Origin of the sequence: Mesorhizobium sp. M7A.F.Ca.US.010.02.1.1 (assembly GCF_004023085.1) — a bacterium.
GTDB lineage: Bacteria > Pseudomonadota > Alphaproteobacteria > Rhizobiales > Rhizobiaceae > Mesorhizobium.
On sequence record NZ_RZRV01000006.1, the window covers coordinates 164,416 to 219,693 of the forward strand.

The window sequence follows — 55,278 nt, forward strand, 5'->3', positions numbered from 1 at the left end:
ACCACACATTACAGTCCGTTACACACGTACTTTCACATAGGTGCCGGGAGCATCACCCAAGGTTTTCATATGCTTGCCCGGTTTGCGGGCAGGCACGCGCGTGTTGTCCTTGGCCTCTATCCAGTCTTGCCAGTGCGGCCACCAGGATCCTGGATGGTCGGTGGCATTGGCTATCCACTGGCTAAAGTCGCCCGTCGGCATACCCCCGGTCCAATACTGGTATTTGTTGGATGCCGGCGGATTGACGACACCGGCGATATGGCCCGATCCGGCCATCACATACTCGACTGTGCCGCCGAAATATTTCGAGCCGAGGAACACCGAAAGCGCCGGCGCGATGTGATCTTCCTTGGAGGCGAGGTTGTAGACCGGGATGGTGATGTCGCCGAGCGAGACCGTATGGCCCGCCAGTTCCATCGTGCCTTGCGAAAGGTTGTTCTCGAGATAGCAGTTGCGCAGGTAGAAAGAGTGATTGGCCGCCGCCATGCGGGTGGAATCTGCATTCCAGTAGAGCAGGTCGAAGGGCAGGGGATCCTTGCCGCGCATGTAGTTGTTGACGACATAGGGCCAGATCAGGTCGCCTGAGCGCAGCATGTTGAAGGCGGTCGCCATCTTGGTGCCGTCGAGATAGCCTTTTTCGCTCATCGACTTTTCCACAGCGGCGACCTGTTCTTCGTCGACGAACACTTTCAGGTCGCCGGCATGGGTGAAGTCGACCTGCGTGGTGAAGAACGTAGCCGATTTTATGCGGTCGTCGCCCTCTTGCGCCATCAGCGCCAGTGCCGCCGCCAAAAGCGTGCCGCCGACGCAATAGCCGATCGCGTTGACGTCGCGTTCGCCGGTGGCCTTCTCGACCGTGTCGAGGCCATATTGCAGACCCTCGCGGATATAGGCTTCCCAGCTCTTGGTGCCGTGGCGCTCGTCCGGATTGATCCAGGAGATGACGAACACGGTGTGGCCCTGTTCAACCGCCCAGCGAATGAAGGATTTCTGCGGGTTCAGATCGAGGATGTAGAATTTGTTGATCCATGGCGGGCAGATCAGCAGGGGCCGCTTGAGCACCGTCTCGGTGGCCGGGTCGTACTGGATGATTTCGGCGACGTCGCTGCGGCCGACCACCTTGCCGGGAGTGGTGGCGATGTTCCTGCCGATCTCGAAGGGGGAGTAGTCGGCCTGCCGCAGCTTCAGGTCGCCCTTGCCGGCGGCGATGTCCTCGGCCAGCATCTTCATGCCGCGCACCAGGTTTTCGCCGTTCGAGGCGACGGTTTCACGGAACAGTTCCGGATTGGTCAGGATGAAATTCGACGGCGAGATGGCGTTGGACACCTGCTTGACGTAAAAGCCGGCCTTGTGGCGGGTGTGCTCGTCCAGACCTTCGGCGTGCTCGACCAGATCGGCCGCCCAGCGCGAGGTGACGAGATAGGCCTGCTTGAGGAAATCGAAGAAGGCATTGCGGCCCCATTCCGGGTCGAGGAAGCGCTTGTCCCCGCGCTCCGGCTTGACCGCGTCCTCGGTGTCTTGCGCGGCGTTGCTGGTGCGCTGAATGGCGTTGGCCCAGACCGTCATATAGCCGGAGAACAACCGCGTCTGCGCTTCCAGCGCGCGCTGCGGATCGGCAAGCCAGTATTCGCTGAGCTTGGAAAAGGTCTTCACCATATCGACAACGGGCTCGGCGACATGGTCGCGCACGTCGCCTTTTTCGCGCGGCTCAGCCCAGGCGGAAGCTGCCTTGCCGGCCTGCTCGATCATGCGCGCCATGTTCAGGGCGAAGCGTTCCGGGTCCTTCACCAGATATTGCTCGACGGTCGAAGGCTCGTCATCTTCCGCTTTGCCCGAATCGGGTGTTTTGGACATGGTTGGCGGGGTTCCTCCCGAGGCCTTTTCTTGACATATTAACATGGGACATCCGACCGGGCCAATCTCGCTCTACCTCGGCTGCCAGGGAAACAATATGACGATTAATATTGGCGAGACTGTTTTTTTCGGTGCCGGACGTTTTTGCCGCATCGGCGTGGCGATCGTCCTCATCGGGATTGCCGGGTGCTCGAGCACCAACACGAATGGCCCGACGCCTGTCGCTGCGGGTGCGGGGCCGAAGGATACCGGCACCTTTCCGAACCTGAACATCAAGCCGCAAGTGGCGGCGTCGCAGTTCACCGAAGCCGAGAAGAACGCCAAGCTCGCGCAATTGAAGGCGGATGAGAATGCGCAGGCGGCAAAGGGCGGCGGCCCGAAGGTCGCCAACCAGGCGGCGCTGACGGATCTGGCCAAGAAGCATGGCGACGAAACGCTGAGGCAGATCGAAGCCAAATGCGACCCCACCCTCGACCCTACCTGCAAATAAGTATATAGCGCGCGCCCAACACCCCTTCGCTGTCTGGAACTGCCATGGAAGAATTTCACAAGGTTCGCCGGCTTCCGCCTTACGTGTTCGAGCAGGTCAACCGGCTGAAGGCCAGCGCCCGATCGCGTGGCGCCGACATCATCGACCTCGGCATGGGCAATCCGGACCTGCCGACGCCCAAGGCTATCGTCGACAAATTGTGCGAGGTCGTGCGCGACCCGCGCACGCATCGCTATTCCTCGTCGCGTGGCATTCCGGGCCTGCGTCGCGCCCAGGCCGCCTACTATGGCAGGCGCTTCGGCGTGAAGCTCAACCCCGACACGCAAGTGGTGGCCACGCTTGGCTCCAAGGAAGGCTTCGCCAACATGGCGCAGGCGATCACGGCGCCCGGCGACGTGATCCTGTGCCCGAACCCGACCTATCCGATCCATGCCTTCGGCTTCATCATGTCGGGTGGCGTCATCCGCTCGCTGCAGGTGGAGCCGGACGACGGCTTCATCCCGGCGCTCGAGCGCGGGGTCAAACATTCGATCCCGAAGCCGCTGGCGCTGATCCTCAACTATCCGTCGAACCCGACGGCGCTGGTCGCCTCGCTCGATTTCTACAAGGATGTGGTCGCCTTCGCCAAGAAGAACGACATCATCATCCTGTCCGACCTTGCCTATTCGGAGATCTATTTCGACGGCAATCCGCCGCCTTCGGTGCTGCAGGTGCCTGGCGCGATCGACGTTTGCGTCGAATTCACCTCCATGTCGAAGACCTTCTCCATGCCCGGTTGGCGGATGGGCTTTGCCGTCGGCAACGAGCGGCTGATCTCGGCGCTGACGCGGGTGAAATCCTACCTCGATTACGGCGCCTTCACGCCGATCCAGGTGGCGGCGGCACACGCGCTCAACGGCGACGGCGCCGACATCGCCGAGGTGCGCGATATCTATCACAAGCGCCGCGACGTGATGGTCGATGCCTTCGGCCGCGCTGGCTGGACCATTCCGGCACCGGCGGCATCGATGTTCGCCTGGGCGCCAATCCCGGAGCCGTTCCGACATCTCGGCTCGCTCGAATTCTCCAAGCTGCTCATCGAACATGCCGACGTGGCCGTGGCGCCGGGTGTTGGCTTCGGCGAGCATGGCGACGAATTCGTGCGCGTCGCTCTGGTCGAGAACGAGCACAGGATCCGGCAGGCGGCGCGCAACATCAAGCGCTTCTTGTCGACCAGCGCCAAGCAGCCCAACAATGTCGTGCCGCTCTCCGCTCATCGGTAAGCTTGCCGCAGACGATTTCGATCGAATTTTGAGGGACGTCGCCGGATATGGCTGAAGCATTGCGTGTTGGAATTGCCGGCCTCGGCACCGTTGGCGCGTCGGTGGCGCGCGTGCTGCGCGACAAGGCGGTGGAACTGACCCGCCAGTGCGGCCGCGACGTCATCGTCACCGCCATCTCGGCGCGTGACCCGAAGCGCGATCGCGGCGTCGATCTCAGCTCGGCAGAGTGGTTCGACGATCCGGTCAAGATGGCGCAGACCGCCGAAATCGACGTGTTCGTCGAACTGATCGGCGGCGACGAGGGTCCGTCGCGCTCATCGGTGAAAGCGGCACTCGAAGCCGGCCGTCATGTCGTCACTGCCAACAAGGCGCTGCTGGCCAAGCATGGCGTTGCGCTGGCCGAAATCGCCGAGAAGAAGGGCGTGCTGCTCAACTACGAGGCGGCAGTGGCGGGCGGCATTCCCGTCATCAAGACCATGCGCGAGGCGATGGCCGGCAATTCGGTCACCCGCGTGTTCGGCATCCTCAACGGCACCTGCAACTACATCCTGACGCGCATGGAGGCCGAGGGCATCTCGTTTGATGCTTGCCTGAAGGACGCGCAGCGGCTGGGCTATGCCGAAGCCGATCCGACCTTCGACATCGAGGGCCACGACACCGCGCACAAGCTGTCGATCCTGACCAGCCTTGCCTTTGGCACCAGGATCGCCGCCAATGACATCTACATGGAGGGCATCTCCAACATCACCCAGGCCGACATCCGCGCGGCCGCCGATCTTGGCTACCGGATCAAGTTGCTGGGTGTCGCCCAGCGCACCGAGAGCGGCATCGAGCAGCGCGTGCATCCGACGATGGTGCCGACCGCATCGGTCATCGCGCAGGTGCATGGCGTCACCAATGCGGTGGCGATCGAGACCGACATTCTGGGCGAACTGCTGCTATCAGGCCCCGGTGCCGGCGGCAACGCCACCGCCTCGGCCGTCATCGGCGACATCGCCGACATCGCCAAGAGCCGGCCAGGATTCCAGCATGGTCCGGTCTTCGGACGGCCGGCGAAGGAGCTGAAACCCTACAAGAAGGCGCAGATGCGCAGCCATGCCGGCGGCTACTTCATCCGGCTGACCGTGCATGACCGCATCGGTGTGTTTGCGGCAATAGCCAAGCGCATGGCCGACAGCGATATTTCGCTGGAATCGATCGTCCAGCACGCGGTCAACGGCGAAGCGGCGGCACAAAAAACGGTGATCCTCGTCACCCACGAGACGACCGAGGCCGCTGTGCGCAAGGCCGTCGACGGCATCACCAAGGATGGCCATCTGACCGACAAGCCGCAGGTCATCCGCATCGAGCGGGCAGGGTAGCTTTTGCCCGATAGGCCCTGCGGGACAGGAATCCCGCAGGCATTGAGGTCCGGTCTGGTGGGGACAGCCGCCACACGGGAACGAATTGGTGTCGTCGCCGTTCTCTTGGTCAGCAACCAGAGGAACCGCTTCATGGCCGATGCCAACAAGTCCGACACCCCTAATATCGACGACATCCAGAAGACGCTGGAAAAGCAGATTGCCGATTTGCGCAAGGAGATCACCAAGATCAACAAGAGCATTTCGGCGCGGGGCGCGGAAATGCTCGATGACGCCAGCGAACAGGCGTCCGAGTTGTACGACACGGCCGCGAGCCGCGCTTCGCGTACGGCGCAACAACTGCGCAGCCAGGCTCAGTCCGTCTCGGAAGTAGCGCGCGAAAACCCCGGTACGACGACTGCCCTGGTCGGCGTGATCGGTTTGCTCGGCTTTATGGCCGGTTTCGCCATAGGTCAGTCGACGAACGATACGTCGCGCCGCTGGTATTGACCACGGCGCGATAGGGCCGGGTTTGCCGGCTCGTTTCCTTGTTTCAGCACATCATTTTTAAGGAGGGCACTGTGGCTTCATCCGCCTTGATTAGCATCCTGATCACATTCCTCGTCATCATCCTCGTTCTCTATCTTGTTCAGCGCCTGCCGCTCGACGGCCGGATGAGGCAGATCGTGCAGGTTATCGTCCTCATAATCGGCATCATTTCGCTGCTCAAATATCTTGCGGTTTTCTAGCGCCAAAGAGGTCTAACTTTCGCTTTTCAAGGCCGGCCCGGTTCATTGCGGCCGGCTGGCCTTGTTTCAAAAATGCGGTTTAATCGATTGATATTGCTAACTATTCGATAAAATCTTCCGCAGGTCTTGCCGTTGTCATGCTCGTTTGACAAAACAGGCCCGCCTCCGGCGGGGGCCGCATTGCCAACGAGGAAATCACCAGATGAATGTGGCCCAGAACATCGTCGCCGGCCTTGACCGGATACTCACCATGGAACTGGTGCGCGTCACCGAACGAGCCGCCGTCGCGGCCGCCAGGCTGCGCGGGCGCGGCGACGAAAAGGCGGCCGACCAGGTAGCCGTGGATGCCATGCGCCAGGAGCTCAACCGGCTTTCCATCAAGGGCACGGTGGTGATCGGCGAAGGCGAACGGGATGAGGCGCCGATGCTCTACATCGGCGAGGAAGTCGGCACTGGCAAAGGTCCGGCCGTCGATATCGCGCTCGATCCGCTCGAAGGCACGACGATTTGCGCCAAGAACCTGCCCAATGCACTCGCGGTCATCGCGATCGCCGAAAAGGGCAGCCTGCTGTTCGCGCCGGACGTCTACATGGACAAGATCGCCATCGGTCCGGGCTATGCGGACGGCGTCATCGACATCGACGCCTCGGCGGCTGAGAACATCGCCAGCCTCGCTCGGGCCAAGGGCGTCGCTGTATCGGAAATCACCACCTGCATTCTCGACCGGCCGCGCCATGCCAAGCTGATCGATGCCGTGCGCGCCACGGGGGCCGCGATCCGGCTGATCGGCGATGGCGATGTCGCCGGCGTCATCCACACCACGGACCCGGAAGAAACCGGCATCGATATTTATCTGGGCACTGGCGGAGCACCCGAGGGCGTGCTGGCCGCTGCCGCGCTGCGCTGCACCGGCGGCCAGATGCAGGGCAGACTGATCCTCGACACGGCGGAAAAGGTTGCTCGCGCGGCAAAGATGGGTATTTCCAATCCGAAACGGGTCTATCGGACGGAGGACATGGCGCGCGGCGATGTGTTGTTCGCGGCCACCGGTGTCACCGACGGCAACATGCTGGCTGGCGTCAAGTTCGGCCACAATTACATCACCACCCACACGATCGTGCTGCGCTCGTCGTCGCGGACGGTGCGCGAGATCAAGGCCCGCCATCAGGATCTGGATAAGTTCTGACGCTCGCTTGCGAAGCCGCCTTGCAATTGTTAGCCATTCGGGCGCATCCGATGATGGCTGCAGGGATTTGACGATGAAACCGTTCGACTGGCATGCGGATCCGATTTCGCGTGCCACCGCCATCACAAAGTCCTATCGCAACACCCAGAATGTGCGTCGCTTTCTCATCCGGGAATGCGGCAACGCATTCATGTTCGACCTGCCTTTCATGGCCTGGCTCAAGGACGGTGTGGAAAAGACGATGGGCGATGCGGCCGACGAATGGCTTAGGCGACAGGCTGAAAAGCGGAAAGCGCAGTTTTCTTGACCTATTCCGGGACGGCGCACACCCGTGAATCGCATGGCTTTGCCCGCCTTTGGCCTATAGAGCGTCGCGTGAACGTGACGCGCTTGAAATTGTTGCCAATGCAGGTCGTGGCCTCAAAACCGCTGCGCACTTATGGGCGGCATGCATTGTCGTGCGGCCAACGATGAGTTGGCAAAGCGTATGACCGGCGAAAAACGCCTCTTCCTCGATGTCAGGCAGTCGGTATCAGGGGTTTCCTGGGAACATCGGCTGACAGAACGCCAGGACATGATTGCGCTCGCCATCGCGCAAGGCCATGGCGTGCCCGACATCGTCGCGCGGGTGCTTGCCGGCCGTGGTGTCACCGCCGAACAGACCGAGCGGTTTCTCGATCCGACGATCCGCGATCTTCTGCCGGATCCGGCATCGCTGACCGACATGGACAGGGCGGCGGCCCGCATCGCCGCCGCGGTGATGGCCAGGGAAAAGGTGGCGATCTTCGGCGACTATGATGTCGACGGCGCCGCCTCGTCGGCGTTGCTGAAGCGGTTCCTCACGCATTTCTCGGTGCCGTCGGAAATCTACATCCCGGACCGTATTTTCGAGGGCTATGGCCCCAACCCCGACGCCATGCGCGAACTTGTTTCGCGTGGTGCGACACTGATCGTCACTGTCGATTGCGGCACCAACAGCGCCGTTTCCATCGATGCCGCCAACGAGGCCGGGGCCGACGTCGTGGTGCTCGACCACCACCAGGTCGGCGGTGCCTTGCCGGCGGCAATCGCTGTCGTCAATCCCAATCGTGACGACGACCTTTCCGGGCAGGGCCATCTCTGTGCCGCCGGCGTGGTCTTCCTCGCCCTTGTGCAGACGGCCAGGATCCTGCGTAGCCGCATGCCCGATGCTACGCCGCCAGACCTGCTTTCGCTGCTTGATATCGTGGCATTGGCCACCGTTTGTGACGTGGTGCCACTGACCGGCGTCAACCGTGCCTTCGTGATCAAGGGGCTGCAGATGGCGCGCCAGCAGAAGAACGAAGGGCTGGCGGCACTGGCACGGGTGTCGCGCATCGGCGAGCCGATCAGCACTTTCCATCTGGCCTATCTGATCGGCCCGCGCATCAATGCCGGCGGACGCATCGGCGACGCCGCACTTGGCAGCCGGTTGCTTGCGACCGACGACCCGGTGGAGGCGCGCACCATTGCCGAGACGCTCGACCGGCTCAACCAGGAACGGCAGTTGATGGAGCAGGAGATGCTCGCGGCGGCGCGCACCGAGGCCGATGCAGAGCTTGCCGGCGGCAATGGCCCGGCTATCGTCGTCACCGCTTCCAACAGCTGGCATCCGGGTATTGTCGGCCTGCTCGCTTCGCGATTGAAGGACCACGCCCGCCGGCCGGCCTTCGCCATCGCCTTCAATGCTGTGGGCATCGGCACCGGTTCGGGCCGCTCGGTCTCGGGTTTCGACCTCGGCCGGCTGGTGCGCGAGGCGGCCGTTGCGGGGCTGATCGTCAAGGGCGGCGGCCATGGCATGGCGGCGGGCATCACCGTGGAGCGGGCGAAGCTTGGTGAGCTCAGGGCGTTTTTCGAAGAGCGGGCGGCAGCCGACGTGTTCCGCCTGCAGGGCGAGGAAAGCCTGGCCATAGACGGTGCGCTTGCCGCTGAAGGCGCGACGCTCAGCCTGCTCGATGCGCTGGAGAAGGCCGGACCCTTCGGTGCCGGGCACGCTGCCCCCGTTTTCGCGCTGCCGCGCCACCGACTAGCCGATGCGCGGCCGGTCGGCACCAACCACATCCGCGTCGAGCTGCAATCGGAAAGCGGCGGCCGCATCCAGGCGATCGCCTTTCGCGCCGTCGATACCGCGCTTGGCGAATTTCTGTTCAAGAACCGGGGCAAGACAATCCACGTCGCCGGTTCGCTGTCAGGAAATTACTGGAACGGGAACCGCACCGTGCAGTTTCGCATCACCGATGCGGCGCGTGCGTAGGTTTTGATCAGGCGAGAACGGTCTGCAGCCGGGTCAACTCGCCGATCTGGGCCATCGTCGCCTGATAGCCGATGTTGATCGCCTCGTCGGCGCGGTGGAACTCGGTCAGGCCGATATGGCTGAGCTTCGGCTGCAGCGACATATCGGGCGGGTCGCCGGCAAGCCTGGCACGCGAAATGCGGTCCTGGATGATGTTGAAGGCCTCGACCATGACGCCGGTAATGCCGAGCCGCGTCTGATGCGACTGGTGCTCGGCGTCGACCTTGCCGGGCCTTGGTGCGTCCTTTTCGATGACCAGTTCGCCGGCGCTGTGTTTTATCACCGCGGCACGGCCGAACAGATCATAGTGAAGGTTGACCGCCACGACGAGCGGCTGCTCGTACGCGCGGCAGACCGAAACCGGTACGGGGTTGACCAGCGCGCCGTCGACCAGCACGCGGCCATTGCAATTCACCGGCTCGAACACGCCGGGAAGCGCATAGGAGGCGCGCATGGCGGTGGTCAATGAGCCGCTCGACAGCCAGATTTCGTGGCCGGTGCGGATTTCGGAGGTGACCGCCACGAACGGCTTGGTCAGGTCCTCGAAACGAATGCCGGCCATGTGCTCGCGCAGCCTTGCATCGAGCTTCATGCCGCCGAACAGGCCGCTGCCGCGCAAATTGAGATCGAGCAGGCCGAAGATGCGGCGCTTGGTCAGGCTGCGGGCGAATTCTTCCAGTTCGTCCAGTTTGCCGGCGAGATAGCAGCCGCCGACCAGCGCGCCGATCGAGGTGCCGGCGATCATCGATACTTCGATGCCGGCTTCGTCGAGCGCGCGCAGCACGCCTATATGCGCCCAGCCGCGGGCGCAACCGCCACCCAAGGCGAGCGAAATGCCTGTTTTCTTCTGGGAGTTCGTTTCGGACGCGCCGCCTGACGAGGACAGGCCGTTGGCCTCCCTGACATCTGGTCTGTTACGCAATGACGCCCACTCGAGCATCATGATCTCCCTTGTCCCACGGCTACTATACGAGCGGGCCGTATCGAAATGATGAATCTGTGTGGTCGGTGTCAGGCAGAAGGTTCAAGCTAGTGGTTTCCGATACGTTTTTTCCGCATCGAACAGCGGCTTGCTGCCGTCGTCGGCAAGCGTCCCCTTGCCATCGATCAGCCCCACCGTCCGATAAAAGCATGAACGCCGGCCAGTGTGACAGGTTGCGTCGTGGCCCAACACTTTGACGCGCAACCATATGGCATCCTGGTCACAATCCGTGAGCATCTCGACGACATGCTGAAAATTGCCTGATGTTTCGCCCTTTTTCCAAAGTTCGTCGCGCGAGCGCGACCAGTAGTGGGCTATGCCGGTCTCCAGTGTCAGTGCCAGTGCTTGCGCATTCATATGCGCAACCATCAACAGCATGCCGTCCGCGGCGTCTGTCACGATGACCGTGACCAGCCCGGCTGCATCGAAGCGCGGCGAAAACACCGCGCCTTCCTCAAGCGCTTTCTTGTCCGACGGAGCTTTTGGAAATTCCAGTGCCGACATCGCCGGTCCATTTTCCTCTTTGACCATGATCTTGTCCGAAAACCGGTCTCCACTTTTCGGGATCATGGTCTGATGGCCGGCGAGGGCCGATCAGACCCCGCCGCCGCGCACCATGGTGACGAAACGGACCTGCTCTTCGGGCGTGTCCTTGAAAACGCCGGTGAAGGTCGAGGTCAGCGTGGTTGAACCCTGCTTGCGGATGCCGCGCATGGCCATGCACATGTGCTCGGCCTCGATCATGACGGCGACGCCGCGCGGATTGAGCACGTCCTGGATGACGCCGGCGATCTGCGCCGTCAGCGCCTCCTGGGTCTGCAGGCGGTGGGCGAAGATATCGACGACGCGGGCGATCTTGGACAGGCCGACAACCTTGCCGTCCGGAAGATAGCCGACATGCGCCTTGCCGATGATCGGCACCATATGGTGCTCGCAATGTGAATGGAATGTTATGTCCTTGACGATGACCAGATCATCGTAGCCGGCGACCTCCTCGAAGGTGCGGCCGAGCTCGTCGGCCGGGCACATGTCGTAGCCACCGAACATTTCGCGGTAGGCCTTTGCCACCCGCTTCGGCGTGTCGACCAGCCCCTCGCGGTCCGGATTGTCGCCGGTCCAGCGCAAAAGCGTGCGCACGGCGGCTTCGACTTCGGCTTCGCTCGGCCGGTCGGTGACCGGCTTTTCCATATAGGCTGACTGTGGCATGAGCTTCTTGATGACGGCATCCATAAAGGCGTCTCCCGTAGTCCCTCTCGGCGGAGGAACGAGTTGAACGGACCACGACCTTTCGGTGTCGGAAACTTGCCCCGTTTCCAGCCCCGTAAGCGGCGTGAACTTCCCGGCAAGGACATTGGCTTTCGTCTTCTTGTCGATACCGGACTGCCACCATTATATAAGGTCATAGCGAGCGAAAGGAAGACACGACAGCGGCAATCGCTGTTCGCTTGGCGGCGACGGATTGGAAAATAATGATAAACGAGGTCTACAACGCGAAAATTCTCGGTTTTGCCGGGAACATTGGCCGCATCGGCCGGCTCGATCATCCTGACGCAACCGCCAAGGCGCACTCCAAGCTATGCGGTTCCACGGTCACCGTCGACCTCAAGATGCAGGACGGCGTGGTCACGGACTTTGCCCATGATGTGAAGGCCTGCGCGCTCGGCCAGGCGTCGTCATCGATCATGGCGCAACATGTCGTCGGCGCGAGCGCCGAGGAATTGCGCGCGGTGCGCGACACCATGCTGAAGATGCTCAAGGAAGATGGCGCCCCGCCGGACGGTCGCTTCGCGGACCTCAGATATCTGGAGCCGGTGCGCGATTACAAGGCCCGTCATGCCTCGACCATGCTGACTTTCGACGCCGTGGTCGACGCCATCGGCCAGATCGAGAAGCGCGCCGAAGCCTGAGGGCCGGCAACCGACCGTTTACAATGCACGTCTGCTTTCGGCAAATTCGCCGCGTACCCAGTCCGCGAACGCGGCGGCCGGCTCCGACAGATCGCGCAAGCTTCTGGCCACCAGCCAATAGGCGCCGGATGCGACGTCGATGTCGAACGGCTTGACCAGCGCGCCGGACGCGACTTCTCCGCCGATCTGCAAGAGATCGCCCAGTGCAACGCCATGTCCGAGCAAGGCGGCCTGCTTTGAAAGCGACGCATCCGCCAGCATCGGCCCGCGCGCCGGCACGGCGTCGGCGGGCACGCCGGCCGCTTCGAACCAGCGCGCCCAGCCCTGGCGGTTCTCCTCGTGCAAAAGCGTGTAGCGACCAAGATCGATCGGCTTCTCGAGGGCGGGGCCCGAGGCAAGCAGCGCCGGCGACAGAACAGGTGAGTCGACTGTCGAAGCAAGTTGCTCGGCTTCGCTGCGCGGCCACGCGGTGGCATGTGCGCTGAAGCGCAAGGCAAGCTCCGGCTGATCGCTGCGGAACTCGATCAGCCTTGGATCGACCTCGAGCGAGATGTCGATGTCAGGCCGCAATTGGCGAAACCGGTTGAGCCGTGGCACCAGCCACACGGATGCAAGCGACGGCTCGACACTGACACGGACCACGGACTGCGCCGGTGTCGCCACCAGTTCTCCAAGCAAGGTATCGATAGCGTCGAAACTTCTGACAAGCTGATCCAGCAGACGCCGTCCGGTATCGGTCAGTTCGACACGGCGATGGTGACGTTCGAACAAGGGTTGGCGCAGGAAGATTTCGAGTTCCCGGATCTGCCGGCTGATCGCCGCCTGTGAGACGAAAAGCTCCTCGGCGGCCCGGCTGAAGCTCAGATGCCGGCCCGCCGCCTCGAAGCTCCTCAATGCCGTCAACGGCAGGCGCCCACGCTTCATTTCGCATAACCCAGGATTATCCGAAGTGGAAATTATACTCGTTTGAAGGCGAAGGCCAGCGGCCGTCTAATCGCATCAAAGGAGACCGACCATGATCCAGTTGCTGAGCATCTTTGGCGATGTCATGCGGATCGCAACGTTTCAATGGCGTGGCAGAAGACAGCATGAAAAGCGTTACGAAGAGCCGACCAGTCGTGGCCGGTGGGTGGCTTCGGCTGACTGGCAGCCGTTTCGTCGTTTCCGTCCGTGACGGTGGGGCCATGCAGGGCGCGGGGATTGCGTTCTCCAGTAGAAGCCCACATCTATCGCGTGGGAAACGCGAAACGGAGACTGTGGTGCGCGACCAGCATGGGCATGCGCATATCGCCCGGCCGCCGAAACGCGGCCGTAACTGGCCCGGTCCATGGCGCAAGACGCCGGGCCGTCTCCTCGGCACGTCGCTCGTGCGCCTCTACCAGCTGACATTGTCGGGCTTTGTCGGCAATTCCTGCCGGCATCTGCCGACCTGTTCGGAATATGCCCATGAGGCGATCGCCCGCCATGGCCTGTGGGCGGGCGGTTGGATGGGATTTTTCCGGATGCTGCGCTGCGGGCCATTCGGCACGCATGGCATAGACCTCGTGCCGGAGGTGCTGGAGGATCGTTATGTCTGGTTCACGCCATGGCGGTACTGGCGGATCGGCAGCAAGCGCGGCGAAGCGCAGGGGTGATCGCGTCAGTCAGGTCCCGCCGGCTCTGCCTGTTTACGATCCGGTAGGGTTAACAACAGCCTGCACAAAGACTGCGCATTTGAGACAAAATCGAGACAAGAGACCTCGCTAAGCCGCTCCCGAACCCCCTTCTGGAGCGAGCAGAAAATGCGCAATTTCGACCGTCTTCCCTTCATCTTTGCCGGGATACTGTTCCTGCTCGCCTGGCTGCTGGGATTTCCGCTGCGCGCGCAATCGGCGCCGCTGGGGGACGTGCAGTGCACGGTGATCGCCGATGCGGCGAGCGGCAAGGCGCTCTACCAGGACGGGGTGTGCGACGAGCGGTTCAGCCCGGCTTCGACGTTCAAGGTGCCGTTGTCGCTGATCGGCTATGACAGCGGGATCCTGAGCGACGAGCACACGCCGAGCTGGGATTACAAGCCTGAATTCAACGCGGTGAAGCGGGATCAGAAGACCGTCGATCCGGTGGTCTGGGAGCGGGATTCGATCCTGTGGTTTTCCCGGGAAATCACCCGCCGGCTTGGGTCTGGGAGTTTTGCCGGTTATGTCTCGAAATTCGACTACGGCAACGCCGATGTTTCCGGCAATCCCGGCAAGAATGATGGTTTGACCAAGTCCTGGGTGAATTCCTCGCTCAAGATCACGCCGGTCGAGCAGGTCGAATTCCTGCGCAAGCTGCTGGCCCGCAAGCTGCCTGTCTCGGCCAGGGCTTACGACATGACATCAGCCATCATCCCGACCTTCCAGGCCGGAGGCTGGACGGTGCAAGGCAAGACCGGAAGCACCAGGCTGCGCAACGACGTCGACAAGGTTCAGGACAAGCGTTCGCTCGGCTGGTTCGTCGGCTGGGCGCAAAAGGATGGCCGCCAGATCGTCTTTGCGCGGCTTGTCGTCGACACCAACCGCACCGACATGCCCAAGGGCCTCAAGACCCGCGCCGCGTTCCTGAAGGACCTGCCGCTCCTCATCAAATGAACGCTGACATTTGAGCCGGGCTTTACGGAGGCGGAATCTGTCCATAAAAGACAGCCGCTGCCGGACGCATCCGGCTTTTCCCTATGCATGTCGTAACCCAAAACCGCCATACACTTTTGGGCGACATGCATTTCAACCACCCGCGCTCGTTTGCGGGACTGGATAGGAGATATATATGCTGAATTCCGTTTCCCTGACATTTCCCGATGGCTCCGTCCGCGAATACGACGCGGCGATGACCGGTGCCGGCCTCGCCGAATCGATCTCGAAATCGCTGGCCAAGAAGGCGGTCGCCTATGCGATCGACGGCACGGTTCGCGATCTCAGCGATCCGCTCGGCAAGTCCGGCAAGGTCGAGATCGTCACCCGCGACGACCCGCGCGCGCTGGAGCTGATCCGCCATGACGCGGCCCATGTGCTGGCGGAAGCCGTGCAGGAATTGTGGCCGGGAACGCAGGTGACCATCGGGCCGGTGATCGAGAACGGGTTCTACTACGACTTCGCCCGTAACGAGCCGTTCACGCCTGACGATTTTCCGGTGATCGAGAAGAAGATGCGCGAGATCATCGCGCGCAACAAGCCGTTCACCAGGGAAGTCTGGTCGCGCGACAGGGCGAAAAAAGTCTTTGCCGACAAGGGCGAGCGCTACAAGCTGGAGCTGATCGACGCCATTCCTGAGGATCAGGATCTCAAGATCTATGCGCAGGGCGACTGGTTCGACCTCTGCCGTGGCCCGCACATGGCCTCGACCGGGCAGATCGGCAATGCCTTCAAACTCATGAAGGTGGCCGGCGCCTATTGGCGCGGGGATTCGAACAACCCGATGCTGACCCGCATCTACGGCACGGCCTGGGCCGACCAGGCGCAGCTCGAAGCCTACCAGATGATGCTGGAGGAGGCCGAGAAGCGCGACCATAGGAAGATCGGCCGCGAGATGGACCTGTTCCATTTCCAGGAAGAGGGACCGGGCGTCGTCTTCTGGCATGCCAAGGGCTGGAAGATGTTCCAGAACTTGGTCAACTACATGCGCCGCCGCCTCGACGAGCAGGGCTATCAGGAGGTCAACGCGCCGCAGGTGCTCGACAAGAGCCTGTGGGAGACGTCAGGCCATTGGGGCTGGTATCGCGACGCCATGTTCAAGGTGACGGTCGCCGGCGACGACACCGATGACGACCGGGTCTTCGCGTTGAAGCCGATGAACTGTCCGGGCCATGTGCAGATTTTCAAGCATGGGTTGAAGTCCTATCGCGATCTACCCGTGAAGCTTGCGGAATTCGGCAATGTGCATCGCTACGAGCCGTCGGGCGCGCTGCACGGGCTGATGCGTGTGCGCGGCTTCACGCAGGACGATGCGCACATCTTCTGCACCGAGGAGCAGCTGGCTGCGGAGTGCCTGCGCATCAACGATTTGATCCTGTCGACCTATGCCGATTTCGGTTTTGACGAAATCAGCGTCAAGCTTTCGACGCGGCCCGACAAACGCGTCGGCACCGACGAAGCCTGGGATCACGCCGAAGCAATCATGGGCAGCGTGCTGGAGACGATCAGGACACGATCCGGCAATCGCATCAAGACCTCGATCAATCCGGGCGAGGGCGCCTTCTACGGACCGAAATTCGAATATGTGCTCAAGGATGCTATCGGCCGCGAATGGCAGTGCGGCACGACGCAGGTCGACTTCAACCTGCCGGAACGGTTCGGCGCCTTCTATATCGGCTCCGATTCCGAGAAGAAGCAGCCTGTGATGGTGCACCGCGCCATCTGCGGTTCGATGGAGCGCTTCCTCGGCATCCTGATCGAGAACTATTCCGGCCATTTCCCGCTGTGGTTCGCGCCGCTGCAGGTGGTGGTGGCGACGATCACCTCGGATGCCGACGGCTATGCGACCGAAGTGGTGGCAAAGCTGAAGGCCGCCGGGCTGTTGGCGGAAGCGGATTTGCGCAACGAGAAGATCAACTACAAGGTCCGCGAACACTCGCTGGCCAAGGTTCCGGTCATCCTCGTCTGCGGCAAGCGCGAGGCGGAAGAGCAGACGGTCAACATGCGCCGGCTGGGCTCACGCGACCAGGAATCGCTTGGCCTTGACCAGGCGATCGCGCAATTGGCCGAAGAAGCCGTCACGCCCGACCGCAGGCGCAAACGCGCTGCCTGATCGGCATAGTTTTTCGGCCAAATGGCGGTGGAGCGATCCACCGCCATTTTCATATCCTTGTCACGCCGACCTTGTAACGAACCCCTATGCTCAAGCTGAAATCGCGCGAACGACCCTTTCCCGAGCTTTCCTATGCCAATCCGCGCCAGCCGGCGCTGACGCGCTGGTTCATCCATTCGATCGAAGGCCTGTCGGGCCGCGACCGCTACACCGCGCTTTACGATTTTTGGCGCCGTCAGGTCGTGCCGACCGGCGAGCGTGTGTTCAGCCGCATGCTCGACCTGATCGACGTCCGCGTGCGGACGGCAGATCAGTGGCCGCCAGCGCAATTGCCTGATACGCCGCTGGTGATCGTCGCCAATCATCCGTTCGGCATCGGTGACGGCATTGCCGTGCTGTCGCTGGCCGAGCAGCTCGGACGGCCGTTCCGGGTGATGATCCACAAGGACCTGCTCAAGATCCGCGAGATGGAGCCCTACTCGCTGCCGATCGACTTTTCCGAGACCAAGGACGCGCTGAAGAACAACATGGCCGTGCGCCATGAAGCGGTGCGGCTGCTGAAGGAGGGCGTCACCATCGTGGTGTTTCCGGCCGGCGGTGTCGCCACCGCGCCAAAAGGTTTTGGCCGGGCGCGCGACCTGCCGTGGAAGATGTTTGCGGCCCGTCTCGTCCAGGAGGCCAAAGCGTCGGTCATCCCGATGCATTTTTCCGGGCAGAACGGCAGGCTGTTCCATCTGGTCAGCGGCCCGATGAACATGGCTGAGAGCGACGGCCGGGTGGCGAAATTCATCGGCAAGGCCTCGGTGACATTGCGCACGTCGCTGCTCATCCACGAATTCGCGCGGTTGTCCGGCAAGGCGATCGACGTGCGTGTCGGCAAGATGCTGAGCTGGAGCGAACTGGAGCCATTGCGCGACCGCAAGGCGTTGCTCGACCGCCTTTATCGCGGCGTGTTCGACCTTGCGCCAGTCGTGAGGCGCCGCCGGATTCCGTTCCTGCCGGCGCGGACCAAGCTGGCTGCTTGAGGCAACAAACGTCCGGCTCACGAGGGGCCGAGACTCGACCGTCCGTTCAGAAAATAGTATGACATTGTAACGTTGCGGTGCTATAAGGAGGCAAGAAACGAACTTGCCATGAGAACCAGCAAACCAATCACCGTGACCCTCGGCCGCCAGCAGAGCAGCGTCGACGCACGTCTGGCCTCGGGCGCCTACGATTCCGCCAGCGAAGTCATGCGCGCGGCGCTACGCGCCCTCGATCGCGAGGAGCAGATCATCACCGCTGTTATGCACGCCAAGGTCCAGGAAGCCCTTGACGACCCGCGTCCGGACATCCCGGCAGAAGACGTCTTCAAAGCGTTGCGCGCCCATCATGCGGACCGCATGAAGGCCTCTAAGCGTGACGCATAAGGTCGTCTTCAGGCCAGCGGCTCAAGCCGACCTCTTCGCCATCTACAATTACATCGAAAACGACAGCGGGAATCGGCGTGCCGGCGACTATGTCAACCGCATAGAGGCCGCGTGTATGGCGCTGTCCACCTTCCCGGAGCGCGGGACCGTGCGCGACGCTGTTGGCCCCGGCGTCCGCATCGTCGGTTTTGAACGCCGCGTATCTATCGTTTTCCGGGTCAACGGTGACACCGTGGTCATCCTGCGTGTGCTCTACGGCGGACAGGATTATCCGGCCAGTTCAGAGGATGAAGCAGACACCTGATTCCTCTGGTAGGGATTGCGAACTGCAGTCTGGTCTAATCAGCACCTTCTTCGGGATCCATCGCCGCGGCCTCGGTGGCCAGAACCTCGATTTCCTGGTTCTGCCCGGCCACGACCGTAAAATCCTTCTGATAGATGCGGTCGCGGTTCTTGGCGATGATGGTGTAGTCGCCCTCGGCCAGCACCATAGAGGCGAAGGCGCCGACGGTTTCCTTGATCGGATCGCCGGACTCATTGAGCAGCGACCAGGACGTATCGGCGATCGCCTCGCCACCGGTCTCACGCACCAGCTTCATCGTGATCTCGGCGGCGTGGTGCTCGACGGTGGCTTCGGTCAGCTTGCCGGCCTCGACGCGGATGTCGGAGCGGATGACCGCGTTGACCGCGCCATAGGTCGAGACGACATGGTAGATGCCGGCGTTGAGCCGCACGACACTGTTGGGCTCGACGTCGGGAATTATCAGCGCGCGGTCGCCATTGGCCTCGGCGGTGCCCTCGTAGATCGAAAAGCGCAGCTTCTTCGGTGGAATGCGCACGCCGCCGGACAGCACGGCGTCGAGCTTGAGGCCGCCGGCGTCGAGCACGAGGCTTTCGCGCTTGGCGTCCTTGCCGACAGTGATGCGCTTGGTGGCGCCGGCCCGGCCGTAGGAGGCGTGAACCAGATAGCTGCCAGGCTCGAGCTGGAAGACGGCGGTGCCGCCATGGGAGGAGGCGACCATCGGCAATTTGCCGTTGACGGCTTCGGGCTTGAAAACCCGCCAGACGATGCCGCGCGTGATGTCGGAACCCTTGTCGGTCAACTGGGCGGACAATGTGATGGCGCCGCCGCCGCTTAGTGCCAGTGACGTCTCGCCTTTCGGCGTCGCGTAGCTCGAAATTCCCGGAAGCTTCAGGTCGCTGACACCGTCGACGTTCTGCGCCATGGCGTACGAAACCGGCGCCATGAACAGCAGGGCGCCGAGCCAGATCAGGAAAAGACGGACAGTCCCCTCAAACATGCCTTGCGTTGAAGCCCATGGCGGTGGCAATTTCAAGGCTTAAGAGTCCGATACGACTCTTCCGTCCGGCGTATCCCGCGCCAATGCCCGAGCCGCCCGAATTCCCGATGGTGCGCTTCAGCTCAAAACAGAATGTTCAGGAGACTTGCGCCCATGGCGTCGCCGATCATCGATTTCCTGCTGACCCGAAACTCCGCTCCGATCTCCGATCTGAAGCAGCCGGCGCCGAGCGATGCGGAGATCGCGACGATGATCACTGCTGCCTCGCGGGTGCCCGACCATGGCCGATTGGAGCCCTGGCGCTTCATCGTCTACCGTGGCGACGCCCGCGTCGAGATCGGCAGGCAACTGGCAGCGCTTGCAGAGCAGCGGGAGGGCCCATTGCCGGAAGGCCGCCGCAATCAGGAACTGGCGCGGTTCTCACGCGCGCCGCTGGTGATCGGCGTCGTATCTGTCCCCCGGGAGAATCCAAAAATCCCGCAATGGGAAATGTTCCTGTCGGGCGGCATGGCGGCGATGAACCTGATGATAGCAGCGAATGCGCTGGGCTATGGCACCAACATGATCAGCAACTGGTATTCGGATGTACCGGAGGGCAGGGCGCTGCTGGGGCTGGCGCCGCAGGAGCGCGTCGTCGGCTTCATCCATATCGGCTCCTATGCCGGCCCGGCGCCGGAGCGGCCGCGGCCCGATCCGGCAAAGCTTTACGGCGACTATTCGGGGCGGTGGGCGGGCTGAATGTTCTACGAACCCTCAAAGGGCCACGGCCTGCCGCACGATCCATCGAAGGCGATCGTGGCGCCGCGTCCGATCGGCTGGATTTCGACGCTGAACGGGGCAGGCGAGGTCAATCTCGCGCCATACTCCTTCTTCAATGCCGTCTCGACGCGACCGTTCATCGTCTGGTTTTCCTCGGAAGGCGAGAAGGACAGCGCCTCCTTCGCGCAGGAAACCGGCGAGTTCGTCGCCAATCTCGTCAGCCGCGATCTCGCGGAGAAGATGAACCGCACATCGGTCAACGCACCGCGCGGCGTCAACGAGTTCGTCTATGCCGATCTTGCCATGGCGCCATCGCGCCTGGTCGGGCCGCCGCGCGTGGCGGCAGCGCCAGCTGCGCTCGAATGCAGGGTGACGGAAGTTTTTCGGCCAAAGGCGCTGGACGGATCGCCGACGAGTGCTGTGATTGTTGCCGGTGAAGTGGTCGGCGTGCACATCGACGACGCCTTCCTGACAGACGGCCTGTTCGACATCACCAAGGCCGGCAATGTCGCTCGTCTCGGCTATATGGACTATGCCAGCGTCGACGAGGTGTTTTCGATGCGCCGGCCGCGCTGGGACAAGGACTAGATATCAGGCTTGGCCAGCGCCTTGCCGGCACTCTTTCGCTGCCTGGCCGTCATGACGGTGCGCACATAGCCGGGCTCGCCGATCCGGATGCTTCCATCGGGCAGACCCAGTATGCGGTCGAGAGCGATCTCGTAGAGCCTGACGCGTTTCTCCAGGGCCTCGATCGCGATCTCCATGTCGGCGTCGCTGCCCCCGGCAATTGCCTTGGCAACGACGTCATGCGTGGCCATGCCGAACTGCATGACGATGTCGGCGACACCTTCCGGATCGAAGGTCCTGAAAGTGCCGTCTTCGATCCCTTGCCTGATGATCTTGACCAGCAGAGGTGAAAACGACGCGCTGGCGGCCAGATTGATACGGTGGAAAAGCACCAGATTCTCAGGCCGAAACATCGTCTCGAAAAGAGTCCAAGCTTCCGGCGCGGTCTCGATCTTGGCCCGCCGCGACTGGCTGAGCAGGCCATTCAGGCGGTCAAGCGGGTCTAGGCCCGGATCGTCGATTATGTCTTGCACGCCAGCCAGTGCCTGTCTTGCAAAGCGATCGGCCAAGGCTTCCAGAAGAGCCTCCTTGGAGGGGAAGTAGTGATAGAAGGCGCCCTTGGAGACGCCGGCGGACGCAATCACGTCGTTGAGGCTCGCTTTGTCATAGCCCTGCGTCAGAAAAAGCGTCTGGGCATGGTCCAGAAGTTCTTCTCGCCTGAACTCTGGATGCTTGATGACACGGGGCATGATGAACCTTCTGCACAGCTCGCTTGAATTACAGACCGTCGGTCGGTATGGTAGACCGATGGTCTAAAATTGCCAGCGCAAGTGAGCGGATATCATGAAAGGCCGATCATGATCGCGAAATTGGTCCTTCAAACATTCGTCTGGTTTGGCGCCATGGGCGCCTTGCTCTTCCTGTCGGCCGGCACGCTGCACTGGCCGGGGGCCTGGGTCTATCTGGTGGGGATGGTGGGGCTCAGTCTCACCTTGGGCGTGGCGCTGGCAAGGCGCGATCCCGGCCTGATGAATGAGCGGCTGAGTTCTCCCATCCAGAAGAATCAGGACACGGCCGACAAGGTCCTGCTGTCCATACTACTGTTCGCCATCTTTGGTTCGCAGATATTCATGGGGTTCGACGTCCGTTTCGGCTGGTCCGTGGTTCCCGTCTGGGTGCAGGTGGTCGGCGCGCTCGTCCTGCTGCTCGGAATCTGGATCTGCTATCTGACGATGCTGGAGAACAGTTTCGCGGCGCCCGTGGTAAGGATCCAGGATGAACGCGGACAACATGTGATCTCCACGGGGCCTTACAGCTACGTCCGCCATCCGATGTACGCCGGCGCCATCCTCTTCTTCGCCGGCACGGCACTTCTGCTTGGTTCCTGGTGGGGGCTGGCGTCGGTACTCGTGATCGTCGTTCTCCTGGCCATCCGCACCTTCATTGAAGAGAAGACGCTTCGCACCGGCCTGCGCGGCTATGACGACTATGTGGCCCGGGTCCGTTACCGCCTGATCCCGTTGGTTTGGTAGCAGGCGCTCAGGCGGAAACACCTGCCGCCTTTGCCCGCGCCAGCAGCCGCTCGGCTAGCCGCAGGTGCGGGCGGTCGAACATCCTGCCGTCGATGCTGACGACGCCGGGACTTCCCGCTGCCGCGAACGCGGCAACGATTGCCGCCGATTGTCTCACGGCGTCGACCGACGGCGTGAAGGCGGCGTTGATGACCGGCACCTGATCGGGGTGGATCGCCATCTTGCCGGTGAAGCCATCGCGCTCGGCCTCGGTGCATTCCGCTTCGAAGGCCGCCATGTCGCGAAAATTCGGGAAGACGGTGTCGATCGCCTCGACCTCCGCCGCACCGGCGGCAAGTATGGTCATGGTGCGAGCGTGACGGAACACGTCCGTGTAGCGGCCATGCTCGTCGCGGGCGCTGCGCGCGCCGATCGCCGCCGACAGGTCTTCAGCGCCCCAGGTGAGGCCGGCAAGCCGCGCGCTTGTCCCGGCATAGGTCGCAGCCGCCAGCACGCCTGCCGGCGTTTCTGTGATGATCGGCAGGATCTTGATCGCGCCGTCGGCCAAGCCGTTTTCGGCCTCGCGCACCCTGAGCTTTGCCGACAGGTGCTGCACATCCTGGCCGCTGTTCGACTTGGGCAGCATGATGCCGTCGGGTTTCGCTGGAACCAGTGCGGCGAGATCGTCGTCCGTCAGCGCGGTCGACAGGTCGTTGACCCTGACATAGATGGCTGAACCGGTTTGCGCCCTGCGTTCCAGGATGAAGCGCGCCGCCACCTCGCGTGCCAGCGCCTTGTTGTGCGGTGCCACGGAATCCTCGAGGTCGACGATGACCACGTCGGCGCCGACACCAAAACCCTTTTCCAGTTTCCTCTGGGAATCGCCAGGGATGAACAGCAGCGAACGCATGCGTCAGATCGCCTTCTTCAGCATCATCGCTTGCCTGGTGCATTTGGCGACGAGATCGCCATGCTGGTTGTAGGCGCGATGCTCGAATTCGACGATGCCGCGATCGGGTTTCGACCTGGACTCGCGCACCGAGATGACTGTCGTCTCAACGCGAATGGTGTCGCCATGGAAGACCGGATGCGGAAACACGGTCTCCTTCATGCCGAGATTGGCGACCGTAGTGCCGACTGTGATGTCATTGACCGAAATGCCGATCATCAGGCCGAGCGTGAACAGCGAGTTGACCAGCGGCTTGCCCCATTCGCTCTTGGCGGCGAAATCGAAGTCGATGTGCAGCGGCTGCGGGTTCAGCGTCATTACCGAAAACAGCATGTTGTCGCTTTCGGTAACGGTCTTGCGCAGCGTGTGCTGGAAGACATGGCCGACAACGAACTCTTCGAGATAAAGCCCGGCCATTTCTTCTCCCCAGGTGCTTGACGGTGATAGGCGCTGCAAATCAGGCTCGCAAGCCAGTTAATGAACATGGTGAACGGTTCGTAAACCAATTCTGCCTACGGTCGTCAGTGGGTCAGAAGCTTCTGACAAGGGGCGTAAGCAGGCGGGCATGGTTGTTGTTTCGCATTTCCTGAAATGGATCTACACGGCCAGGGTGTCGGAGCGTGCCGCGGCGGCGAGCGCTCTGGCCCGGGCCTATATCAATTCCGAATTGCCTTTCGAGGACCGTTGCGCCGCCGAGGCGGCGCTGACGCTGTTGCTCGACGATGCCTCGTCGAAGGTGCGGCTGGCGATGGCCGAGGCGCTGTCGATGAGCCACCACGCGCCAATGCAGATCATCAGCGTGCTGGCCTCCGACCAGCCGGAAGTCGCCGGCGTGGTGTTGGCGCGCTCGCCGCTGCTCACCGACGCCGACCTGATCAACCGCGTGGCTTCAAGTCCGAAGGCGACGCAGAAATTGATCGCCGACCGGCCACTCGTCTCGATGGCGCTGTCGGCGGCCATCGCCGAGATCGGCGAGGCGGACGCCTGCGCCGTGCTGCTCGCCAACAGCGGCGCCGACATCGCCTCGCTCAGCTTCCGCCGCATGGCCGAACGGCATGGGCACCTGCCGCTGGTGCGCGAGGCGCTGATATCGGATATCAGGCTGCCGGCCGACTGCCGGCATATGCTGCTCGTCAAGCTTGGCGAAATGTTGAAAACGTCGCCACTGGTGATGGCGATGATGGGCGCGGCGCGAGCCGACCGCGTCATGCGCGACGCCTGCGTCAAGGCTTCCGTGACGCTGATCGAAGGCACGCGCCAGGAAGAACATGCGGCCCTGATCGAGCATCTCAGGCTGCGTGGCGACCTTACCGCGAGCTTTCTGATCCGCACCATCGCGCATGGCAAGGTCGATTTCTTCGGCTCGGCGCTGGTCGCGCTCAGCCAGCAGTCCGAACAAAGGGTAAGGGCGCTGCTGGCCGGCGGGCACGACGTGGCCTTGCAGGCGCTGTTCCGCAGCGCCGGACTCGCCGCAGTCACCCATGCCATCATCCTGCGTGCGCTGAAGATCTGGCGCGAGGTTGCCAACGGCAAGCGCGTCGCCGGTGTGCAGGAGGTCAGCTGGCTGATGCTCAAGGAAGTGGGTGGGCAATCCGCCGAAGGCGATCTTGCCGCCTTGATCAAGTCGATCCATCTCGATGCGCTGCGCGAGAACGCGCGAGGCCACGCGCTGGCGATAGCGGCAGCTTAACCTTTATCCCTCGCGAAAAAGTCCGGGAAATCCTCAATCGCGGCGGCGATGATGCGCAGCGATGCTGCGATTTGAAGCAATTCGCTGGTGCCGTTTCGCTCGGCGATGTTCGCTGCGTACTGCCGGGCGACGGCGACGGTCGAGGTCTGCGGATCGCTGGGGGCGCGGAAAAGCAGTTCGCGCGCCAGTCCCCTCAGGAAGTTGGCGATCGAAAGCGCGGTCTCGGATGGAATGGCATGGCTTTGGCTTGCATCGCGCAGCCGAAGGACCTCCAGGCCGACGGTGACGGCGGCGACTCCGCCGCCCAGAACCGCATCGCCCTTCTGACCGGCATTCTGCACCAGCGGCATCAGCTGGTTGATGCGGTCGTAGGCGAGGCTCTCGAAGGCCGAACGTCTCGGCACGCGCTCATGCAGGCAAAGCCGCGCCAGATCCTCGCGCATGGCGCGCACGATGCGGTTGGCCGCGAGCCACGGATCGGCGGGCAGCACGACGATGAAGACACCGATCGCCAGCAGGATGCCGACCAGGATCGACGCCGAACCGGCGAAGAAGGGTCCGGGATCGTAGGTCATCGCCTGGTGCGGGCTCAGGAAGGCAAGGAAGTTGATGGCGAAGGCCGTCGCCACGCCGACATAGCGTGGATTGGCCATGGCCAGCGCCGTCGGTACAAGGATGGGCACGACAAACAGCATGAACCAGCCGAAGCCGGGCAGGGCAGGCAATGCGATCTGGCCGACGAGAAAGGCAAACGGCAGCGCCAGAAGCGTTCCCTTGAAGAAACCCCAGGCGACCTGCACAGGGTCGGGGCGAGCAGCAAACAGGCTCGATACGACAGCAACGAGAATGACCGTACCGGCCGCTTCCGACCATTTCGTCGTCAGCCAGAAGGCCGCGACCAGCAGCGTGGCAAGGGCAGCACGCAAGGCGTTACGCGATGCGCCGGCGTAATCGCGATGCACCACCAGCGCAGGCTGCCTGCTGCCCCGGGCCGGACGTGTGGCAGGCGCGCGCAAGGCGTCGAGGCCGCGCAGCACCTGCTTGAGCGCATCGGCGAAATCGGCGGCGATGGTCAGGCGGGTGATAGTGCCGACCCTGTCGTTGCCCTGGTCGGTCGAGGTATCGGGCATTTGCCGGGCGTTTCCGGCAATCGCATCGAGCCGAGCCATCCACAGCGCCGTATCGTCCAGCGCGCCGGGCTTGGTCGCCAGCTCGCTGACCAGCGATTGTAATTCCGAGCGCACCGGAATGAGCGCCGCATTCTTCGGGGCGGCGTGCGAATGCAGCGCGCGTGCCGCCGAGAGCGCGGAGAGCAGCTGTCCGATGGTGCGCCGGACTGGATGGGCGCGCGGCGCGAAGCTTGGCGCTTCGAGCCTGGCATAGGCGCGCATCTCGCCGAGCGTCTGGGCATCAGTGATCAGCTTTCGGTGCAGCGCGGACAGCGTTGCCGGGTCGCCGCCGGAGAACGCACCGCCGGCATAGGTGGCAAGATCAAGGATGCAGCGTTTCAGGCGCGAGACGATGGCGTCGCTGGCCAGTTTTGGCAGGATCAGGCGGCTGGTCAGGCCGGCGCAGACAATGCCAAGCACGATCTCGGCACAGCGCGCGACCGCGAGGTCGACGACGAGATGCGGCTGTCCGAAAGCGGGCAGGCCGATGATCATTGCGGTGTAGCCCGCGAGGGCGGCGCCATAGGCTTCCGGATTGCGCAGCAGCGACGAGACGAAGGTGCAGATGCCGATCCAGACGGCAAGCACCGTTACCAGCACCCAGGGGTTGGTGCCGCAAACGGTGGTGATGCCGATCGCGGCGATGCCGCCGACCAGCGTGCCGAGCAGCCGGTAGAAGCCCTTCGCCAGTACCATGCCGGCAACCGGCTGGGCGACGATGAACACCGTCATCATGGCCCATTGCGGATGGTCGAGCTTCAGCGCATAGGCGGCTAGCAGAGCGATCAGGCCAGCCGAAACAGTGCGCAGCGAGAAAATCCAGTCCGAACGCGTCGGTTGCGTCAAGCCGGCTAAACTCGTCTCGAAATAGCCTTTCAGCCGCGCCCAGGTCACATGCTCGTCTCCGCAACTGGAGCCTTGTTATGGACCGGCTGGTGGCTAGATATCCAGCACTTCCGTCTCGGCGAATTCGGCGCGTTCCTGGATGAAGCGGAAGCGGGCCTCCGGCTTGGTGCCCATCAATGCATCGACGGCGTCCTTGGTCGCCGCCTCGGCGTCGATCACATCGATCCGAAGCAGCGTGCGCTTCCTCGGATCCATGGTGGTTTCCTTGAGTTGGGCCGCCATCATCTCGCCCAGACCCTTGAAGCGGCCAAGCTCGACCTTGCCGCGCCCGGTAAATTCGGTGCGCATAAGCTCGTCCTTGTGCGCGTCATCCCGGGCATAGGCGACCTTGCCGCCTTGCCTGATCGAGTAAAGCGGCGGTACCGCCAGATAGAGGTGGCCACCACGCACCAGTGCCGGCATCTCCTGGTAGAAGAAGGTGATCAGCAGCGAGGCGATGTGGGCGCCGTCGACGTCGGCGTCGGTCATGATGATCACGCGATCGTAGCGCAAATCCTCGTCGCGGTATTTCGACCGCGTGCCGCAGCCGAGCGCCTGGATCAGGTCCGAGATCTGCTGGTTGCCGGCAAGCTTGTCGTTGCCGGCGCTGGCAACGTTGAGGATTTTTCCGCGCAATGGCAACACCGCTTGGCTGGCGCGATCGCGCGCCTGCTTGGCCGAGCCGCCGGCCGAGTCGCCTTCGACGATGAACAGTTCAGCGCCGGCCGCGGCATTCTGCGTACAGTCGGCGAGCTTGCCCGGCAGCCGCAATTTGCGCACCGCGCTCTTGCGCGACACTTCCTTTTCCTGGCGCCGGCGTACCCGCTCGTCGGCGCGTGCGATCACCCATTCGAGCAGCTTCGAGGCTTCCTGCGGGTTGTCGGCCAGCCAATGGTCGAACGGGTCGCGGATCGCGGTCTCGACGATGCGGATCGCCTCGATCGTCGCCAGCCTGTCCTTGGTCTGGCCGACGAATTCCGGCTCGCGGATGAACACCGACAGCATGCCCGCCGCCGAGATCATGACGTCTTCCGAGGTGACGATCGAGGCGCGCTTGTTGCCGACGAGATCGGCATAGGCGCGCAGGCCCCGCGTCAGCACGTTGCGGAAGCCGGCCTCGTGTGTGCCGCCTTCGCCGGTCGGGATGGTGTTGCAGTAGGAATTGATGAAGCCGTCGCCGCCGAACCAGGTCACCGCCCATTCCAGCGACCCATGGCCGCCTTGTTTCTCGCTCTTGCCGGCGAAGATTTCGCGCGTCACCTGGAAGTCGTCGCCGAGCGATGCCTTGAGATAGTCCTTCAGGCCGCCGGGAAAATGGAATTCCGCCTTGGCCGGTGTCTGGTCCTTTTCCTTGATCAGCGACGGATCGCAGGTCCAGCGGATCTCGACACCACCGAACAGATAGGCTTTCGAGCGCGTCATGCGGTAGAGCCGCGCCGGTTCGAACGCCGCGCCCTTGCCGAAAATCTGCTCGTCGGGGTGGAAGCGGATCTTTGTGCCGCGCCGGTTGTGGACCTCGCCCAACTGTTCCAGCCCGGTCACGGGAACGCCGCGCGAGAATTTTTGCCGATAGAGTTGCCGTCCCCGCGCGACCTCGACCTCGAGATGGTCCGACAGCGCGTTGACCACGGACACGCCGACGCCATGCAGGCCGCCTGATGTCTCGTAAACCTTGGAGTCGAACTTGCCGCCCGAATGCAGCGTCGTCATGATCACTTCAAGCGCCGGCTTCTTGAACTTCGGGTGCGGATCGATCGGGATGCCGCGGCCATTGTCGGTCACGGCGAGATAGCCATCGGCCGAGAGCTCGACATCGATGAAGGTGGCATGGCCGGCCACCGCTTCGTCCATCGAATTGTCGATGACCTCGGCGAACAGATGGTGCATCGCCTTGTCGTCGGTGCCGCCGATATACATGCCTGGCCGTCGGCGCACCGGCTCCAGCCCTTCCAGCACCTCGATGTCGGCGGCGCTATAGCCCTCGCTGCCGTCCTTGGTCGAGGCAGGACGCTTGGTGGCTTGCACCACCAGTGGATCCGCAGGGCGCGCTGGCGCGCGAACCGGCTGCGGCTTGTTGTCGTCATTGCCGAAAAGATCGTCCATGCCTGCCATAGAGTCCGATGCTGCGAATCACCTCGCGATACTGCCACGCTTTTCAGCGCCAAGCGACCGAGGTTCCTGTTCCGTTCGGGGATATGGCCCCTCTTACTCCAAAACCATTCGATAACCAAGCCGGCGGAAATAGGTCCGATACCGCGGTGCAGGATTCCTGATTCTTTAACAATGCCGCCTAGGGTTAAGCCCAACAAAACAAGAAACTGCGGGCATCAGGGGTTTCGGCGTGAGGGGCAAGGCCATATCGATGATCGGCATCGCCGCCGTTTTCGGGGCGATCTCGATCTTTGCCGCGGATTTCTGGGTCAAAAGCCAGGCCAAGGCCGATTCCGAAGAGAAGACCTCGTCTATTCCGGCAGCTGTCGTGCCGAAGGTCGAGTTCAAGACCATCGTGGTGGCGAATGCCCCATTGCGCTACGGCATGGCGCTCGACCGCGCGCAGCTCAGCGAAATCCCGTGGTCGCAAGAGGCCGTGCCGCAGGGCGCCTTCACCACCATCAATGCGGTGCTTGCCGATGGCAGCCGCGTGGTGCTGTCGCCGATCGAGGTCAACGAGCCGGTACTGCTGACCAAGCTGTCCGGTCCGAACGGCCGCGCGACACTCTCCAACATGATGACGCCCGGAATGCGGGCGGTCACCATCCGCACCGACGAGATAGCAGGTGTCGGCGGCTTCGTCACACCGGGCGACCGCGTTGATGTCGTGCTGACGCGCGATGCCGGCGAAATTCAGGAAGTGGCCAAGAATGCACAGGGTGCGGCCGGATCGACGGTCACCTCCGAGATTGTCGTTGCCGATGCCAAGGTGCTGAGCGTCGGGCAAGGTGCCGACGAGCGCCAGACGACGCCGCAGATTTCCAATTCGGTGACCATCGAGGTGACGACCGACGGCGCGCAGAAAGTGGCGCTGGCCCGCACTGTCGGTACGCTGTCGCTGTCGCTGCGCTCGGCCAGCGAAGGCGGCGACGGCAAGGGCGGCGTCACCACCATCTCTTCGTTCGGTGGATCGGCCGCCTCGAACGTGCAGGCCGCTGCCGGCTCGCTGTTCGATGCCGTGGTGAAAGAGCCGGAGAAGCCGAAGTTCAAGACGGTCATCGTAACGCGCGGCACAAAGGCCGAGGAATACCAGGTTCCTTCGCGGGACCAGAAATAAGCCAGTGGGGACTGGGTGAGGGACGGGACAATGTTCGGGCTGTTCACATATCGGGTCATGGGGCGGTTGCGCGTTTTGCGTGCGGCGGCTGTCGCGTCTTCGCTGGCTGCTGCCGCGATGCTGGCCTTCGGCGCCTCGGCGAGGGCTGACAACGAGATCGTCTATGTGTCGTCGACCAAGAATGCGTCAATCAAGGTCGCCAAGGGCAAGCCGAAGACGATCATGACCAGTGCCGCCTTCTACCAGATCGTCATCGGCGATCCGGAGATCGCCAACGTCAATCCGCTGACCGACAAATCCTTCTATGTGCTCGGCAACAATCTCGGCACCACCGGCATTGCCCTGTTCGATGAGAAAAAGCAGCTTGTCGGCACTGTCGACATCGAGGTGACGCTCGACACCGACCAACTGGCCAGCACCATTCGCGCCAGCGTGCCGGATGCCAGGATCACGGTCGGATCGGCCAATGGCCGGGTCGTGCTGTCGGGCGAGGCGGATGACGCGGTCGCCGCCGAAAAGGCAAACAAGATCGCGACGCGCTTTTCCGGTGCCGAGGAGGTGATCAACTCGGTCAATATCTCGTCGTCGCAGCAGGTCCAGCTCAACGTCCGCTTTGTCGAGATCAACCGCCAGGCGGGCCAGGATCTCGGCGCCAAATACGCCGCCAATTTCGCCTATGGCATGGGTGGCCGCGACGTCACGCTGCCGGCCGGATCGATACAGGGCGCGGGAACAGGCGAGATCATCGGCAAGCTGCTGTCGAATGGCGTCTCCATCGATATCGCCATCAAAGCGCTGGAAGAGCGCGGCTTGGCGCGGCGGCTGGCCGAGCCGAACCTGATCGCCCGTTCCGGCCAGACGGCGAGCTTCCTCGCCGGCGGCGAATTCCCGATCCCGGTCTCCGAGGACAACGGCAAGATCTCAGTCAGCTACAAGAAGTACGGCGTCAGCCTGGATTTCACGCCGACGGTTCTGAAGGACGGGCTGGTCAGCCTGGATATCGCGCCGGAAGTCTCCTCGATCGACGCGTCAGCCTCCTACAATATCGGCAGCATTTCGGTGCCCGGTTTCATCGTGCGCCGTGCCAGGACATCGGTCGACCTTAAGAACGGCCAGAGCTTCATGATCGCCGGATTGCTGCAGTCGCAGAACGACATCACCACCTCGCGCATTCCCGGCCTCGGCAAGATGCCGGTGCTTGGAGCGCTGTTCTCGTCGAAATCCTATCAGCGGCGCGAGACCGACCTCGTCATCGTCGTCACGCCCTATCTGGTCAAGCCGGTCGATCCGTCGAAGAAGCTCGTCGAGCCGACAGATGGCACGCAGCCGGCCAGCAACGCCGATTATTTTCTCAACAACACCGAGGAAGTGAAGGGCGCCGATACCGGTCGCACCGTGGCGCTGGCAGACGGCCGCGTCACTCAACCTGCAGCGGCCGCTTCGGCTGGGCATTTCCTCGACCTGCCGAAGGATTGAAGCCATGCGTCTGGTCTTTGGATCGAGCGTCGCCTTGCTGCTGGCCGGCTTTACCGCTGGCTGCACCAGCGACGACTATGTGCGCAGCGAAGGGCCGACGGCCGGCGCCGGAAATGCGCAGGCCGCCAACACCGTCATGCAGATGGTCGATCCCTGGAAATACGGGGTCCAGAACACCAGGCTCCTGGTGCCGGCCCAACGAGGCAGTGCCGCGGCCGTAACACCCGATCAGGCGGCCGGTGCCAAGGCGTCGCAGTCCAGCACGACCAATTGATCCCACGGGCAACTGATCCAACGGTCGATCGAACTGACAGGCTGACAGAATGGCAAACGGCATCAAGACCAGGAAGATCCTGCTCGTATCGACCGACAGGACGTTTGCGCAGGACACGCGCACCGCGTTTTCCGCCTCCGAGATCATACAGCTCTCGACAGTGGAGAAGAACGTTACCGAGTTGCGCGGCGAGATCCAGGAAGCCGACTTCGGCGCCATCATCGTCGACATGGATGCGGCAAGGCTGGAGGAGGTCGAGTCGCTGCAGCGCATCATGCGCCGGCTGGAGGACAAGGTTCCTGTCGTCGTCGTCACCCAGGAGTTCAACGCGGCCGCGGTGCGTATTCTCGTGCAGCTCAAGGTCGCGGATTTCCTGGTCAAGCCGATCACCACCGCCGATCTGGTGCGCTCCGTGGTGAGGGCGCTGCAGGGACCCGGTCGGGAGGAAAACAGCGAGTCGCAGATCTACACCTTCATGCCTGCCGCGGGCGGCGTCGGCACCACGACGCTGGCGCTGCAGACCGCCTTTCAGCTGCATCACTCGGTGACGCGCGGCGCGTCGACCTGCGTCGTCGATCTCAATTTCCAGCAGGGCGCCTGTGCCGAATATCTCGACCTCGAACCGCGTTTCGACATCACCGAGATCGAGAACCAGCCCGAGCGTCTCGACCGCCAACTGCTCGACGTGATGCTGTCCAAGCATGCCAGCGGGCTGTGCGTGCTGGCGGCACCGGCGCATCCGGCAGAGATGCGCTCGTTCAAGACCGATGTCGTGGTGCGCATGCTGGACCTCGTTTCGGCCTATTTCGACAATGTCGTCATCGACATGCCACGCACCTGGTTTCCATGGACGGAAACCGTGCTGCTCGGTTCCAACAAGCTCTACATCGTCGCGGAAATGACGGTGCCGTGCCTGCGCCACACGCAGCGGCTGATCCAGGCGGTCTACGAGACTGCCGGCAAGGAAGTGAAGCCGAACGTTATCGTCAATCGTTTCGAACAGAAGATGTTCGATAACGGCATCAAGCAGGCGGACGTCCAGGAAATTCTCGGCGAGCATTTCGTCGGCGGCATCGCCAACAACTACCGGCTGGTGCGCGAAGCGGTCGATCGCGGAGTGCCGCTGCACGAGATCGATCCCAACGCCAATGTCGTCAACGACCTGAAGAAGATCATCCTGCCGGAAGAAGCGGTCCCAACCCGCGCGAAATCGCGCTCGCTGTTTGGTATGGGCCGTGGATTGCTGAAGAGGAAAGCCGGATGACCAGCCGCTTCTCCGCCCTGCAGAACCGAGATGCGCGTCCGCAGCAGCGCGCGCCTGAGACGACGCCGGTCGCCCATCATGCCGTCGTCATTCCGACCAGCCGAAAGGCTTTGCCGGCAAAGCCGGACACTGCGCCGGCAAAGAATGCCAACAAGGTGCTCGATGCGCGCGTGCGTATCCACAGGCTGCTGCTCGAAGAGATCAATCTTGTCGCGCTGGAGCGTTTGCCGAAGGAAGAGATGCGCCGGCAAGTGCATGATTTCGTGTCGGAAAAGACCAAGCAGGAGCGGATGGCGATCAACACCGTCGAGCTCGACGCACTGGTCGACGACATCGTCGACGAGATGGTCGGCCTCGGTCCGCTCGAGCCGCTGCTCAAGGACCCCGACATCAACGACATCCTGATCAACGGCCACATGAACTGCTTTGTCGAAAAGAAGGGCAAGCTGCAGCCGGTACACATTCCGTTCAAGGATGAGGCGCATCTCCTGCGCATCGTCAACAAGATCGTCGCCGCGGTCGGTCGCCGCGTCGACGAATCGCAGCCGATGGTCGATGCCCGCATGCTGGACGGCTCGCGCTTCAACGCGGCCATCCGCCCGGTTGCGGTCGATGGGCCGCTGGTGTCGATCCGCAAGTTCTCCAAGAACAAGCTCGGTCTGCACAAACTGGTCGAATTCGGCGCCATCACCCAGAACATGGCCGAAGTGCTGGCGGCGGCCGTGCATGCCCGCAAGACGACGATCATTTCGGGCGGCACCGGCACCGGCAAGACGACCATGCTCAATGCGCTGTCGGCCTTCATTCCGGAAGACGAGCGGCTGATCACCATCGAGGACGCGGCCGAACTCCAGCTGCAGCAGCCGCATGTCGCGCGCATGGAGACGCGGCCAGCCAACATCGAAGGCCATGGCGAGCTGAAGCAGCGCGACCTGGTCAAGAACGCACTGCGCATGCGCCCCGACCGCGTCATTCTCGGCGAGTGCCGCGGCGAGGAGGCTTTCGACATGCTGCAGGCGATGAACACCGGCCACGAAGGGTCGATGGCGACCATTCATGCCAACACGCCTCGCGACGCCATTTCGCGGCTCGAGCAGATGCTTGGCATGACCGGCATGCCGATGACGGTACAGTCGATCCGCAGCCAGATCGCCAGCGCGCTCGACCTGATCGTTCAGCTGACGCGCCTGTCCGACGGCAAGCGCAAGGTGACCAGTGTCGCCGAGGTGACCGGCATGGAAGGAGATGTCATCCAGATGCAGGAGATCTTCCGCTTCGTGCGCACCGGCATGGAGGCCGACGGCAGGATTCTGGGGCACTACGAGGCGACCGGCATCCGGCCGCGCTTCCTTGAGGATCTGCGCGCTATGGGCATCGAGTTTCCTGGACGATATTTCGAACCCGGCCGGCCGCAGGAGTAGCCAAGTGTTCGATGGAATGAGCGCGATCTATGTCGTTTATGCCGCGGCCGCGCTGACCGGCATCCTGATCGCCGAGGCCTGCTACCTGCTTTACGCCGGTCGCAGCGACAAACGCACCGCCATCAACCGGCGCATGAAACTGCAGGAAAGCAAGATCACCCAAGAGCAGGTGCTTGTCCAACTGCGCAAGGAACGCGGCCTCGATGCAGGCACGCCGCTGTTTTCGCTGGATCGGTTCCGCGCTTTGCGAACCCAGTCGGGCATGATCATGCCGCTGTCGAAATTCCTGATGATCACCTGCGGCGTGGCGATGGCGATGACCCTGGTCGCCATCTGGTACGGCTTGCCGCCGCTGATGGGGCTTGTGCTGTTTGTGGTGCTTGTGCCGGTGCTGCCAGTGATCACGCTGCGCTTCAAGCGCAAGCGCCGGGTGAAGCGGTTCGGCATGCAGTTGCCGGAGGCGCTGGAACTGATCACGCGTGGCCTAAAGGCCGGCCATCCGGTGCCGGTGGCGATCGCCATGGTCGCGCGCGAGATGCCCGACCCGATCGGCACCGAGTTCGGCGTCATCGCCGACGAGGTGACCTATGGCTCCGATCTGGTTTCGGCGTTGAACTCGCTGTTCGACCGGGTCGGCCAGGAGGATCTGCCGCTGTTCGTCACCGCTGTCTCGATCCAGACCAGTTCGGGCGGCAATCTGCGCGAGATCCTTGACGGCCTGGCGACGACGATCCGCGAGCGCGGCAAACTGCGCCGCAAGGTGCGCGCAATTGCGACAGAAGGCCGGATGTCGGCCTACATACTGACGGCGGTGCCGGCGTTGCTGTTCACCGCTATCATGGCGCTGATGCCGGGCTTCTACAGCGACGTCTGGGGCGAGGCGAAAACCTGGTACCTGCTCGGTGGGTCTATCACCTGGCTGATGCTGGGCAATCTGATGATGTTCAAGATGTCGAATTTCAAGTTCTGACATGCAGGGCTTCATCGAATTCCTCGCCTCGCTTGCACCGATCTCGTTGATGCCGGTGGCCATCCTGCTGCTGGCGGCGGGTGCTGCCGCTGTTGCCTGGCCTGTTGTCATGGCGAAGGGCGACCGCAACGAGGTCATGCGCCGGCTCAGGGTCGACAACGGTCCCGTGGCCGCCAAACCAGAGCCGGTGCAGAAGAAGAATACCGGCGTCGTGCGCGAGAAGGCGGTGAAGCGGGCGCAAGAATTCTACGCCAGGAGCGATCCGGAAAATGTCGCCCGGCTGCGCATGAAGCTCATCCAGGCGGGCTACATGGAGCCGCGTGCTGTCGGCACGTTCTTCCTGATCCGGTTCAGCGCGATGATCGGCACGGCAATCGGTGTGTTTGTGCTCAACCGGTGGATGGCCAGCCCGGACGCGACGATGGCCAGTCGCTGGACATTCGTCATCCTGTCGGGAGCGGCCGGCTATTTCCTGCCCGGCCTGGTGTTGAGCCAGAAAGTGCGGGAGCGCAGGCGTGAGTACCGCAACGGCTTTCCCGATTTCATGGACCTGATGATTGTCTGCTCGGATGCCGGCATGAGCATGGAGGCGGGCATAGAGCGCGTCTCCAAGGAACTCGCCAAGACCTATCCCGCGCTCAGCCAGAACCTGCAGCTGGTGTCGCTGGAGCTGAGGGCCGGGCGCAGCCTCGACGATGCGCTGAAGGCGCTCGCCGACCGCCTCAGCCTGGACGAGGTGCGTTCCTTCGCCACATTGCTGCAGCAGTCCAAGGAACTCGGCACCAGCCTGTCGGGGGCGCTGCGCGTTTTCTCCGACGACATGCGCCATAAGCGTATGTCGTTGGCCGAGGAAAAGGCGCACGCTTTGCCGGCCAAGATGTCGGTGCCGGTTGTTGTGTGCATCCTGCCGGTGGTGCTGATGATCGCGGCCATTCCAGTCATCGTCAAAATGACGGCGCACTAGCGAGCGCTTCACAAAAGCCCTAGCAAGGGGCTGACAACCATTGTTCTGACCGAACCCGGCTTTGCAGGTGAGAAGTCCATGCTGCTGCGCACTCTCTTGCTCGGCCTTGCCGCGGCCAGCCTGTCGCCCGCCTGGGCCGTGGCCGACGATTGCGGCGATGCCGCCGCCTTGGTGCAGCAGGCCTATCCCAAAGCTCGAAAGAACGCCGACGGCACCTCGTTCACGCTCGAACCCCACACCAGCATCGCCCTGACATTCGCGTATGGCGATCCGCCGGGGCTGGTTTGCAAGATCTGGCCCGCCCATGACGACCTGCTGTTGGTCGCAGTGCCGCTGATGGAGGGGTCCCAACCCAGCGACTACGCGCATGCCGGCGATATCGAGCTTTTGATTGTCGACAGGAAGAGCCGGCAGGTGCGCCAGCGCTTGCTCCAGCCCGGGCTGATGAATGATGATGCCATCGCCATCCGCAAGGTCGAACTTGATACCGGCCGCTATGCGCTGGCGCCCGATGTTACTGCCTTTGGCCTGCGCATCGAAATGGCGAACAATTCGCTGCCTAATCCCTTCAGTGAAACCGACCTGCGGCTCTATGCCGTCGATGGCGATTCCCTGAGGATGGTGCTCGATGGCCTGGTCGTGGGCGGCAATGGCGGCGAGGGCGATACCAATTGCGCCGGATACTTTCATACTAGTCGGGTTAGCCTGGCGATGAGCCCGGCCAAACATCATGGCTACCACGACATAACGGTGGTCGAGCAAATGGATACTGACAATCCGTTGCCCGACAAGGATGGCGAGTGCCAGTCCCATCCCGGCAAGTCCGTGAGCCAAACCTACCGGCTGCGCTATGATGGCAGCCGGTATACGGCTCTGCGGGGCTCAAAGCCCTGGAGCCGTGAGGACGCCGCTGGCTGCGACTGAAGCAGCGTGGCCTGGTGGTTAATGGCTGGTGTGCCCGAAACCAAATTTTGGTGACGTTTCGGCACCAAAGTTTAAGCGTCGCTGATATAATGTGTTTCCTGAAGAACGACCCGGCAAATCGGGCGATGAGGCAGGGGCATGCGTCACAGTAACTTCACGGCAATGGCCGCGATTTCGGCCGTCTTGATGATGTCTGGCTGTACAACGGGCGGCGTCGACACCACCAAGACCACCGCCATCCAACCGGCGGCAAAGGACATCGACACCTCCGATCTGGCGCAAGGCAAGGCGCAGTTTCGCGACGCCAATTACGGCCTCGCCGAAAAGCACTTCCGCAAGGCCGTCGAGTTGAAGGCCGACAATGCGGAGGCCTGGATGGGGCTCGCTGCTTCCTATGATGAACTCGGCCGCTTCGACTTCGCCGACCGTGCCTACGGCCAGCTTTTGAAAGTCGCCGGCCGCAAGCCGCAGATCGTCAACAACATGGGCTATTCGCAACTGCTGCGCGGCAATCGCAAGAAGGCCAAGGCGCTGCTGCTCGAAGCGAAGGCCGGCATGGCCGATCCCACCGTCGTCAACGCCAACCTCGCTCTCTTGAACAAGGGTTGACCTCGCGTCGTCCAAGGGTCCGGTTTCGGGACACATGGCATCGAACGTTTTGTAAACCCTATCCGTAGGTTGCATCGATAGATCGGCTGAAAACCCATATCTGAGGGCTGCCGCTGACCTTAGAGTGCAGCGCAACCGCCGACGCTCGAGAGGCCCTTGCCCGATATGCTGGACTTCAGTTCGCTCCTGCTCGCAGCTGCGCTGTCGGGCATCTGCCTCAGCGTCACCATGTTTGCGATCTGGTTCACCGCGCCCAAGGCAGGCTTCGTGCTGACGGTGGCGTGCGGCATTCTGGTGCTCGTCGCGCATGTGATCCTGTTCTGGCGATACACCAAGGATCCCGATCCGCTGCTCTGTCAGATCGTGCTTGCGCTGCTCAGCCTGGGGTTCCTGATCCTCTGCGTGTCGGCCATGCAATATCTGGGCGTGCCCGGCCACAGACGCGCCGTTGCACCGGCGCTTGCCGCCATGGCTGTCTGTGCGGCAGTGACCTTCCTGGGGCTTGACGGTGTCGGCTTCATCGTCACCTACGCCACGGTGACGGTGCTTCTGTCGGCGATCGGCGCCATGTTTTGGATCAATGGCAGTCACGATCGCCGGATCCTGCTGGTGGTTTCGTTTCTGAGCGGCACCTGCGCTGTGTCGTTTGCGCTTTGTGGCGTGGTTCTGCTGACCAAGGGGCAATGGACGCTCGCGGTCGCGCCCGACAACTGGGCCGAACGACTGAATTCCGTCGTGGCGGTGGCTTGCATGACCGGGCTCGGCGCATTGACGCTCTCCCTCCACCATCTGCAGGCGCAGATCGAGCTGAAGGCCGAGACCATGACCGACCCGCTGACGGGGTTGATGAACCGGCGGGCGTTGACGTCGCTCTACGGCGAGCGGAGTTTCGGTCCGTTCATGTCCGTCGTCATGTTCGACCTCGACCACTTCAAGCGGACGAACGATGTCTATGGCCATCCGGTCGGGGACCAGGTCTTGTGCCGCTTCGCCGCGGTCATCAAGAAATATGCCAGGACCGGCGTCGACGCTTTTCGCCTGGGCGGCGAGGAATTCGCCGTCGTCATGTCGCGAATGACGGAAGAGAAGGCCCATGATCTCGCCAGCAAGATCTGTGTGGCCTTCGGCACCGAGATCGTCGCCACCCAACTCGGCAAGTTGCGCAGCACGGTCAGCGGCGGCATCGGCTTTGGCGAGGCAAGCGGCAGCAGCCTCGATGAGGTGCTGACCGAGGCCGATGCGGCGCTCTATGCCGCCAAGCGCGCCGGGCGAAACTGCGTCATCAGCCGTAAAAGGACAGGCAAGGCCGAACCTATCAAGCCGGCCTTGCGCTCCGCGTAATTATTCCGCCGCACCCAGATAGTCCGACAGTGGCGGGCAGGAGCAGACCAGGTTGCGGTCGCCGGCGACATTGTCGATGCGTGACACCGGTGGCCAGTATTTGGCTGCCGTGTCGGCGTCGCCGGCGGGATAGGCCGCCTCCAGGCGCGAGTAGGGATGCGTCCACTGGCCGGCCAGCACCTCGGCGGCGGTGTGCGGCGCGTTGACCAGCGGATTGTCGGCCAAAGGCCATTCGCCCCTGGCGACTTTCGCTGCCTCGCCTGCGATGGCGATCATCGCCTCGCAGAAGCGGTCGAGTTCCCGCTTGGGCTCGGATTCGGTCGGCTCCACCATCAGCGTGCCGGCGACCGGGAAGGACATGGTCGGCGCGTGGAAGCCGTAGTCGATCAGCCGTTTGGCGACATCGTCGACACTGATGCCGGCGCTGTCCTTGAGCACGCGGGTGTCGAGGATGCATTCATGCGCGATGCGATCGTGCCTGCCCTTGTAGAGAAGCGGGAAATGCGGCGCGAGCCGTGTCGCCACGTAGTTGGCCGAGATGATGGCGGTCTCCGTCGCCTGCTTCAGTCCGGCGGCGCCCATCATGCGGATATACATCCAGGTGATCGGCAGGATCGAGGCACTGCCGAATGGTGCGGCCGACACGGCGTGCGCCGAACCTTCGGTGACATGTCCCGGCAGATAGGGCTGCAGATGCGCCTTTACGCCGATCGGGCCGATGCCCGGGCCACCGCCGCCATGCGGAATGCAGAAGGTCTTGTGCAGGTTCATATGACAGACATCGGCGCCGATATCGGCGGGCCGCGCCAAGGCGACCAGCGCGTTGAGATTGGCGCCATCGAAATAGACCTGGCCGCCATGCTCGTGGATAAGGGCGCAGAGGTGGCGTGCACCTTCCTCGTAGACGCCATGCGTCGAGGGGTAGGTGAACATCAGTGCCGCGAGATTCTTGGAATGCTCGTTGGCCTTGGCTCTCATGTCGTCCATGTCGATATTGCCGTCCTCCAGGCAGCGCACAACGACAACGCTCATCCCGGCCATCGCAGCACTTGCCGGATTGGTGCCATGAGCGGAGGAGGGGATCAGGCAGACGGTGCGATGACCTTCGCCGCGTGAGCGATGATAGGCGCGGATTGCAAGCAGGCCGGCATACTCGCCCTGGCTGCCGGCATTGGGCTGCAGGCTGACGGCGTCGAAGCCGGTGATCTCCGACAGCCATCCTTCCAGTTCGCCGATCATGGCGCGATAGCCGGCCGAATGGCTTGCCGGCGCGAAGGGATGCAAATTGGCGATTTCAGGCCAGCTTACCGGCATCATTTCCGCCGCCGCGTTGAGCTTCATGGTGCAGGATCCCAGCGGGATCATGCTGCGGTCGAGCGCCAGATCCTTGTCGGCCAGCCGGCGCAGCAAGCGCATCATGTCGGTTTCCGACTTGTTCTCATGGAACACAGGCTGGGTCAGGAACTCCTTGCCGCGCGGCTTGCCAGGTACGGTGCTGTCGGCCGACGGAGAGGCCTTGGCGCCGAACAGGGCGGCGATCGCATCGAGATCGGCATCGGTCGAGGTCTCATCGAAGCTGATGCCGACATGGTCGGCATCGATGACGCGCAGCAGCCGGCCGGTCTTTTCAGCCGCAGTGGCGATCTGCGCCGCCTTGCCCTTGGTCTCCACCGTCACCGTGTCGAAACGGCTGGCGCCGATCACCGACACGCCTGCCGCTTCGAGGCCGCTTGCCAGACGATTGGCCAGCGTGTGGATGCGCCCGGCAATCGCCTGCAGCCCGGCGGGGCCGTGCCAGATCGCATAAGCCGTCGCCATGTTGGCAAGCAGCGCCTGTGCGGTGCAGATGTTGGAGGTCGCCTTGTCGCGGCGGATATGCTGTTCGCGTGTCTGTAAGGCAAGCCGGTAGCCGGGCCGGCCTTTGCTATCGGTGGATTGGCCGACCAGGCGGCCAGGCATCAGCCGCGTCAACTTGTCGGAGACGGCGCAATAGGCGGCGTGCGGCCCGCCAAAGCCCATCGGCACGCCAAAACGCTGCATCGGGCCGACGGCAATGTCGGCGCCAAGCTTGGCCGGCGCATCGGTCAGCGCCAGGCCGAGCGGATCGGCAATGAAGACGACGATGGCGCCGGTCGCACGCGCCTTGTCGATCGCCGCCTTGTGGTCGCCATAGACGCCAAACGTATCCGGCCAGGAGACGAGCAAAGCAGCGGTGTTGTCGTCGATCGTCTCGCCGTCGATCTCGATGCCGAGCGGCTCGGCGCGGGTACGCACGACGTCCAGTGTCTGCGGGTGTGGCGTGCCGGCAAGTGCGATCTTGGTGCGCTTGTCGCGGTGGTGGCGCAAGGCGATGCCTATGGCTTCGGCGACCGCGGTTGCTTCATCCAGCAGCGAGGCCGACGCCACCGGCAGACCGGTCAATTCCGTGACCAGCGTCTGGAAGTTGAACAGCATCTCCAGCCGGCCCTGGCTGATCTCGGCCTGATAGGGCGTGTAGGCCGTGTACCAGGCCGGGTTCTCGAACAAGTTGCGCTGGATGACCGGCGGCACATGCACGCCGTGATAGCCGGCACCGATAAAGCTCTTCAGCACCGTATTCTTGGCCATGGTCGCCGACAATTCGGCCAGCGCTTCCGCTTCGCTGGCCGGTGCGGGCAGGGTCAGCGGCAAGTCGAGGCGGATCGACTGCGGCACGGCCTGGCTGATCAGCGTCTCGATGGACGGAACGCCGATCACGGCAAGCATGGCTCTGACATCGTTGACGCTCGGGCCGATGTGGCGGGCCGAGAAGGGAGTGAGTGCTGCGGTCATGTCAATCCGTCCTGATATCAGCCGATATGGGCTTTGTAGGCGGCCTCATCCATGAGGCCCGCGAGCTGGCTTTCGTCGGCAAGCTTCATCTTCCACAGCCAGCCGGCGCCGGTTGCCGCCGAGTTGACCAGTGACGGGTCCGACGACAGCGTGCTGTTGGCTTCGGTGATCTCGCCATCGACCGGCGCGTAGACATCGGAAGCCGCCTTGACGGATTCGACCACGACGGCGGTGTCGCCCTTGGTCAATTTCTTTCCGGTCTCCGGCAGTTCGACGAAGACGAGGTCGCCGAGCTGCTCCTGCGCATAGTCGGTGATGCCGACAGTGGCGATGCCGCCCTCGACGCGGAGCCATTCGTGATCTGATGTGAAATAGGTCGTTGCCATTGAGATCATCCTTTGCGGTAGCGATGCGGTGTGAAGGGCAGGGAGCTGATATCGACTGGGATTTTCGTGCCGCGAACATCGGCGAAAACCCGTATTCCCTGTTTGGCCAGTGGCGCCGTGACATAGCCCATGGCGACCGGATGGCCGGCTGACGGGCCAAAGCCGCCTGATGTGACATGGCCGGCGGGCGTGCCGTCGGCGTCAAAGAGCGCGGCGCCGGCGCGCACCGGCTGGCGGCCTTCCGGCTTCAGCCCGACGCGCTTTTGCGCGGGTCCTCGTTCCACGGCGGCGCGGAGCGCATCGGCGCCGATGAAAGCGCCGGAAGCGCGGATGTCCTTTGGAATTGCCCACATCAACGCAGCGCTGGCCGGATCGGTCTCCGGCGTGATGTCCTGGCCATGCAGGCACAGCCCTGCCTCCAGCCGCAGACTGTCGCGGGCGGCCAGGCCGATCCACAGCACGCGTTCATCGCCGAGCAGCTTCGCGACGAGGTCGCGCGCATCGGCTTCCGACAGGCCGATCTCGAAACCGTCCTCGCCGGTATAGCCCGACCGGCTCATGAACCAGTTCTTGCGCGGTTCGACACCATGCATGAACAGCAGCGAGCCGGTCTCGATGCCGGCGCGCGAAAGGGCGGCCCAGGCTTCAGGACCCTGGATGGCCAGGAAGACGCGGTCGAGCGGCTCGACCCTGGCGTCGAAATCCGCGGCAAGTGCACGCAAATGCTTTTCGTCGGCGACGGCGTTGCCTGCGTTGGCGACCACCATGAACCTGCTATCGCCAAGTCTGGTGACGATCAGGTCGTCCAGAATGCCGCCTGCCTCGTTGAGGAAAAAGGACAGTTTGGACTGTGAGATTTGGAGTGCGCCTGCATCCAAGGGGCAAGCGCGGTTGAGCAGCGCAACCGCCTCCGGCCCGCTGACTTCGAACAGCTTCATATGCGAGATGTCGAACAGGCCAGCCTGTTCGCGGGTGTGAAGATGTTCCTTCATGACGCCCGCCGGATAGGTCAGCGGCATCGACCAGCCGGCAAAAGCGCCAAAACGCGCACCGGCGGCCACATGGATGTCTTCGAGGGGTAGGTGTCTTGTATCGTCGCCCGTCATGTCGTCTCCAGAGTCGCACGCAATCGGCCGCGAATGGCGACCAGTCCGTGCCCCTCTGTCTGAAGCCTGAGAGACTCGCGCAGCCGGAGCTCTGTCAGCGGCGCTTACACCTTCGGCGCGGGGGCAAGCCCCGACTTTCCAGAGTGTCTTTCCCGTCTACGGTTCTTTTGCCTGAGAGATTTCGGGCGATTTCCCCTTCGGCGACAGCTCTCGCTGTTCTCTCCCGCAAACAGGTAGGACTCAGACCCTGAGTCCTCGACGCGCCATCCATAGCTCGCGCGCGACGGCTTGTCACCTGTCAGCGACATCTAAAGCGCGTGCATGCCATTCTTCAAAACCGCGGCACGTTTTTGGGCGACATGCGTTGGCCGACAAGTCTTCGCTAACCACGCCGTTTGCCGGTTTTTCAAGACACTGCTGATATGTTGGCTTGTATGACGCTTGGGGCCGGCGCTTGGCGACGGCGGACGGGGACGACAAATGGGCGAATTGATCATGAGCGCGCCGGTGGCCGGGCTGACCTCGAAAAGCCGCATCGCCGCGGAGGACGTGGCGATGTTGCGCCATGAAGTGTTCGGCGATGGCGTCGTGACGCGCGGCGAGGCCGAGGCGCTGTTTGCGCTCGATGCAACGGCGAAGGACAAATGCGAGGAATGGCCGCCCTTCTTCGTGGAGGCGGTTACCGACTATATCGTCCACCAGGAAAAGCCGTCGGGCTATATCTCGCAGGACAATGCCGACTGGCTGATCCGCACGATCTCGCGCGATGGCATGGTCGACAGCCGGACCGAGCTCGAATTGCTGGTGCATGTGCTGGAACAGGCAAGATCGTCGCCGAGCCAGCTTTGCGTCTATGCGCTGGAGCAGGTGGCGCATGCCGTCATTGACGGCAAGGGGCCGCTGATGCTCGGCGGCGCGCTGGCTCCCGGCCTCATCGCACAGGCGGTCGAGCTGCTGCGCCGGATCCTCCATGCCCATGGCGGCGACGGCAACATCGCCATCACGCGCGCCGAGGCCGAGGTGCTGTTCAAGATCAACGAGTGCACTGCTCAAGGGCACAACGATCCGTCCTGGAACGAGCTGTTCGTCAAGGCGATCGCCAATTTCGTCATGTGCTCGGCCGGCTACGAAGCACCGACGCGCGATGTGGCGCTGCGCCGCGATGCCTTCCTCGAACATGCCGATCCGGAAATCGGCGGCTTCTTCAGCCGCATGATCTCTGGCGGCCTTGCCGGCATCATGGAAGCCTATCGGTCCCCGGGCGACATCGAGGCCGAGTGGGAAGCCAAGAACAGGGCGGCCGAGACCCTGGCCCGCCGCGCCGAGACGATCGATGCCGGCGAAGCCGGCTGGCTGATCGAACATATCGGCGTCGACAGGCCTCTTTACGAGAACGAACGCGCGCTGCTGACGCTGATCAAGCACGCCTCACCGGAAATCCATCCGGCGCTGAGGCCGCTGCTCGACAAGGTTGCCTGAGCGGTAGGGGGTTGCCTCGGTCAAAGCCGGGGTTGCCCGATTAGATCTGGTCGACGTCGATGTATATCCTTGCCAAGCCTTCCCTGACGGTCGACATGGCATCGGCGACGCTGATGGCGATGTGGTCGTGCATGAGCCTTGCGGCCCTGTTGGCATCGCGGGCTACCATGGCCCGGGCGATTTCGCTGTGTTCGGTGTAGGTCGTCGACAATCGCCGGTGCTTCTCCACTTCGATCTTGCGAACGAAATGGATGCGCGTGTTGATGCCTTCGAGCATGCGCGCCAGTTCGGAATTACCTGACAGCCTGGCGATGCGGATGTGAAATTCCTCGTCCCTGGCGGTCAGCTCAGTGCTGGAAAATGAGTCGGCGCGCGCCATGGTGAGCGTCCACCAGTCGACGAGCGCGGCAAGCTCCTCATCTGTCGAGCGCTGGATCGCCAGCCTGACGGAGCGCTCCTCGAGCACCGCCCGCACGTCGGAAAGATTGACGATCTCGTCGACATCGAAGCCCCGGCAAAAGAAGCCGCGATTGGTCTGGAAAGTGATGAGTTCTTCTGTGACCAACCGCTGGAGCGCCTCCCGGATCGGGCTGCGGCTGACATTCAGCCTGGCGGCAAGCGCCACTTCGTTGATGCGCTCGTTCGGCTTGAAGCGATAGTCCATCGCCATGCCACGGATTTCTTCATAGACACGCGGGCCGGTCTTGATCGGCTTGGATGCCAACGCCGCGCTGTTGTCCTGGTTGCTTTGCCTGGTGGGTCGGGGCATGGCCTCGTCAAGCCTTTGCGGCGCGTGGTTCGGTGAACCGCGCCTGTGTGGGAAGGATACCGTCGAGGGCGATCGGCGCGGTCCGGCCGGCGATCAGATCGGCGATGATACGGGCCGATCCATGCGCCATCGTCCAGCCGATATGGCCGTGCCCGGTGTTCAGCCACAGGTTTCGGATGTCGCGCAGGCCGAGGATCGGCAGGTTGTCGGGCGTCATGGGCCTCAGGCAGGCCCGCATCTCGGCGCGATCATAGGCGATGCCGCGCGGGAACAAGTCCTGCGTGACGCGCTTCATGAAGGCGAAATCCGAAGGCTTGTGGCTGCGATCATAGCCTGCGAATTCCGCGGTGGCGGTCACGCGGATGCGATCGCCCATCGGCGTGATGGCGACGAGGTTGTGCTCATCGATGACAGGGAGTTTTGGAGCCAGCGCCCGATCGACGATGGGAATGGTCATGGAATATCCCTTGACCGGATAGATCGGCAGACCAAGGCCGATCTTGCGGGCGAGGACGGGGCTCTCGGCGCCGAGACTCAGAACGTAGGTGTCGGCCAGAAACTCTCCCTTGTCGGTGACGACCTTGGTGATCGTTTCCTTTCTGCGTTCGATCCCCACGATCCTGGTCCCTGTCAGGATCTTGCCGCCCCTATTTTCGACGATGGCCGCCAGCGCGCGCGTGAACTTGGCGGCGTCGCCGGTTTCGTCGGTCGGACACAATACGCCGCCGGCAATGTTGTCGCGCGACGAAGCCAGCGCCGGCTCGCGGTCAACGATTTCCTGCGCGTCTACGATGCGGATCTCCTGGCCGTCGGCTTCCAGCAGGCGCATGTTGGCGACGCCCTTGTCGAGCGCCTGATGGCTGCGGTGGAAATAAAGAATGCCGTCCGACGTCCTGTCGTACGGGATCGCCTCTTCCCTGACGACCGCCTGCAGGACCGATTGGGAATGGACCGCAAGCCGATGTTTGAGCAGAGTGTTGCGACGTGCTTTGGCGGCCGTGCATTGCATGAGGAAGCGCAGCGACCAACTGTAGAGATGCGGGTCGGCGGAAAGTTTGAAGCGAAGCGCCTGGTCCTTCAGGAAAAGCGACTTCAGCAGGATTTTTGGCGTGGCCGGCGATGACCAGACGAAGGAATGGCCGGGCGCGATCATACCGGCATTTCCCCAGCTCGCGCCCTCGGCCACCTGCGGTGCCTGCTCGAGAACGGTGACCGCGTGGCCGTCCTTTTGCAACTGATAGGCCGTGGTGATCCCGACAACGCCGCCGCCCAAGATCAATACGCGCATCGCTGTCCCGAATGGTTGTCGTTTCTATTGTCGACAATTCAATAGGAAGACGCTGGTCATTGTCAACGGCGCGTGGGTCGACGATCGATTCACCGGTCAGACAGGGCGAAACCCCGGCATTTCTCGGTTCCCAAAATTCGAACGGAGCTCTTGACACGTTTGGCAAAGTTGTCGTTTCTATTGTCGACAATTCTGATTGGCATCAGGAAGGGGACTGCGCCATGGACGCCCCGCTTAGCCGCGCCGACGACACGCTTGTCCTCGACAAGGAACACATTCCCTTCACGACCGACGACGGCATCGGCACCCGCGCCAATCTCGGCCTGCTCGTTCTTCGGACCGACCAGACCATCGAGGATGAATTCCGCTATGCGCTGCCCGCGCGCGACATCGCGCTGTACGAGGCGCGGCTCTACAGCGATGTCGAGATCACGCCTGAAAACCTGATGAAGATGTCGGCCGTCATCCCGGGAACGGTCGGGCTCTTGCCGGACGTCAAGTTCGATGTGATCGGCTTTGCCTGCACTTCGGGAGCGCTGGTTATCGGCGAGGACAAGGTCGCCGAACGCGTTCACGAGGTGCTGCCGGGCGTGCAAGTGACCAACCCGGTGACGGCGGCGCGGGCGGCGCTGAAAGCCCTGGGCGTTTCGCGGATCGCGTTGCTCACCCCTTATTTGGCAAAAATCAATCATTCCCTGCGGGCATCGCTGATGGCGCGGGGGATGGATATTCCGGTCATGGGCTCCTTCAACGAGGCGGACGACAATGTCGTTGCACGCATCACGCCGGCATCGGTCAAGCAGGCCATCTTGGAAATCGGTGCGTCGAGCGACTGTGAGGCGGTGTTCGTTTCCTGCACCAGCATGCGCGTTGCCCGCATCATCGAGGAGGTCGAGAAGGAACTGGGGAAACCGGTAACCTCGAGCAATCACGCCCTTGCCTGGCACATGCTGCGGCTCGGCGGCATTGGCGAGCAGATCGCCGGAAAGGGCGAACTGTTTCGCCGCTCGCTATAGGTTGGCCATCTTTGGGGCCGCGGCGTTTGCGGTGTGCGATTCAGATTCCGCCGTACCAGTCATAACCATTGTCTTCCCAATAGCCGCCGCGACCGCCGCCGACAGTGGCGAAGCCGTCGACCAGCTCGATCTTGTAGAGATATTTCGGCATCTTGTAGCCGAGTTGGCGTTCGACGCGAACCCGCAGCGGAGCGCCGTTCTCGACCGGCAGCGGCTTGCCGTTCAGGCCATAGGCGAGGATCGTCTGCGGGTGACGGGCATCGATCAGGTCGATGCTGCCGTAATATTTGATGTCGCCGGAGAGGCTGCGGTCGATCGTGTCGAGGCAATGGAACATGACGTAGCGCGCCTGCGGTTTGACAACCGCCTGGTCCAGCACCAGCGACAGCGGCGTGCCGGTCCATTTGGCGATGCAGCTCCAGCCTTCGACGCAGTCATGGCGCGTGATCTGGGTGCGGCTCGGCATATTCTGGAGTTGCTCGCGGCTGAGCGACAGCGGCTTCTCGACAAGGCCTGAAACCTCCAGTCGCCAGTCGGCGAAGTTGTTGGCGAGCAAGCCCTTGTAGACATCGTCATCGGGAGCCGTCACACCATTCGGCCGCTGCGGCTGGCGGATGTCGGCCTCGGTGAATTCCGGGGCCAGCGCGTCACTTCCGGCAAGCAGCCGCTGTGCGCGATAGGTCAGGCCATTGGCGTTTTCGAGGAAACTTCGCAGGCCGCTGCCAACACCTAGCTGACTGTCGAAGGCGTCGCAGCCCGACAGCATGATGCCGGAGACGCCAAGGCTGGCACCAGTCAGGAATTTGCGGCGGCTGATCTGGAATTTTGCCATGTCAGGCACTCCTCTCGGCTGTATCGTCCTGTGCGGGAGGATCTGTCCGATACCAGCCGGTGATGATCGAGCGCAGTTCGTTGATCGGGCCGGCGGCCAGGATCATCAGGATATGGACGACGAAGAAGGCGACCAATAGCACCATGACGGTGAAATGGATGGTGCGTGCCGTCTGCCGGCCACCGAGCAGATCGTTGAGGAACGGCAGCACCGAATTCATGCTCGGCGACATCGCCAGACCGGTGATGATCATCAGCGGCAACAGCACGAACAGCACGCCGCCATAGGCCATCTTCTGCAGCGTGTTGTATTCGCGCGTGTGGTGGAATTTGAGCTTGGCATGGTCGACGATGTCTTGCGGCAATCGCTTCAAATCGTCGAGGCGTGGCGCGAGATCGCGCCGCAGATGGCCGTTCACGGTGCTGGCGACAAACCAGACGATCAACGTCGTGGTGAGTATCCAGGCAAAGAAGAAATGGATGACGCGCGCGGTGCCGAGATCATAGTAGGACGGGATGGTCGCCCAGGACGGAAAGGCGCGGGACGTCTCCTGGCCGGCCGGACCCGACCAGCCGAGCACGCCAGTCGTGTCGAAGCGCTTGCCGAAGATTTCCGTGTAGCCGCGCGGACCCGCGTCGGAATTCTCAGCGCCGATGGCGAAGATGGTGTTGTTGTATTCGAAGCCCGATTCTTTGCCGATATAGAGCTGCGGACGGGCATTGAAGATCTGCAGGCCTGACAGCAGCATGAAGAACAAAGAGATAGCCCATAGCCAATGCGTCAGCCGCGTCCAGCGCGACTGCCGGTAAATCAGCGTTTTGTCGTTCGACGCAGAAGCGCCTCGATCGGCGGCGGATTGGCTTCTGGCAACGGATTCCATCGTGTTTCGTCTCCCGGCCTCGCGGCATGGCCTGCGCGTTCATTGTCCTCCTGATACGTCGCGATCCAAACCGATGTTTCATCCGATCACGGATTTATTACGGACCGCCCAAGCTGACGGCGAGATTGACGGCGGCGGCGACGATGACCGTGTTGAAGAAAAACGACAGGATCGAATGGACAAGCACGACACGACGCATATGCGTTGTCGAGATGTTGGTATCGGCGGTCTGTGCCGTCATGCCGATCACCGTCGAGAAGTACAGGAAGTCCCAGCCCTCCGGCCGTTTGTCGCCCGCAAACAGCAGTCCGCCGACAGGGATTTTCTTCCTGGTCTCGGCATCCACCGCATCGCCGTCCATCCAGTAGACATGGGCATAATGGAGCGCTGCCATGGCATGAATGGTGAACCAGCCGAGCGGGATCGACAGCAGCGCGAAGGTGAGCTCGACGGGATGGCTTCTGTCCTTCTGATTGATCAGCAGGAACAATGAGATAACGGCAACGCCGACGACGACAAGCGTCACAGCGAAGATGACCAGCACAGGCTGGTCCGTGGCACGCGCATTCCTGCTCAGATACCTGCCGGTGAACTTCGGCATCTGGGCGACGACGAGAATGACATAGGCGGCAAAGAACGCGTTGGCGCCGATCGAATAGGCAAGCGGGGCGTGCAGCAGCAACGCCACGAGAAGCGCAAAAACGCCAACGCAGGCCGACACAGCGAACAGCATGTGGCGCTGAATGGGAGACTTCACCGGGGTTTCGGCAGCCATGTCGGTTCCAACCTTGGATGGCGCTCGGTTTCTAGTCTGGTGTGGCGGATTTGAGCGCCCGCCGCAAGATGCGGTCGAGTTCGCCCAGAAACCGCGACCGGTCTTGTGGCGCGAAGCTGGCATTGTAGCCCTTGCTTTCGCCGGTCTCGCGCAGATGCTGCTTCAGGTCACGCATCGCCATCGCCATGCCGATCGTTTCCGGAGTGAAGGGGCGCCCCGTTGGCCCAAGCACATGGGCGCCGAGCGCCACCGCGCGGGCGGCCAGCGGAATGTCCGCGGTGATCACAATGTCGTTGGTGCGTGCATTGTCGACGATCCAGTCGTCGGCGGCATCAGCGCCCTTGGAGACCACGACATTGCGGATCATCGGATCGCGCGATGGCCGCAGGCCGCCATTGGAGACGTAGGTGACAACGACGCCATGCCGGTCGGCCACTTTTTCGACCTCGGCCTTGACCGGGCAGGCGTCTGCATCGACGAGAATGGCGGGGAGTTCGCTCATGCTTGGGTGGTGCCGTCTTCGACCACGATCTCGGCTTCCTTGTCGACCATATGTTCGCGCATCAGCATTTCGGCTTCTTTCACCGCTCTCTTCACATACGGGCCTCGGGCGCTGAATGTGATCTCGTCAATGCATCTATCGATTTCGCCGAGGTCGATGCTGACGCGTTTGTTGTCGCGAAATGTTCGCCAGAGGTCTTCGCCGAAATTGCGAATGCGGTGGATACCTGACGCTTGCCCGTCGCGAAATTTGATGCGGATTATGACCATGCCTTTGCAAGCTTTCGAACGGCTGGTGCGGGCCGGACCAGGAAGGTCCAGCCCGCAATCGTTCAGGCCGGCAGCGCTCCGGACTTCTTCGCCGTCCAGGTGGCGATGTAATCCATCAGGCCGGGGTTGAGGCAGTCATAGGGCTCCAGCCCGATTGTCTTCAGCTGCGAACGGATGCCGTCCATCCCCTTCGGATCGACACCGGACTCGATGATCGATGAGACAAAGGCGGTAAAGCCCGGCGGCGACCAACCGTCCTCTTCGAAGCGTTCGGGATGGATGAAGGACAGGCCCTTGAACGGATGGTCGCGCTCGACCGGCCCGTGCATGTGGACACCGCAGCCGGTGCAGGCATGGCGCTGGATCAGCGCTGAGGGGTCGACCACCTTCAGCTTGTCGCCGTTTTCGGTGACGGTGACGTCGCCGGTGCCGGCCACGGCAACGACTGAGAACACCGCGCCTTCCGGCTTCCAGCATTTGGTGCAGCCGCAGGCGTGATTGTGGGCGATCTGGCCTTTGACCTTCACCTTCACCGGCTTGCTGGTGCAGGCGCAGACCAGCGTGCCGCCGGCAAAGCTTGCGCTTTCCTTCGGCAAGCCATTGTCGATTTTCGGATGCAGTTTCTCCGCCATTCTTTTCTCCTCCCAGTTGTGAACCACAGGGGTCGCTGGCCGTTGGTCGGCGGTTTGTGGTCTTCCTCAGTAAACGACGACGCTTCTGATCGATTTGCCCTCATGCATCAGGTCGAACCCCTTGTTGATGTCCTCGAGCTTCAGCGTGTGGGTGATCATCGGGTCGATCTGGATCTTGCCGTCCATGTACCAGTCGACGATCTTGGGCACGTCGGTGCGGCCGCGCGCGCCGCCGAAGGCGGTTCCCATCCAGGTGCGGCCGGTGACCAGTTGGAACGGCCTTGTCGAAATCTCCTGGCCGGCACCGGCGACGCCGATGACGACCGACTTGCCCCAGCCGCGATGCGAGGCTTCCAGCGCCTGGCGCATCACCTTGGTGCTGCCGGTGCAGTCGAATGTGTAGTCGGCGCCGCCGATCTGGTCGGCGCCACGCTTGGTCATGTTGACGAGGTAGGGCACGACATCGCCGTCGATTTCCTTCGGATTGACGAAATGCGTCATGCCGAACCGCTCGCCCCACTCCTTCTTGTCGTTGTTCAAATCGACGCCGATGATCATGTCGGCGCCGGCAAGTTTCAGGCCCTGGATGACGTTGAGGCCGATGCCGCCGAGGCCGAAGACGACCGCGGTGGCGCCGATCTCGACCTTGGCAGTGTTGATCACAGCGCCGATGCCGGTGGTGACGCCGCAGCCGATGTAGCAGATCTTGTCGAAGGGCGCGTCGGGGTTGACCTTGGCCAGCGCGATCTCGGGCAGCACGGTGAAGTTGGAGAAAGTCGAGCAGCCCATATAGTGAAAGATCTTGTCCTTGCCGATCGAGAAGCGCGATGAACCATCCGGCATCAGGCCCTGGCCCTGGGTGGTGCGGATGGCCGTGCACAGATTGGTCTTTCGCGACAGGCAGGAATGGCACTGGCGGCATTCGGGCGTGTAGAGCGGGATGACATGGTCGCCCTTCTTGAGCGAGGTGACACCCTTGCCGACATCGACGACGACGCCGGCGCCCTCATGGCCGAGGATGGCTGGAAACAGGCCTTCCGGATCGGCGCCAGACAGCGTGAATTCGTCGGTGTGGCAGATGCCGGTCGCCTTGATCTCGACCAGCACCTCGCCCTCGCGTGGGCCGTCGAGATCGACCTCCATGATCTCCAGCGGCTTTCCGGCGGCGACAGCGACAGCGGCGCGGGTTTTCATGGGGCAGTTCCTCCAATGCGAATTTTTTTCCAAGGTTTCAGGTTTTATCGACACGATCAACCGGAACCTGGTGCCAGGACTGGTCCACAGCGGTGAATTGGAATCGCAAGTCGATTGAAAGGCAGTGAATTGCATGGTCGGCTTGACCCTGCAAGCACAGGCCATAAAAGGAACGGCCGACCCGAGGGGATGACATTTCGCATGTTCACGAAAATCCTGATCGCCAATCGCGGCGAAATTGCCTGCCGCGTCATCAAGACGGCGCGCAAGATGGGTATCGCCACGGTTGCCGTCTATTCCGATGCCGATCGCGATGCCGTGCATGTCGAGATGGCCGACGAGGCGGTGCATATCGGGCCTTCGCCAGCCGCGCTGAGCTATCTCGTCCCGGAAAAGATCATCGCCGCCTGCAAGGAAACGGGGGCTCAGGCCGTGCATCCCGGCTACGGGTTCCTGTCCGAGCGGGCGGCCTTCTGCGAAGCGCTGGAAGCGGAAGGCATCATTTTCATCGGCCCGAAGCCCAAAGCCATCAAGGCGATGGGCGACAAGATCGAATCGAAGAAGTTTGCCAACGCCGCCAAGGTTTCCACCGTGCCCGGCTGGCTCGGCGTCATCGAGAATGCCGACCATGCCGAAAAGATCGCCGGCGAAATCGGCTATCCCGTGATGATCAAGGCTTCGGCCGGCGGCGGCGGCAAGGGCATGCGCATCGCCTGGAGCGAGGCCGAAGTGCGCGACGGCTTCGACCGCGCGCGCTCGGAAGCCAAGAGCTCGTTCGGCGACGATCGTCTCTTCATCGAGAAATTCATCGTCGATCCGCGCCACATCGAAATCCAGGTGCTGGCCGACGCGCATGGCAACGCGCTCTATCTCGGCGAGCGCGAATGCTCGATCCAGCGACGCAATCAGAAGGTCGCCGAAGAGGCGCCATCGCCATTCCTGGACGCCGCGACACGCAAGGCCATGGGCGAGCAGTCGGTGGCGCTGGCCAGGGCTGTCGATTACCAGAGCGCCGGCACGGTCGAATTCATCGTCGACAAGGACAAGAACTTCTATTTCCTTGAAATGAATACACGATTGCAGGTCGAGCATCCGGTGACGGAGCTCGTCACCGGCATCGATCTGGTCGAGCAGATGATCCGCGTCGCCGCCGGCGAAAAGCTTGGCCTGAAGCAAAGCGACATCAAGCTGAACGGCTGGGCGGTGGAAAGCCGGCTCTATGCCGAAGACCCTTACCGCAACTTCCTGCCTTCGATCGGCCGACTGACGCGCTACCGGCCGCCTGAGGAAGGACAATTCGGCGATGTCGTCATCCGCAACGACACCGGCGTCACCGAAGGCTCCGAAATCTCGATGTTCTACGATCCGATGCTCGCCAAGCTGTGCACCTGGGCGCCGACGCGTCTGGAGGCCATCGATGCCATGTCGGAAGCGCTCGACAGCTTCGTCGTCGATGGTATCGAGCACAACATTCCGTTGCTGGCCGCCTTGATGCAGCATCCGCGTTGGCGGGAAGGGCGGATATCGACCGCTTTCATATCGGAGGAATATCCCGACGGCTTCGCGCCGGTCGTGCCGAACGACGACGAGAAGGCGGTGCTGGCGTCGATCGCGACCGCGGTGGAACTGCTGCGCCGTGACCGGCTCGACCGGTTGGGCGGGCGGCTGGCGCCGCATTCGGGAGCTCTGAAGCGCGACTGGGTGGTAAAGATCGGCGATGACTATCTGTCGGCGTCGATCATCGAG

At 62.6% G+C, this 55,278-nt stretch carries 56 protein-coding genes and 1 riboswitch (1 of these 57 only partly in view); of the genes, 33 read left to right on the forward strand and 23 right to left on the reverse strand.

Annotation, left to right across the window (positions count from 1 at the left end; translation table 11 throughout):
• Positions 1-18: 18 nt before the first annotated feature.
• Entirely contained in the window at positions 19-1,854 is a 1,836-nt protein-coding gene (phaC, locus tag EOA19_RS09060; RefSeq protein ID WP_023810471.1) for a class I poly(R)-hydroxyalkanoic acid synthase, read from the reverse strand.
• 97 nt (positions 1,855-1,951) lie between these two features.
• On the opposite strand from phaC, the gene EOA19_RS09065 reads away from it, so the two are divergent.
• The 8 genes from EOA19_RS09065 to recJ all read left to right on the forward strand — a co-directional run bounded on the left by EOA19_RS09065 (position 1,952) and on the right by recJ (position 9,153).
• Positions 1,952-2,344: a hypothetical protein gene (locus tag EOA19_RS09065; RefSeq protein ID WP_023810472.1), complete on the forward strand. Its 393-nt coding sequence runs from the start codon at positions 1,952-1,954 to the stop codon at positions 2,342-2,344.
• A 44-nt stretch (positions 2,345-2,388) separates the two neighbouring features.
• Positions 2,389-3,606: an LL-diaminopimelate aminotransferase gene (locus tag EOA19_RS09070; RefSeq protein ID WP_023810473.1), complete on the forward strand. Its 1,218-nt coding sequence runs from the start codon at positions 2,389-2,391 to the stop codon at positions 3,604-3,606.
• A 47-nt stretch (positions 3,607-3,653) separates the two neighbouring features.
• A complete protein-coding gene (locus tag EOA19_RS09075) occupies positions 3,654-4,967 on the forward strand; it encodes a homoserine dehydrogenase (RefSeq protein ID WP_023810474.1) in 1,314 nt (437 codons plus the stop codon).
• A gap of 132 nt (positions 4,968-5,099) precedes the next feature.
• The gene (locus EOA19_RS09080; protein ID WP_023810475.1) at positions 5,100-5,456 is read left to right on the forward strand and encodes a hypothetical protein; all 357 of its coding nucleotides are present in this window, start codon (positions 5,100-5,102) and stop codon (positions 5,454-5,456) included.
• 71 nt (positions 5,457-5,527) lie between these two features.
• The gene (locus EOA19_RS09085; protein WP_023810476.1) at positions 5,528-5,695 is read left to right on the forward strand and encodes a Thivi_2564 family membrane protein; all 168 of its coding nucleotides are present in this window, start codon (positions 5,528-5,530) and stop codon (positions 5,693-5,695) included.
• A 202-nt stretch (positions 5,696-5,897) separates the two neighbouring features.
• Positions 5,898-6,881: a class II fructose-bisphosphatase gene (gene glpX, locus EOA19_RS09090; protein WP_023810477.1), complete on the forward strand. Its 984-nt coding sequence runs from the start codon at positions 5,898-5,900 to the stop codon at positions 6,879-6,881.
• 73 nt (positions 6,882-6,954) lie between these two features.
• A complete protein-coding gene (locus tag EOA19_RS09095) occupies positions 6,955-7,188 on the forward strand; it encodes a DUF6434 domain-containing protein (protein WP_128303355.1) in 234 nt (77 codons plus the stop codon).
• Positions 7,189-7,368: 180 nt separating this feature from the next.
• Entirely contained in the window at positions 7,369-9,153 is a 1,785-nt protein-coding gene (gene recJ / locus EOA19_RS09100) for a single-stranded-DNA-specific exonuclease RecJ (protein ID WP_128303356.1), read from the forward strand.
• A gap of 7 nt (positions 9,154-9,160) precedes the next feature.
• On the opposite strand, the gene EOA19_RS09105 is transcribed toward recJ, so the two are convergent.
• The 3 genes from EOA19_RS09105 to folE form a co-directional block, all read right to left on the reverse strand.
• Positions 9,161-10,135 (reverse strand): patatin family protein, encoded by a 975-nt coding sequence (locus EOA19_RS09105; RefSeq protein WP_206638019.1) that lies wholly within the window; start codon positions 10,133-10,135, stop codon positions 9,161-9,163.
• An 81-nt stretch (positions 10,136-10,216) separates the two neighbouring features.
• Entirely contained in the window at positions 10,217-10,678 is a 462-nt protein-coding gene (gene hisI, locus EOA19_RS09110) for a phosphoribosyl-AMP cyclohydrolase (protein ID WP_023810481.1), read from the reverse strand.
• Positions 10,679-10,768: 90 nt separating this feature from the next.
• Entirely contained in the window at positions 10,769-11,404 is a 636-nt protein-coding gene (gene folE / locus EOA19_RS09115; RefSeq protein WP_023810482.1) for a GTP cyclohydrolase I FolE, read from the reverse strand.
• Positions 11,405-11,643: 239 nt separating this feature from the next.
• On the opposite strand from folE, the gene EOA19_RS09120 reads away from it, so the two are divergent.
• Positions 11,644-12,081, forward strand: a complete 438-nt coding sequence (locus EOA19_RS09120; RefSeq protein WP_023810483.1) for an iron-sulfur cluster assembly scaffold protein — start codon at positions 11,644-11,646, stop codon at positions 12,079-12,081.
• 18 nt (positions 12,082-12,099) lie between these two features.
• On the opposite strand, the gene EOA19_RS09125 is transcribed toward EOA19_RS09120, so the two are convergent.
• Positions 12,100-13,005: a LysR substrate-binding domain-containing protein gene (locus EOA19_RS09125; RefSeq protein ID WP_023810484.1), complete on the reverse strand. Its 906-nt coding sequence runs from the start codon at positions 13,003-13,005 to the stop codon at positions 12,100-12,102.
• A 91-nt stretch (positions 13,006-13,096) separates the two neighbouring features.
• Between EOA19_RS09125 and EOA19_RS09130 the strand changes: the two genes are divergently transcribed.
• From EOA19_RS09130 to EOA19_RS09160, 7 genes are all read left to right on the forward strand, one after another.
• On the forward strand, positions 13,097-13,255 hold the full coding sequence (locus tag EOA19_RS09130) for a hypothetical protein (protein ID WP_128303358.1): 159 nt from the start codon (positions 13,097-13,099) through the stop codon (positions 13,253-13,255).
• Between the two features lie 85 nt (positions 13,256-13,340).
• Complete coding sequence (yidD, locus tag EOA19_RS09135; RefSeq protein WP_023810485.1) at positions 13,341-13,715, forward strand: membrane protein insertion efficiency factor YidD; 375 nt, start codon at positions 13,341-13,343, stop codon at positions 13,713-13,715.
• A gap of 147 nt (positions 13,716-13,862) precedes the next feature.
• The gene (gene blaOXA / locus EOA19_RS09140) at positions 13,863-14,690 is read left to right on the forward strand and encodes a class D beta-lactamase (protein WP_128303359.1); all 828 of its coding nucleotides are present in this window, start codon (positions 13,863-13,865) and stop codon (positions 14,688-14,690) included.
• 175 nt (positions 14,691-14,865) lie between these two features.
• On the forward strand, positions 14,866-16,842 hold the full coding sequence (gene thrS / locus EOA19_RS09145) for a threonine--tRNA ligase (RefSeq protein ID WP_127297165.1): 1,977 nt from the start codon (positions 14,866-14,868) through the stop codon (positions 16,840-16,842).
• 86 nt (positions 16,843-16,928) lie between these two features.
• Complete coding sequence (locus EOA19_RS09150; protein WP_128303360.1) at positions 16,929-17,867, forward strand: GNAT family N-acetyltransferase; 939 nt, start codon at positions 16,929-16,931, stop codon at positions 17,865-17,867.
• Positions 17,868-17,975: 108 nt separating this feature from the next.
• The gene (locus tag EOA19_RS09155) at positions 17,976-18,251 is read left to right on the forward strand and encodes a type II toxin-antitoxin system ParD family antitoxin (protein WP_023810489.1); all 276 of its coding nucleotides are present in this window, start codon (positions 17,976-17,978) and stop codon (positions 18,249-18,251) included.
• Positions 18,241-18,555, forward strand: coding sequence for a type II toxin-antitoxin system RelE/ParE family toxin (locus EOA19_RS09160; protein WP_023810490.1), 315 nt, complete (start codon positions 18,241-18,243; stop codon positions 18,553-18,555). Before EOA19_RS09155 ends, EOA19_RS09160 begins: the two co-directional genes overlap by 11 nt.
• A 34-nt stretch (positions 18,556-18,589) precedes the next feature.
• On the opposite strand, the gene EOA19_RS09165 is transcribed toward EOA19_RS09160, so the two are convergent.
• Entirely contained in the window at positions 18,590-19,552 is a 963-nt protein-coding gene (locus EOA19_RS09165; RefSeq protein WP_023810491.1) for a hypothetical protein, read from the reverse strand.
• A 153-nt stretch (positions 19,553-19,705) separates the two neighbouring features.
• Here EOA19_RS09165 and EOA19_RS09170 point away from each other — a divergent pair, with 153 nt between their 5' ends.
• Positions 19,706-20,290, forward strand: a complete 585-nt coding sequence (locus EOA19_RS09170; RefSeq protein ID WP_128303361.1) for a nitroreductase — start codon at positions 19,706-19,708, stop codon at positions 20,288-20,290.
• On the forward strand, positions 20,291-20,899 hold the full coding sequence (locus EOA19_RS09175) for a flavin reductase family protein (RefSeq protein WP_128303362.1): 609 nt from the start codon (positions 20,291-20,293) through the stop codon (positions 20,897-20,899).
• On the opposite strand, the gene EOA19_RS09180 is transcribed toward EOA19_RS09175, so the two are convergent.
• A complete protein-coding gene (locus EOA19_RS09180; protein ID WP_128303363.1) occupies positions 20,896-21,627 on the reverse strand; it encodes a TetR/AcrR family transcriptional regulator in 732 nt (243 codons plus the stop codon). The two genes, EOA19_RS09175 and EOA19_RS09180, sit on opposite strands and share 4 nt — an antisense overlap.
• Positions 21,628-21,735: 108 nt before the next feature.
• Between EOA19_RS09180 and EOA19_RS09185 the strand changes: the two genes are divergently transcribed.
• Positions 21,736-22,410 carry an isoprenylcysteine carboxylmethyltransferase family protein gene (locus EOA19_RS09185; protein ID WP_023810495.1) on the forward strand — a complete coding sequence of 225 codons (675 nt, stop codon included), beginning with the start codon at positions 21,736-21,738 and terminating at the stop codon, positions 22,408-22,410.
• Positions 22,411-22,417: 7 nt separating this feature from the next.
• Here the strand turns inward: EOA19_RS09185 and EOA19_RS09190 are convergent, their stop codons facing one another.
• Together EOA19_RS09190 and EOA19_RS09195 are read right to left on the reverse strand one after the other, a co-directional pair.
• Positions 22,418-23,299 (reverse strand): CoA ester lyase, encoded by an 882-nt coding sequence (locus EOA19_RS09190; protein ID WP_128303364.1) that lies wholly within the window; start codon positions 23,297-23,299, stop codon positions 22,418-22,420.
• Between the two features lie 3 nt (positions 23,300-23,302).
• Positions 23,303-23,755, reverse strand: coding sequence for a MaoC family dehydratase (locus EOA19_RS09195; RefSeq protein WP_023810497.1), 453 nt, complete (start codon positions 23,753-23,755; stop codon positions 23,303-23,305).
• A gap of 148 nt (positions 23,756-23,903) precedes the next feature.
• Between EOA19_RS09195 and EOA19_RS09200 the strand changes: the two genes are divergently transcribed.
• Complete coding sequence (locus EOA19_RS09200) at positions 23,904-25,028, forward strand: DUF2336 domain-containing protein (protein ID WP_023810498.1); 1,125 nt, start codon at positions 23,904-23,906, stop codon at positions 25,026-25,028.
• Here the strand turns inward: EOA19_RS09200 and EOA19_RS09205 are convergent.
• Positions 25,025-27,091: an FUSC family protein gene (locus EOA19_RS09205; RefSeq protein WP_023810499.1), complete on the reverse strand. Its 2,067-nt coding sequence runs from the start codon at positions 27,089-27,091 to the stop codon at positions 25,025-25,027. The genes EOA19_RS09200 and EOA19_RS09205 overlap by 4 nt on opposite strands.
• 45 nt (positions 27,092-27,136) lie before the next feature.
• Complete coding sequence (gene parE / locus EOA19_RS09210) at positions 27,137-29,194, reverse strand: DNA topoisomerase IV subunit B (protein ID WP_023810500.1); 2,058 nt, start codon at positions 29,192-29,194, stop codon at positions 27,137-27,139.
• Between the two features lie 229 nt (positions 29,195-29,423).
• Here parE and cpaB point away from each other — a divergent pair, with 229 nt between their 5' ends.
• The 10 genes from cpaB (at position 29,424) to EOA19_RS09260 (ending at position 39,593) form a co-directional block, all read left to right on the forward strand.
• Positions 29,424-30,350: a Flp pilus assembly protein CpaB gene (gene cpaB, locus EOA19_RS09215; RefSeq protein WP_245273189.1), complete on the forward strand. Its 927-nt coding sequence runs from the start codon at positions 29,424-29,426 to the stop codon at positions 30,348-30,350.
• 30 nt (positions 30,351-30,380) lie between these two features.
• Entirely contained in the window at positions 30,381-31,826 is a 1,446-nt protein-coding gene (locus tag EOA19_RS09220; RefSeq protein WP_023810502.1) for a type II and III secretion system protein family protein, read from the forward strand.
• Between the two features lie 4 nt (positions 31,827-31,830).
• Positions 31,831-32,100, forward strand: a complete 270-nt coding sequence (locus tag EOA19_RS09225) for a hypothetical protein (RefSeq protein ID WP_128303365.1) — start codon at positions 31,831-31,833, stop codon at positions 32,098-32,100.
• Positions 32,101-32,149: 49 nt separating this feature from the next.
• Positions 32,150-33,364, forward strand: a complete 1,215-nt coding sequence (locus tag EOA19_RS09230; RefSeq protein WP_023810504.1) for a response regulator — start codon at positions 32,150-32,152, stop codon at positions 33,362-33,364.
• The gene (locus EOA19_RS09235; RefSeq protein ID WP_023810505.1) at positions 33,361-34,785 is read left to right on the forward strand and encodes a CpaF family protein; all 1,425 of its coding nucleotides are present in this window, start codon (positions 33,361-33,363) and stop codon (positions 34,783-34,785) included. The genes EOA19_RS09230 and EOA19_RS09235 overlap by 4 nt, the downstream gene beginning before the upstream one ends.
• A 4-nt stretch (positions 34,786-34,789) precedes the next feature.
• Entirely contained in the window at positions 34,790-35,755 is a 966-nt protein-coding gene (locus EOA19_RS09240) for a type II secretion system F family protein (protein WP_023810506.1), read from the forward strand.
• A gap of 1 nt (position 35,756) precedes the next feature.
• Positions 35,757-36,719, forward strand: a complete 963-nt coding sequence (locus tag EOA19_RS09245) for a type II secretion system F family protein (protein ID WP_023810507.1) — start codon at positions 35,757-35,759, stop codon at positions 36,717-36,719.
• 78 nt (positions 36,720-36,797) lie between these two features.
• Complete coding sequence (locus EOA19_RS09250; RefSeq protein ID WP_128303366.1) at positions 36,798-37,643, forward strand: hypothetical protein; 846 nt, start codon at positions 36,798-36,800, stop codon at positions 37,641-37,643.
• A 138-nt stretch (positions 37,644-37,781) separates the two neighbouring features.
• Entirely contained in the window at positions 37,782-38,252 is a 471-nt protein-coding gene (locus tag EOA19_RS09255; protein WP_023810509.1) for a hypothetical protein, read from the forward strand.
• A gap of 165 nt (positions 38,253-38,417) precedes the next feature.
• Positions 38,418-39,593: a GGDEF domain-containing protein gene (locus EOA19_RS09260; RefSeq protein WP_023810510.1), complete on the forward strand. Its 1,176-nt coding sequence runs from the start codon at positions 38,418-38,420 to the stop codon at positions 39,591-39,593.
• Here EOA19_RS09260 and gcvP read toward each other — a convergent pair whose 3' ends face one another.
• Genes gcvP through gcvT form a run of 3 tightly spaced genes read right to left on the reverse strand, consistent with a single transcriptional unit; the run spans position 39,594 to position 43,896 of the window.
• On the reverse strand, positions 39,594-42,404 hold the full coding sequence (gcvP, locus tag EOA19_RS09265) for an aminomethyl-transferring glycine dehydrogenase (RefSeq protein ID WP_128303367.1): 2,811 nt from the start codon (positions 42,402-42,404) through the stop codon (positions 39,594-39,596).
• A 17-nt stretch (positions 42,405-42,421) separates the two neighbouring features.
• Positions 42,422-42,790 carry a glycine cleavage system protein GcvH gene (gene gcvH, locus EOA19_RS09270; protein ID WP_128303368.1) on the reverse strand — a complete coding sequence of 123 codons (369 nt, stop codon included), beginning with the start codon at positions 42,788-42,790 and terminating at the stop codon, positions 42,422-42,424.
• A gap of 5 nt (positions 42,791-42,795) precedes the next feature.
• Positions 42,796-43,896: a glycine cleavage system aminomethyltransferase GcvT gene (gene gcvT / locus EOA19_RS09275; RefSeq protein ID WP_128303369.1), complete on the reverse strand. Its 1,101-nt coding sequence runs from the start codon at positions 43,894-43,896 to the stop codon at positions 42,796-42,798.
• Between the two features lie 149 nt (positions 43,897-44,045).
• A riboswitch (glycine riboswitch) is annotated at positions 44,046-44,132 on the reverse strand.
• A gap of 244 nt (positions 44,133-44,376) precedes the next feature.
• Here gcvT and EOA19_RS09280 point away from each other — a divergent pair.
• Positions 44,377-45,375, forward strand: a complete 999-nt coding sequence (locus EOA19_RS09280) for a hypothetical protein (protein WP_128303370.1) — start codon at positions 44,377-44,379, stop codon at positions 45,373-45,375.
• A 40-nt stretch (positions 45,376-45,415) separates the two neighbouring features.
• On the opposite strand, the gene EOA19_RS09285 is transcribed toward EOA19_RS09280, so the two are convergent.
• Positions 45,416-46,144 carry a GntR family transcriptional regulator gene (locus tag EOA19_RS09285; RefSeq protein ID WP_128303371.1) on the reverse strand — a complete coding sequence of 243 codons (729 nt, stop codon included), beginning with the start codon at positions 46,142-46,144 and terminating at the stop codon, positions 45,416-45,418.
• A 7-nt stretch (positions 46,145-46,151) separates the two neighbouring features.
• Positions 46,152-47,432, reverse strand: coding sequence for a D-amino acid dehydrogenase (locus EOA19_RS09290; protein ID WP_128303372.1), 1,281 nt, complete (start codon positions 47,430-47,432; stop codon positions 46,152-46,154).
• 221 nt (positions 47,433-47,653) lie between these two features.
• Between EOA19_RS09290 and EOA19_RS09295 the strand changes: the two genes are divergently transcribed.
• A complete protein-coding gene (locus EOA19_RS09295; RefSeq protein ID WP_128303373.1) occupies positions 47,654-48,448 on the forward strand; it encodes an aspartate/glutamate racemase family protein in 795 nt (264 codons plus the stop codon).
• Between the two features lie 40 nt (positions 48,449-48,488).
• Here the strand turns inward: EOA19_RS09295 and EOA19_RS09300 are convergent, their stop codons facing one another.
• From EOA19_RS09300 to EOA19_RS09330, 7 genes are all read right to left on the reverse strand, one after another.
• Positions 48,489-49,280 (reverse strand): molybdopterin-binding protein, encoded by a 792-nt coding sequence (locus EOA19_RS09300; protein WP_127270739.1) that lies wholly within the window; start codon positions 49,278-49,280, stop codon positions 48,489-48,491.
• Position 49,281: 1 nt separating this feature from the next.
• Positions 49,282-50,160: a cytochrome b/b6 domain-containing protein gene (locus EOA19_RS09305; RefSeq protein ID WP_128303374.1), complete on the reverse strand. Its 879-nt coding sequence runs from the start codon at positions 50,158-50,160 to the stop codon at positions 49,282-49,284.
• 97 nt (positions 50,161-50,257) lie between these two features.
• On the reverse strand, positions 50,258-50,935 hold the full coding sequence (locus tag EOA19_RS09310; protein WP_128303375.1) for a DUF1345 domain-containing protein: 678 nt from the start codon (positions 50,933-50,935) through the stop codon (positions 50,258-50,260).
• Between the two features lie 31 nt (positions 50,936-50,966).
• Complete coding sequence (locus tag EOA19_RS09315) at positions 50,967-51,437, reverse strand: YaiI/YqxD family protein (protein ID WP_023810521.1); 471 nt, start codon at positions 51,435-51,437, stop codon at positions 50,967-50,969.
• Positions 51,434-51,706: a hypothetical protein gene (locus EOA19_RS09320; RefSeq protein ID WP_128303376.1), complete on the reverse strand. Its 273-nt coding sequence runs from the start codon at positions 51,704-51,706 to the stop codon at positions 51,434-51,436. Before EOA19_RS09320 ends, EOA19_RS09315 begins: the two co-directional genes overlap by 4 nt.
• Before the next feature lie 62 nt (positions 51,707-51,768).
• Positions 51,769-52,338, reverse strand: coding sequence for an S-(hydroxymethyl)glutathione synthase (gene gfa / locus EOA19_RS09325; RefSeq protein ID WP_023810523.1), 570 nt, complete (start codon positions 52,336-52,338; stop codon positions 51,769-51,771).
• A gap of 66 nt (positions 52,339-52,404) precedes the next feature.
• A complete protein-coding gene (locus EOA19_RS09330; RefSeq protein WP_128303377.1) occupies positions 52,405-53,532 on the reverse strand; it encodes an S-(hydroxymethyl)glutathione dehydrogenase/class III alcohol dehydrogenase in 1,128 nt (375 codons plus the stop codon).
• Between the two features lie 201 nt (positions 53,533-53,733).
• Between EOA19_RS09330 and EOA19_RS09335 the strand changes: the two genes are divergently transcribed.
• Positions 53,734-55,278, forward strand: partial view of an acetyl/propionyl/methylcrotonyl-CoA carboxylase subunit alpha gene (locus EOA19_RS09335; protein WP_128303378.1) — the 5' portion only. Its footprint extends 468 nt past the window's final position; only the first 1,545 of its 2,013 coding nucleotides appear in the window; its start codon is at positions 53,734-53,736; its stop codon lies off the right edge, out of view.

What these genes read in the sequence shown, in the direction of transcription:
- phaC (WP_023810471.1), bottom strand. Translation starts at nt 1,854, where the DNA reads ATGTCCAAAACACCCGATTCGGGCAAAGCGGAAGATGACGAGCCTTCG.
- EOA19_RS09065 (WP_023810472.1), top strand. Translation starts at nt 1,952, where the DNA reads ATGACGATTAATATTGGCGAGACTGTTTTTTTCGGTGCCGGACGTTTT.
- EOA19_RS09070 (WP_023810473.1), top strand. Translation starts at nt 2,389, where the DNA reads ATGGAAGAATTTCACAAGGTTCGCCGGCTTCCGCCTTACGTGTTCGAG.
- EOA19_RS09075 (WP_023810474.1), top strand. Translation starts at nt 3,654, where the DNA reads ATGGCTGAAGCATTGCGTGTTGGAATTGCCGGCCTCGGCACCGTTGGC.
- EOA19_RS09080 (WP_023810475.1), top strand. Translation starts at nt 5,100, where the DNA reads ATGGCCGATGCCAACAAGTCCGACACCCCTAATATCGACGACATCCAG.
- glpX (WP_023810477.1), top strand. Translation starts at nt 5,898, where the DNA reads ATGAATGTGGCCCAGAACATCGTCGCCGGCCTTGACCGGATACTCACC.
- EOA19_RS09095 (WP_128303355.1), top strand. Translation starts at nt 6,955, where the DNA reads ATGAAACCGTTCGACTGGCATGCGGATCCGATTTCGCGTGCCACCGCC.
- recJ (WP_128303356.1), top strand. Translation starts at nt 7,369, where the DNA reads ATGACCGGCGAAAAACGCCTCTTCCTCGATGTCAGGCAGTCGGTATCA.
- EOA19_RS09105 (WP_206638019.1), bottom strand. Translation starts at nt 10,135, where the DNA reads ATGATGCTCGAGTGGGCGTCATTGCGTAACAGACCAGATGTCAGGGAG.
- hisI (WP_023810481.1), bottom strand. Translation starts at nt 10,678, where the DNA reads ATGTCGGCACTGGAATTTCCAAAAGCTCCGTCGGACAAGAAAGCGCTT.
- folE (WP_023810482.1), bottom strand. Translation starts at nt 11,404, where the DNA reads ATGGATGCCGTCATCAAGAAGCTCATGCCACAGTCAGCCTATATGGAA.
- EOA19_RS09120 (WP_023810483.1), top strand. Translation starts at nt 11,644, where the DNA reads ATGATAAACGAGGTCTACAACGCGAAAATTCTCGGTTTTGCCGGGAAC.
- EOA19_RS09125 (WP_023810484.1), bottom strand. Translation starts at nt 13,005, where the DNA reads ATGAAGCGTGGGCGCCTGCCGTTGACGGCATTGAGGAGCTTCGAGGCG.
- EOA19_RS09130 (WP_128303358.1), top strand. Translation starts at nt 13,097, where the DNA reads ATGATCCAGTTGCTGAGCATCTTTGGCGATGTCATGCGGATCGCAACG.
- blaOXA (WP_128303359.1), top strand. Translation starts at nt 13,863, where the DNA reads ATGCGCAATTTCGACCGTCTTCCCTTCATCTTTGCCGGGATACTGTTC.
- thrS (WP_127297165.1), top strand. Translation starts at nt 14,866, where the DNA reads ATGCTGAATTCCGTTTCCCTGACATTTCCCGATGGCTCCGTCCGCGAA.
- EOA19_RS09150 (WP_128303360.1), top strand. Translation starts at nt 16,929, where the DNA reads ATGCTCAAGCTGAAATCGCGCGAACGACCCTTTCCCGAGCTTTCCTAT.
- EOA19_RS09155 (WP_023810489.1), top strand. Translation starts at nt 17,976, where the DNA reads ATGAGAACCAGCAAACCAATCACCGTGACCCTCGGCCGCCAGCAGAGC.
- EOA19_RS09165 (WP_023810491.1), bottom strand. Translation starts at nt 19,552, where the DNA reads ATGTTTGAGGGGACTGTCCGTCTTTTCCTGATCTGGCTCGGCGCCCTG.
- EOA19_RS09170 (WP_128303361.1), top strand. Translation starts at nt 19,706, where the DNA reads ATGGCGTCGCCGATCATCGATTTCCTGCTGACCCGAAACTCCGCTCCG.
- EOA19_RS09175 (WP_128303362.1), top strand. Translation starts at nt 20,291, where the DNA reads ATGTTCTACGAACCCTCAAAGGGCCACGGCCTGCCGCACGATCCATCG.
- EOA19_RS09180 (WP_128303363.1), bottom strand. Translation starts at nt 21,627, where the DNA reads ATGCCCCGTGTCATCAAGCATCCAGAGTTCAGGCGAGAAGAACTTCTG.
- EOA19_RS09185 (WP_023810495.1), top strand. Translation starts at nt 21,736, where the DNA reads ATGATCGCGAAATTGGTCCTTCAAACATTCGTCTGGTTTGGCGCCATG.
- EOA19_RS09190 (WP_128303364.1), bottom strand. Translation starts at nt 23,299, where the DNA reads ATGCGTTCGCTGCTGTTCATCCCTGGCGATTCCCAGAGGAAACTGGAA.
- EOA19_RS09195 (WP_023810497.1), bottom strand. Translation starts at nt 23,755, where the DNA reads ATGGCCGGGCTTTATCTCGAAGAGTTCGTTGTCGGCCATGTCTTCCAG.
- EOA19_RS09200 (WP_023810498.1), top strand. Translation starts at nt 23,904, where the DNA reads ATGGTTGTTGTTTCGCATTTCCTGAAATGGATCTACACGGCCAGGGTG.
- parE (WP_023810500.1), bottom strand. Translation starts at nt 29,194, where the DNA reads ATGGCAGGCATGGACGATCTTTTCGGCAATGACGACAACAAGCCGCAG.
- EOA19_RS09220 (WP_023810502.1), top strand. Translation starts at nt 30,381, where the DNA reads ATGTTCGGGCTGTTCACATATCGGGTCATGGGGCGGTTGCGCGTTTTG.
- EOA19_RS09225 (WP_128303365.1), top strand. Translation starts at nt 31,831, where the DNA reads ATGCGTCTGGTCTTTGGATCGAGCGTCGCCTTGCTGCTGGCCGGCTTT.
- EOA19_RS09230 (WP_023810504.1), top strand. Translation starts at nt 32,150, where the DNA reads ATGGCAAACGGCATCAAGACCAGGAAGATCCTGCTCGTATCGACCGAC.
- EOA19_RS09235 (WP_023810505.1), top strand. Translation starts at nt 33,361, where the DNA reads ATGACCAGCCGCTTCTCCGCCCTGCAGAACCGAGATGCGCGTCCGCAG.
- EOA19_RS09245 (WP_023810507.1), top strand. Translation starts at nt 35,757, where the DNA reads ATGCAGGGCTTCATCGAATTCCTCGCCTCGCTTGCACCGATCTCGTTG.
- EOA19_RS09250 (WP_128303366.1), top strand. Translation starts at nt 36,798, where the DNA reads ATGCTGCTGCGCACTCTCTTGCTCGGCCTTGCCGCGGCCAGCCTGTCG.
- EOA19_RS09255 (WP_023810509.1), top strand. Translation starts at nt 37,782, where the DNA reads ATGCGTCACAGTAACTTCACGGCAATGGCCGCGATTTCGGCCGTCTTG.
- EOA19_RS09260 (WP_023810510.1), top strand. Translation starts at nt 38,418, where the DNA reads ATGCTGGACTTCAGTTCGCTCCTGCTCGCAGCTGCGCTGTCGGGCATC.
- gcvP (WP_128303367.1), bottom strand. Translation starts at nt 42,404, where the DNA reads ATGACCGCAGCACTCACTCCCTTCTCGGCCCGCCACATCGGCCCGAGC.
- gcvH (WP_128303368.1), bottom strand. Translation starts at nt 42,790, where the DNA reads ATGGCAACGACCTATTTCACATCAGATCACGAATGGCTCCGCGTCGAG.
- gcvT (WP_128303369.1), bottom strand. Translation starts at nt 43,896, where the DNA reads ATGACGGGCGACGATACAAGACACCTACCCCTCGAAGACATCCATGTG.
- EOA19_RS09280 (WP_128303370.1), top strand. Translation starts at nt 44,377, where the DNA reads ATGGGCGAATTGATCATGAGCGCGCCGGTGGCCGGGCTGACCTCGAAA.
- EOA19_RS09285 (WP_128303371.1), bottom strand. Translation starts at nt 46,144, where the DNA reads ATGCCCCGACCCACCAGGCAAAGCAACCAGGACAACAGCGCGGCGTTG.
- EOA19_RS09290 (WP_128303372.1), bottom strand. Translation starts at nt 47,432, where the DNA reads ATGCGCGTATTGATCTTGGGCGGCGGCGTTGTCGGGATCACCACGGCC.
- EOA19_RS09295 (WP_128303373.1), top strand. Translation starts at nt 47,654, where the DNA reads ATGGACGCCCCGCTTAGCCGCGCCGACGACACGCTTGTCCTCGACAAG.
- EOA19_RS09300 (WP_127270739.1), bottom strand. Translation starts at nt 49,280, where the DNA reads ATGGCAAAATTCCAGATCAGCCGCCGCAAATTCCTGACTGGTGCCAGC.
- EOA19_RS09305 (WP_128303374.1), bottom strand. Translation starts at nt 50,160, where the DNA reads ATGGAATCCGTTGCCAGAAGCCAATCCGCCGCCGATCGAGGCGCTTCT.
- EOA19_RS09310 (WP_128303375.1), bottom strand. Translation starts at nt 50,935, where the DNA reads ATGGCTGCCGAAACCCCGGTGAAGTCTCCCATTCAGCGCCACATGCTG.
- EOA19_RS09315 (WP_023810521.1), bottom strand. Translation starts at nt 51,437, where the DNA reads ATGAGCGAACTCCCCGCCATTCTCGTCGATGCAGACGCCTGCCCGGTC.
- EOA19_RS09320 (WP_128303376.1), bottom strand. Translation starts at nt 51,706, where the DNA reads ATGGTCATAATCCGCATCAAATTTCGCGACGGGCAAGCGTCAGGTATC.
- gfa (WP_023810523.1), bottom strand. Translation starts at nt 52,338, where the DNA reads ATGGCGGAGAAACTGCATCCGAAAATCGACAATGGCTTGCCGAAGGAA.
- EOA19_RS09330 (WP_128303377.1), bottom strand. Translation starts at nt 53,532, where the DNA reads ATGAAAACCCGCGCCGCTGTCGCTGTCGCCGCCGGAAAGCCGCTGGAG.